The following is a 43,855-nucleotide window of genomic DNA, read 5'->3' as shown; positions in this document are numbered from 1 at the left end:
GCGGCCACCTCGGCTGCCACAAAGGAGAAGCCCCGTGATGAGCACGCCCGCCCTCGCTTCGCTGCCGCCAACACTTCCACCCCGAGCCCAGTCAGTTGCCCACTTCGGCTCAACCCGCCCGATCACAGCAATTCCGCCCCGGCTTAATCCAGTGCTGATCCACCCCGGTTTGGTCCTGCCAGATCTGGTTGCTTCCCACACAGACCCAGAAGCCGCGCGATGAGTACAGCCGCCGTGGTGGTCGCGTTACTGGGCGCGGCACTTTTGACCTTCCCGGGCAGGCCGGTCGCAGGCCTGCGGTTGGCACACCTCTTCCCCTCGCCACGGTCGCCCACGCGCATTCGCCGTCGGCGGCCCAGGAGCGATCCCCTCGACCTCGCCGCTACCTGGGACCTGCTCGCGGCCTGCCTGCGCGCCGGGCAACCGGTGCCCGCCGCTCTCCGCGCCGTCACCGATGGCGTGGCGGGGCCGGAAGCGGACGCCCTTCGCGCCACCGCCGGTCTCCTCGAACTCGGCGCCGATGCGACCGAAGCGTGGGTGCCCGCGCTCGGTTGTGCCGGCACCGCCGAGTTCGCCCGCGCAGCCAAGCGGACCGCGCGCAGCGGAACCACCCTCGCCGACGCCGCCACCGACCTCGCCCGCGGAATCCGCGCCTCGCTCGGTGATCGCGCCGAGGCGCGGGCCCAGCGTGCGGGCGTGCTGATCGCCGGCCCGCTGGGGCTCTGCTTCCTCCCGGCCTTCGTGTGCCTCGGGGTCGTGCCGGTGGTCCTCGGCCTCGCCGGACGCCTCAACGTGTTCTGACCCTCCACAACAGACAAAGGAGATCTCCCATGTTGTTCCGCACCAAGCCCGCCGGCCGCCACGCAGCACCCGCCCGTCCGCGCTGGTGGCGTCGTTGGCTGCGCCCGGTGCTGGCCGCCGACGACGGAATGAGCACCGCCGAGTACGCGATCGGCACGATCGCCGCCGCGGCCTTCGGGGCGTTGCTGTACACCGTCGTCACCGGAGACTCGGTGGTCGGCGCCCTCACCGGGCTGGTCGAGCAGGCCCTCGCGGTGCAGTTCTGATGAAGACACGAGCCCGCGCCGGCCCTCCGGACCGCGGCGCGGTGACGGTCGAAGCGGCAATCGCGCTGTGCGCGCTGACCGTGGTGGTGGGACTGGTACTCGCGGGCTTCACGGCGGTGGCCGGTCAGCTCCGTTGCACCGACGCCGCCCGCGAGGCGGCGCGTCTCCTCGCCCGGGGCGAACCGCAACTGGCCGCGCAGGCGGTCGAGCAGATCGCCCCGCCGGGCGCGCAGCTCGCGGTGAAGTCCGAGGGGAACAGCATCACGGTCGAGGTGCGTGCCGCCCCGGCAGGCGGGCTCCTGCCCGGGCTCCACCTGGCGGCGAGCGCCTTCGCCGTCCTCGAGCCAGGAGCCGACGATGCCCCGCCCTGACCTGATGCGTCCGCGCGGGCCGGTCAGCTTCGGTCCAGGGGCGGTGGCTGTCCAACGGCCGACCCGGCTCCGGGCTGGCCCGGCCCAGGTCAGGGATCCGCACGGGCGGGACCGGGGCGCGGCGACCGTCTGGGCCGCGTGCGCCATCGCCGGCCTGGTGGTCGTCGCGGGGTTGTTGTGGGGGCTCGGCACGGCAGCGATCGCGCGGCACCGTGCTGCCGGGGCGGCCGACCTCGCTGCTCTCGCGGCTGCTGGTCAGGCCGCCGACGGGACCGAGGTCGCCTGCGGGCAGGCACTGTGGGTCGCCGAGCGGATGGGCGCCCGGGTGGTCAGTTGCCGCTTCGAGGGGTGGGACGCGCTCGTCGAGGTGGTCGTCGACACCGGGCTCGGGCCGGCGGCCGGTCGAGCCCGTGCCGGTCCCTGAGGGGGCGGGGTCCTGGCGGTGGGGCAGGTGCCGGCCGTCCGCCGGGACCTTGCCGGTCCCTTGAGTCGCATCGCCCCGGCAGGCTGGTCGACGGACGGCCGCCCGCTGGAGGTCGGCCCGGGAGGACTGCCCCGTGCTGGGGCTGCGACGAACGGTCGGTTCCGCGGCGAACGGTAGGTGCGCCGGCGGAGGTTGGGCGGTCGCCCTCGCGCGCCGAGCGGTCACGGGCGGTGGCGGCGGCAACTGGCGCCCGAGGTCGGAAACCGTTGGTATGCAGGAGAAACGTGTGCTGGAGATCACGATTTACGAGCGGCGCCGTCAACCGCTCGTCGTCGGTAGGCAGTGGCCGAGCGGCGTTCGGCCGCGCCGAGCAGGGGATCGTCGCTCGTCGCCCGGGAGCAGCCGGTTGTCGCGCGGCGGGTTCCGGCACTTTGCAACTTGCCGTTTATTGGGAACCAGACAGCCACCGCGAGCGGTGGAACAAGCAAGGAGTTGTGGACGGAAATGTTGGACACGGATTGGTCGGACAGCTGGCGGGGCGCCTTCCGCATCGAGCTACGCGCGGAGGCCATCGGTCTCGCCTGGCACGGGTGGCCGGTGCTGCCCGGCACCTTTCCGGCGCAGGCGGACGCCGAGGGCTCCTGGACCGGCCCGGTGCCCGTCCACGAGGACTGGGCCGACCGGCTCGACGCCCACCCCAACGAGGTGGCCGGCTGGTGGACCGGACAGCCCTACAGCCTGCTCGTCGCGACCGGCACCGTGCTGGACGCCGTCGAGGTCCCCGATGAACTGGGCAAGCGTGCCGCCCGCCTGCTCCGCGCGACCGGCCACCCCGCGCCGATCGTCGCGACGCCCGACGGCCGCTGGCTGTTCCTGACCACGGTCGCCGACCGCATTCCGGAGGAGCTCGCCACCGACGGCGAGGTCCGCTGGCACGGTCAGGGCAGCTGGATCCCGCTCCCGCCCACGCCGTTCCAGCACGGCGTCGTGCACTGGCGGGTCAAGCCGGATGTGTGGAGCTGGCGGCTGCCGTCCGCCGACGCCGTGCACTCGGTGCTCGCCCGCGCTCTCGACCAGCGAGGTTCCGACCGGACCGCACTCGTCGGCGCCGGTCAGTTCGCCGCAGCCTGAGCCACCCCGTGGTCGTGCCGGGCACTGTGAAAACTCACCGCCCCGAGCACGGTTTCCAGCACGGCCACCGCCCCCGCCTTGTCCAGTGGGTCGTTACCGTTCCCGCACTTCGGTGACTGCACACAGGACGGGCATCCCGCCGGGCACTCGCAGGAGAGAATGGCCTCCCGCGTAGCGGCCAGCCACGGGACAACAGCAGCGAAACCGCGATCGGCGAATCCCGCGCCTCCGGGATGGCCGTCGTGCACGAACACCGTCGCCTCCCCGGTGTCAGCGTGCAAAGCGGTTGAGACGCCGCCGATGTCCCACCGGTCGCACGTAGCGAACAGCGGTAGCAGGCCGATCGCCGCGTGCTCGGCGGCGTGCAGGGCGCCGGGGATGCGCGCCGGATCCAGACCGGCGCCCCCCGGCGCCCCGCCGACTCCAAGCGGGCCACCGCTTCCAGACGCTCGGTCGGTGCCAAGCGCACCGTCAGCTCCGGGCGCCTGCCTGGCTCCGGGTGGCTGGCTGGCTCCGGGTGGCTGGCTGGCTCCGGGTGGCTGACTGGCGCCGGGTGGCTGGCTGACTTCAGATGGGTGACTGGCTTCGGGTGGCTGGCTCGCCCCGGACGGGGCGTCGGTTCCAGGCGCCTGGTCAGCTCGAAGGGGGCCGTCGGCTCTGGGCGGCCGGCTGGCCTCGAGTGGGCCGCGGATTTGGGAAGGCTGGCCGGCTTCACCCGGGCTGGTGGCTCCGGTAGGGCTACCCGCTTCTCGTGGTCCGCTGGCTCCGGACGTTCCGGTGGATTCCAGCGGCGCGGTGGCTGTCAGTGAACCTGTGGATTCCAGAGGTGCGGGGGCCGTGCGCCTGTCGCCTGCAGGAGCGGCTCCCGAAGCGCGAGGGGCCTCCAGCAGTTCCGGGCTGATCGTGTACCACACGGCTCGCGTCTCGAGCGTCTGCGCGGGCAGGTCCAGAGCCACCTGGTCCAGCACCTCGCCGGACGGGCGGCGTCTCAGGTAGCCGACCACCTGCGAGGTCACCGCGACCTCGCCCAGGCACACGCTCACCCCGCCGTAGTCGAGCCGCTCCTGGGTGCTCAGCACCGTAATATCGGCGACCTCCCGGGCCGACGTCGTCCACTCCGGATCTTCCGCGTGCACCAGTGCGATCCCGGACTCCAGGTCCAGCTCGTCCACCACGTACGACGAACCCTGGTGCAGGTACACCGCGCCCGGGTGCACCGTCGTGCACGCCGAGCCCGGGTCGACCGTTCCCAGCAGCCTCGACGTGTCCGCCTCCACCACCGCGATCTGCTCGCCGCCCGAACCGCGGATGTCCACCTCGTAGTGCGGGCGGTCCCGGGACGTCCAGTACCAGCCGCTCGGGCGCCTCCTGAGCAACCTGTCCGCCACCAGCCTGTCCAGCACCTCACGCGCCGCCGCGCCGCCGAACGTGTCCAGCTCTCCCGTGGTCAGCGGCAGCTCCGCCGCGGCGCACGCCAGCTGCGGCGCCAGCACGTACGGGTTCGACGGGTCCAGCACCGCCGTCTCCACCGGCCGCTCCAGCACTGCCGCCGGGTGGTGCACCAGGTACGTGTCCAGCGGATCGTCCCGCGCCACGAACACCACCAGCGCGTCATCGCCCGACCGTCCCGCCCGGCCAGCCTGCTGCCAGAACGACGCCAGCGTGCCCGGATACCCCGCCAGCACCACCGCGTCCAGCCCCGCGATGTCCACACCCAGCTCGAGCGCGTTCGTCGTCGCCACGCCCTTGAGCTCGCCCGACAGCAGGGCGCGCTCCAGCGCCCGCCGCTCCTCCGGCAGGAACCCCGCCCGGTACGCCGCCACCTGCGACGGCAACTCGCTGTCCACTTCGGACAACAACCGCCGGGCGCCGAGCGCCGTCAGCTCCGCGCCCCGCCGCGACCGCACGAACGCCAGCGTCCGCGCACCCTCCACGACCAGCTCCGCCAGGATTCGGCTCGCCTCCGCGCCCGCCGACCGGCGCACCGGCGCACCGTTCTCACCCCGGTGGTCCTCCACCAGCGGCGGCTCCCACAACGCCACCGTCCGCGCCCCGCGCGGCGACGCGTCCTCGACCACCGGCACGCAGTCCTCGCCCACCAGGCGGCACGCGAACTCGCCCGGCTCCGCCGTCGTCGCCGACGCGAGGATGAACACCGGCGACGAACCGTAGTGCCGCGCCACCCGCTGCAGCCGCCGCAGCAGCAGCGCGACGTGCGACCCGAACACGCCCCGGTAGCTGTGGCACTCGTCGATCACGACGTAGGCGAGCTTGCGGAACAACCGCGCCCACCGCGAGTGCGCGGCCAGGATGCCGCGGTGCAGCATGTCCGGGTTCGTGAACACCCACCGCGCGTGCGCCCGCACCCAGTCGCGCTCCGCCATCGGGGTGTCACCGTCATACGACGCCGCCCGCACGCCCGGAACGTCCAAAGCGGACACCGACCGCAGCTGGTCGGCGCCCAGCGCCTTCGTCGGCGACAGGTACAGCGCGGTCGCCTTGTCGTCAGCGGCCAGCGCCGACAGCACCGGCAGCTGGTAGCACAGCGACTTCCCGGACGCCGTGCCCGTCGACACCACGACGTGCCGCCCCTCGAAGGCCAGCGACGCCGCCTCCGACTGGTGCGCCCACGGCCGCTCCACCCCGCCCGCGCGCAGAGCCGCCACCACCCGCGGGTCCGCCCACGACGGCCACTCGGTGTGCCGCGCCTCGCGGGCGGGCAGGTCGGCCACGTGGGTCACCGGGTTCTCCCGGATCCCGGCGGTGACCCGGTGCAGCAACCGCCGCGCGCGCTCGGTTCCCGCAACCACATCCACGCGTTCCAGCTTCGCACACGTGTACGACAGAACCGTTCTCGTGTGAAAAGATCATGAACCGTGAGCAGGCTCACATGCACCGAGCGTGATCGTTACGGGACGCCCTGACCGCGCCGGATCCATTACCAATACACTCCCCGCAACCGGCACCACTTGTGGTGTAGATCCCATGCCAGCGTCGGCACGGCTTCCCCTAGGCGGGCTGTCACTGGCGACAGGAACGTTTCCAGGAGGACGGATGTCCCGGCAGACCCTCGCGGAGGGCCTCGAGTTTTCCGGAGGTGACTACGGCATCGCGGCCGTCGTCGCCGTCATCGCCCTGGCCGCTCTGGTCATCGGCTGGTTCCTGCTCAAGGAGGTGCTGGCCGCCGGCCAGGGCACCACGAAGATGCAGGACATCGCCAAGGCCGTGCAGGAAGGGGCGGCCGCGTATCTGAAGCGGCAGCGCAACACCCTCTCGATCTTCGGGGTCGTGGTGTTCCTGCTGCTGCTCGCGCTCCCGGCGGAGGACTGGAACGAGCGCATCGGCCGCTCGCTGTTCTTCCTCGTCGGCGCGGTGTTCTCGTTCCTCATCGGCTACACCGGCATGTGGCTGGCGACGCGGGCCAACCTGCGGGTCGCCGCCGCCTCCCGCGAGCCGGGCGGCCGGGAGAAGGCGATGCGCGCCGCGTTCCGCACCGGCGGCGCGGTCGGCATGTTCACCGTCGGCCTCGGCCTGTTCGGCGCCGCGGTCGTCGTGCTCGTCTACACCGGCCAGGCGCCGAAGGTGCTCGAGGGCTTCGGCTTCGGCGCCGCGCTGATCGCGATGTTCATGCGTGTCGGCGGCGGCATCTTCACCAAGGCGGCCGACGTGGGCGCGGACCTGGTCGGCAAGGTCGAGCAGAACATCCCGGAGGACGACCCGCGCAACGCGGCCACCATCGCCGACAACGTCGGCGACAACGTGGGTGACTGCGCCGGCATGGCGGCCGACCTCTTCGAGTCCTACGCGGTGACCCTGGTCGCCGCGCTGATCCTCGGCAGCACCGCGTTCGGCGTGGACGGCCTGCTGTTCCCGCTGATCGTGCCCGCCATCGGTGTCATCACCGCGGTCATCGGCGTCTACATCACGCGTGCCCGCTCCGGTGAGAACGGCCTGGTCACGATCAACCGCTCGTTCTACATCTCGGCCGCCATCTCGGCGGTGCTGTGCGCGGTCGCCGCGTTCGTCTACCTGCCCGGCTCGTTCGCCGAGTTCGGCCCGGACCAGGCGGGCATCGAGGGCAACCCGGCGCTCATCGCGTTCGTTGCCGTGATCATCGGCATCGTGCTGGCCGGCGTGATCCTGAAGCTGACCGGCTTCTACACCGGCACCGAGCACGGCCCGGTGAAGAACGTCGGGGAGACCTCGCGGACCGGCGCCGCGACCGTCATCCTGTCCGGCATCTCGGTCGGTTTCGAGTCGGCCGTCTACACCGCGCTGGTGATCGGCGCGGCGGTGTTCGGCGCCTACCTGCTGGGCGGCACGATCGCGCTGTTCGCGGTCGCGCTCGCCGGCACCGGCCTGCTGACCACGGTCGGCGTCATCGTCGCGATGGACACCTTCGGCCCGGTCTCGGACAACGCGCAGGGCATCGCGGAGATGTCCGGCGAGGTCGACGAGGACGCGGCGCAGATCCTGACCGAGCTGGACGCGGTCGGCAACACCACCAAGGCGATCACCAAGGGCATCGCGATCGCGACCGCCGTGCTGGCGGCGACCGCGCTGTTCGGTTCGTACCAGGACTCGATCTCCAAGGCGCTGGCCGACATCGGTGAGTCCGCCGCGGGCGTGAAGTCGTTCGTGGACACGATCGTCAGCCCGAACACGCTGGTCGGCGTGATCATCGGCGCCGCGGTGGTCTTCCTGTTCTCCGGTCTCGCGGTCAACGCCGTGTCCCGTGCCGCCGGCGCGGTGGTGTACGAGGTGCGCCGCCAGTTCCGGGACATCCCGGGGATCATGGAGGGCACCACGCGGCCCGAGTACGGCAAGGTCGTCGACATCGTCACCCGCGACTCGCTGCGTGAGCTGGCCACCCCGGGTCTGCTCGCGGTGTTCGCCCCGATCGCCGTCGGCTTCGGCCTCGGCACCGGTGCGCTCGCCGGGTACCTGGCGGGCGCGATCGCGACCGGCACGCTGATGGCGATCTTCCTGGCCAACTCCGGTGGCGCCTGGGACAACGCGAAGAAGCTGGTCGAGGACGGCCACCACGGAGGCAAGGGCTCCGAGGCACACGCCGCGACGGTCATCGGCGACACGGTCGGCGACCCGTTCAAGGACACCGCGGGCCCGGCGATCAACCCGCTGATCAAGGTGATGAACCTGGTTTCGGTGCTGATCGCGCCCGCCGTGGTGCAGTTCTCGATCGGGCCGGACGCCTCCGCGGGCGTGCGGATCGCGATCTCGCTGGTCGCGGTGGCGATCATCATCGCCGCGATCGTGGTGTCGAAGCGGCGCGCGAGCGTCATGACGGAGACGCCGAGCGAGGACGCCACCCCCGCGAAGACGGCCTGACAAGTCGAAAAGGCCGGGTCCGTCGCGCACGGAGCGTGACGGACCCGGCCTTTTCCATGCCCGGCGGTTGCGATCCGCAATCGTCTCGGTACCGTCGGGAAAGAGCTTCACGTCGGCAGCTGGAGGTGTGTGGGTGCGGCCCGGGAAGTCGGTGTTCCTGGTGGTGCTGACCGGGCTCTGCGTGGGCCTCTCCGGATGCGGCCAGCAACCCGCGAGAAACGTCGAGCCGGGCGGCCCCGGCCTGTCCCGGGAGCAGGTCCAGCTGCAGGACGCCGCCACGCGGTGGGCCGACGACTACTGCGTGGCGGTCGGCTCGCTGGTCCAGGGGCTGGCGACGATGCCGAGCGTGGACCCGAGCAGCCCGCAACGCGCTGTGCGCACCTCGAGCGAACTGCTCGGGTCGGTGATCGGCGGACTGGACCGCGCGCTGGACGGGCTCGGCAAGCTGCCGCCGTCCCCGGTGCCGGGCGGCGACCAGGTGCGGGCCCAGGCCGTGACCGACTTCCAGGGCGTGCGGGACCGCGCCTCCGCCGCCCAGCAGCGGCTCGATTCCACCGACGCGAGCGACATCGACGAGGCCACGCTCGGGCAGGCGCACGGCCCGCTGGACGAGGTGTCCCGCCTCGACCTGCTGAACCGCTTCGACGCCGTGCCCGAGCTGGCCACCGCGATCGCGCACGCCCCGGTGTGCCAGCAGCTCACGGTGCAGGTGACCGCCGCGCCCCGCTAGCTCATCCGGGCGCGGGCGTACGCGGCCATCGCGTCGCGCAGGTACTCGGCGAGACCTGGGTGGATCGCCTCGTAGACGCCCCGGAAGCGCTCGTCGTCGCTGTACAGCCGGCCGAGGCCGGTGTAGGACTCGGCGTCCGGCGTCCAGAAGTTCTCCAGCCAGGCGCGGTGCGCCGCGACCGCGTCGAGCGCGCGCTCGTCGTAGGCCGGGACGCCCTCGCGGGCCAGCTCGGCCAACCGCTCGGCCGCCTCGGCGCCCTGCCGCTTGACGGCGTCCCACTTCTCGGCCGGCCAGCGCTTGCTCCGCTCGTGCGACTGCACGGCGCTCTCACCCCACCGTTCGACCGCTTCCTGCGCGAGCCACTTCGCCTTCTCCGAGTGCGGCGAAAACCCCTCGAACAGTTCCTTGGCGGACATGTGTTCCCCTCCTTCCAGTTCTTCGATGGTCCGGGCGACGGTGTCGGCGAGCCGGTCCAGCCGATCGCGCTCCGCCAGCAGCCATTTCCGGTGCAGCCGCAGGGCTTCGGCCTTGGACACGGATCCGTCGAGGACCTCCGCGATCGTGTCCAGGCCGAGGCCCAGCTCCCGCAGCAGCAGGATCTGCTGCAGCCGGATGAGCTGTTCCCGCTGGTAGTAGCGCCTCCCGCTGGTGTCGGCGAAGGCCGGTGGCAGCAGGCCGATGTCGTCGTAGTGCCGCAGGGTCCGGGAGGTCACCCCGGAGGCCTTCGACACCTGGACGATCGACAGCGGTTCGTCCATCTCGTCTCCATCCTCGCCCGTGAAAACCACGGTAGAGCTTGACGTTGCGTCAACTTCAAGAACATTTTCCGCGCGACGACTCGCGGGAAATCGAACGGGTGTTCTACCCTGTCCGCTGTGGATCAGATGTCGCTCTTCTCGGCGGAGGCGAGCGGCCCGGACATCGCCGACCTGAGCGGCGTCCTGTGCGGGCAGGGGCAGATCACCGGCTTCGCGCGCACGGCCGCCCGCCTCACCGTCGAGGTGGACGAGGTGTGGCGTGCTCGGGTGCTGGTGGCCGAGTTCGCCAGGCGCGGGGTGGCGGCGGAACTGGGCCGGACCGAGGACGGCGGGCCGGTGGTGCGCACCGCGTTCCGGTCCGATCTGATCGGGCTGGCCAGGGCGTGGCTCGACGACGAGGGGAAGTCGCTGCCGGGGCGGTTCCGCCTGACCGGCGCGGCGCTGCGGCTGTGGGCGCTGGCGGCGGGCCGTCCGGGCGTCCAGGGGTACCTGCTGGCCGTCGACGAGCGCGCGCCGGGCACGCACGAGCCGCTCGCCGAGGCGTTCCGGCAGCTCGGCGTGCCCGCGCAGCTCGTCGGGCCGAAGGGCGGCGGGCCTGCCGTCCGCGTCACCGGCCGCCGTCGTCTCGCGACGCTGGCCGAGCTCATCGGCATGCCCCCGCCGGGCGCCGAACCGGTGTGGCCGCAGCACGCACCGGCCCGGCAGGCGGTGTGATCAGGCGGGAATGGGAACCGGCAGCGCCACGTTCGGCTTGGGCAGCAGGCACCCGTCCCGCACCAGGCTGAGCTGGTTGTTCTTGGCGAAGCAGGCCGGGATCCGGTAGGTCTGCTGGCCGTAGGTCAGGCCCTTCCGCGCGAACACCGCGCCGTTCTCGTCGACCTCGCACGGGTTGTTGAACGTGCAGACCTCGCCGTTGTCGTTGCCGGTGTTGTTGATGCCGACGACCTCCCGGCTGCCCTGGTCGATGATCGGCGAGCCGGACGTGCCGTGGACGGTGTCGCAGCCGGGCGCGTACCGGATCGAGTCCTTCCAGGTCCAGCCCGCCTCGCGGACGGAGTACACGACCCGCTCGATCGAGCAGTTCCAGGTGCGGGTGAAGTAGCCGGACACGACGCTGACCGGCGTGCCGACGTTGGCGGGCGAGGCCGCCACGGTCAGCGGGTGCCCGCCGAAGTCGCGGGCGATCTCCCGGTAGGAGGAGTCGAGGGCGTAGAGCGCGACGTCGGTGTCGGTCATCGTGGCGTAGACGAGCTTCGTCGCGCGGATCTGGCCCAGCTCGCGGCCGTCGGCGCCGAGCAGCACCATCTTGCGGTTGGCGGGCCGGTTGACCAGCACCTCGCCCGCCTCCGGCATGCCCGACTCCAGGCAGTGACCGTTGGTCAGGACGAGCGCGCGGTCGAACTCGTCCGACTGGGGCAGCCGGACGAGTGAACCGGAGCAGTTGCTGAGCTTGACGATGCCGCTGTAGTCGGCGGCGGGCGCGGCGGACGCGGCGCTGACCCCGGCCAATGCGGGACCGGCCAGCAGAACGGCGAGGATCGTGAACAGGCGGCGGAACATGACGCGGAGCGTAGCGGAACGGCTACTCAGCAGCCCCGCGAAGCGTGTGTCCGGTATCACGTGCTAGGTGTGGAAAGGGGAAGATGACGCACGCCGCGGCCCGTTCCGGACAGAAAGCGCGGCGGCGTGTTACGTCACCTCGGGGGACATCACCGGCAGGCAACGTGCACACTTGCTGGTTGAACAGGCGCCGCTGCTGCAGCGGCGGGATGGAGCAGGAGAGCGGACAGCGTGGCTGGATCGACGAAGACGAAGAAGGACGACACCGGGGCGAACGGCGCCGGTCGTCGGCGGTTGGTGATCGTCGAGTCGCCCGCCAAGGCCCGCAAGATCGCCTCCTACCTCGGCCCGGGTTACGTCGTGGAGTCCTCGGTCGGGCACATCCGCGACCTGCCGTCGCGGGCGGACGACGTCCCGGCCAAGTACAAGGGCGAGTCGTGGGCGAAGCTCGGCGTGAACGTCGACCACGACTTCGAGCCGCTCTACGTCGTCTCCGCGGACAAGAAGTCCAAGGTCACCGAGCTGAAGAGCCTGCTGAAGGACGTCGACGAGCTCTTCCTCGCCACCGACCCCGACCGCGAGGGCGAGGCCATCGCCTGGCACCTGCTGGAGACCCTCAAGCCGAAGGTCCCGGTGCGCCGGATGGTCTTCCACGAGGTCACCGAGCAGGCCGTCCGCGCGGCCGCCGAGGACACCCGCGAGCTGGATGGGGACCTCGTCGACGCGCAGGAGACCCGCCGCATCCTGGACCGGCTGTACGGCTACGAGGTCTCGCCGGTGCTGTGGAAGAAGGTCATGCCGCGCCTGTCGGCGGGTCGGGTGCAGTCGGTGGCGACCCGGCTGGTCGTGGAGCGCGAGCGGGAGCGCATCAAGTTCACCTCGGCCTCGTACTGGGACATCTCCGCGACGATGGACGCGGGCGAGGACGCCACCCCGCGCCAGTTCCCGGCGCGCCTGGTGTCGGTCGACGGCGCGCGCCTGGCCACCGGCAAGGACTTCGACGCCTCCGGGCAGCTCAAGGCGAACGCCAGGGACGTCCGGGTGCTGGAGGAGGCGGCGGCGCGGGCGCTGGCCCAGGGCCTGCACCAGCGGGACTTCAAGGTCACCAGCGTCGAGGAGAAGCCGTACACGCGGCGGCCGTACGCGCCGTTCATGACCTCCACGCTGCAGCAGGAGGCCGGCCGGAAGCTGCGCTTCAACGCCGAGACCACGATGCAGATCGCGCAGCGGCTGTACCAGAACGGGTACATCACCTACATGCGTACCGACTCCACGACGCTGTCGGAGTCGGCGCTCGCGGCGGCCCGCAGCCAGGCGACCGAGCTGTACGGCAAGGACCACGTCTCGCCAACGCCGCGGCAGTACACCCGCAAGGTCAAGAACGCGCAGGAGGCCCACGAGGCGATCCGCCCCGCCGGCGAGGTGTTCCGCACGCCCGGCCAGGTCGCGGGTGAGCTGCAGGCCGACGAGTTCCGGCTGTACGAGCTGATCTGGCAGCGCACGATCGCCTCGCAGATGGCCGACGCCAAGGGCACCACGATGTCGGTGCGCATCACCGGCACCGCGAGCACGGGCGAGGAGTGCGTGTTCGCCGCGTCCGGCCGCACGATCACCTTCGCCGGCTTCCTCAAGGCCTACGTGGAGGCGGTGGACGCCGACTCCGGCGCCGAGGCCGACGACAAGCAGAGCCGCCTGCCGCAGCTGGTCAAGGACCAGGCGCTGACCGCGACCGACCTGTCTCCGGACGGTCACGCGACCACGCCGCCGGCGCGCTACAACGAGCCCAGCCTGGTCAGCAAGCTGGAGGAGCTGGGCATCGGCCGCCCGTCGACGTACGCGTCGATCATCAAGACCATCCAGGACCGCGGGTACGTCTGGAAGAAGGGCGCCGCGCTGGTCCCGTCGTGGGTCGCGTTCGCCGTGGTCGGGCTGCTGGAGCGGCACTTCGAGCGGCTGGTCGACTACGACTTCACCGCGGCGATGGAGGACGAGCTCGACCGCATCGCGGCCGGGAACGAGCAGCGCACCCGCTGGCTGTCGCGGTTCTACTTCGGCGGCGAGCAGGGCGTGGACGGCTCGGTCGGGCGTCTCGGCGGGCTGAAGAAGCTGGTCAGCGGCGGCGTCGAGGACATCGACCCGCGCGAGATCAACTCCATCCCGATGTTCGAGGACAACGACGGGCACACCGTGCACGTGCGCGTCGGCCGCTACGGCCCGTACCTGGAGCGCGAGGTGGACGGCAAGCCGCAGCGCGCGAACCTGCCCGAGGACCTGCCGCCGGACGAGCTGACCGTGGAGATCGCGGAGAAGCTGTTCGCGACCCCGCAGGAGGGCCGTGACCTCGGCGTCGACCCGGTCACCCAGCACCGGATCGTCGCCAAGGAGGGCCGGTTCGGCCCGTACGTCACCGAGGTGCTCCCGGAGCCCGAGGAGACGGACGGCAAGAAGACCAGCAAGGCGAAGAAGCCGAAGCCGCGCACCGGTTCGCTGTTCCAGTCGATGTCGATCGAGACGGTGACGCTGGAGGACGCGCTCAAGCTGCTGTCGCTGCCGCGGGTGGTGGGCAAGGACCCGGAGACCGGCGAGGAGATCACCGCGCAGAACGGGCGCTACGGGCCGTACCTGAAGAAGGGCGCGGACTCGCGGTCGCTGTCGAGTGAGGACCAGATCTTCTCAATCACGCTGGACGAGGCGCTGAAGATCTACGCGGAGCCGAAGCAGCGTGGTCGCCGGGGCGCCGCGAAGCCGCCGCTGAAGGAGCTGGGCGAGGACCCGGTGTCCAAGAAGCCGATGGTGGTCAAGGACGGCCGGTTCGGCCCGTACGTGACCGACGGGGAGTACAACGCGACCCTGCGCAAGGGCGACAGCATCGAAGGGCTGACCCCGGAGCGGGCGTCCGAGCTGCTCGCCGAGAAGCGCGCGAAGGGCCCGGCGCCGAAGAAGAAGGCGCCGGCGCGCAAGGCCCCGGCGAAGAAGGCCGCCGCGAAGAAGTAGGCCTCGAACAGCAGTTCGACCGAAACTGTCGTACCCCGGGTGCACACTGCCCCCGTGACGACGATCGACGAACTGCTGACCGAGGCCGCCCGGCCGGTGCTGGACGCCGTGCCGGAGCGCGCGAGCACCTGGGACCTGTACGCGCCGTACGCGACGGACGACGATGTCGAGCGCATCCGGTATCCCCTGAGCCGGTCGGACGACCCGGCCGACCTGGTGGCCGAGGCCGAAGAGCACAACGCCTGGATGGCGCAGCTGCGGGACTCGCCGTTCGTCGAGGGCGGCGACCTGACGGACGACGCGATGCGGGCGTTCGCGCTGATGCTGCGCGGTCCGATCCGGATGGTGCTCACCGGCGTGCACAGCGGGCTCGACGGCCCGCTGGACGTGCGGGTCTACGCCGACACGGCCGCCGGGGTGCTGTGGAGCTGGCGGCCGGACAGCACGGAGGTCGGCGGCTGGGGTTACCGCGAGCTGCGGACGCTGTTCGACCGGGTGGTCGGGTTCGTGCCCGAGCAGCGCCGCGGCCGGTTCGGCTCGGTGATGCTGCAGGCGGGCCCTTCCGGCGAGCTGGCAGGGCGGGACGCCGAGCAGGCCGGGCGGGTGCGGGAGTTCCTGCGGCGGCCGCGTACCGGCACGACGGTGGTCGACCTGATGGCGTTCGACCGGCGCTGCGCGCAGTTCCCGCGGCTCGGCTACGTCGTGGTGGACAACGACCTGGGCCGCCACGTCCTGGCCACGGTCACCGAACCGGGCGAGGGCACGCAGCTGTTCCTGGTCCCGTCCGACCGCGACCGGCTGGCGCAGTGGATGACCGACGCGGTCGAGGCGGCGATGACCTGTGCCTGAACTTCCGGTTGCGCACAGTGATCACGGGGTTGCCCGGATGGGCGCGTGCGCGTCGCGAAAAGCCCACTACGCTGGGACGAGGTGTTTCCGATCGCACGGGAGTGGTCACCATGGGTCCGGCGAAGGACGACGGTCGTTTCGGCGACGGCACGCAGTCCGGCCTGCCGCCGCTGACGTTCGGCGACGCCGTCTCGGGGTCGGTCGGCGACGAAGAGGGCTACCAGCCGTTGAAGGTGGCCAAGCCGGTCGAGCCGGACCCGGAGAAGGTCCGCGAGATGATCGAGGCCATGTCGGACAAGCCGGCGACCCCGGCCGAGGTGCCGGCGGACGACACACCGCCAGCGGCTCCGGCCCCCGCGGTGCCGCCCGCGCCGCCGCTCGGCATCCTGCCGCGTCAGCGCACGTGGACCGGGCGCCAGCGGATCGGCTCGTGGGCGAAGCCGTCGTTCCGCCTGCCGCGGCCGGGTCAGAGCGGCTCGGTCCGCAGGGCGAAGCCGTCCAGCGGGTCGGCGGCGTTCCTCGTCGCGATCCTGCTGATGGTCGTGTTCGGCGTGCTCGCGATCCAGTTCCTGTCCAGCCTGATCGACACCCTCACCGGCATCTTCGAGTAGGCCGCGACGGGACGATCTTCGCGTTTCGGACGCGTACCGCCCACCACGACGGGCACTCTCAGATCGACAGAGCTACCCTGGCCCCACGGTTGGGGGATGCCGGTTTGTCGCGCGAGGGGTTCCCCAGCGCCACGGGAGTGAGTGGGGTGGGTCCGATCAGCGAGGTCGTGCACGTGGAACCCGGCGCAGGAAGTGAGGCGCCGGCAGGGCGTGACGCCTCGACGATCCACCGGGCCCGGCGGGTCCTGGCGATCCGGCCGTTCCGGCGGCTGTGGGGCGTCACCTACCTGTGCAGCGTCGCGGACTGGCTGACCATCCTCGGCCTGACCAGCCTCGCGACCCAGCTGACCACCAACTACACGGCGCAGAACTTCGCCTTCACCGGCGTCCTGCTCTCCGCGCTGCTGCCCGGCCTGATCTTCGCCCCGCTCGGCGGCCTGCTCGCCGACCGCTTCGACCGGCGCAAGGTCATGTTCGTCGCCGACCTGTTCCGCTGCGGCTTCCTGCTGTCGGTCGCCTTCGTCGGCACGTCCTGGTGGCTCTACATCGCGAACTTCCTGGCCAGCGCGAGCGCGATGATGTGGATCCCGTCCAAGGAGGCGGCGGTCCCGAACCTGCTCAAGCGCCCGGACCAGGTGGAGACGGCCAACCAGCTCGGGCTGGTGATGACGTACGGGCTCGCCACGGTCACCGCAGGCGGACTCTACGCCGTGGTCACGCGGATCGCGGCCTCGGTCGGCCTGCCCTCCGGGTTCTTCGGCGAGCTGGGCGTCGCCAAGGTCATCGTCGTGCTCATCGCGCTGCTGTACCTGGCCAGCGCGATCCTGGTGCTGACCCGCATCCCGGAGCTGTCGGTCCGCAAGCCGCGGATGGCCGAGGTCTCACACGAGCAGGCCGAGAAGGCCGCGAAGCCGGTCGCGGAGGCGGACAAGCCCGGGCTGGGCGCCCTGGTCAAGGACGCGGGCAAGTACGTGCGGAGCACGCCGCTGGTCCGTGGCCTGCTCATCGGCGCGGCCGGCGCGTTCGCCGCGGGCGGCGCGGTGGTCGGGTCGGCCAAGCCGTACTCGTCGAGCCTGCTGGCCGGCGACTCCGCGTGGGGCCTGCTGGTCGTGGCCGTGTTCATCGGGCTGGCGACCGGCATGGGCGGCGCGCCGAAGCTGGCCCGGCGGCTCCCGCACGACCGGCTCTTCGGCATTTCGATCGTGCTCGCCGGCCTGGCGTTGATCCTGGTGGCGTTGTCGCCGCACCTGACCGTGTCGCTGATCGCGGTCGCGATCGTCGGCGCGTGCGCGGGCGCGGCGTTCCTGACCGGCGTGACGATCATCGGCTCGCAGGTCGACGACGCGATCCGCGGCCGGATCAACGCGATCTACCAGTCGATGATGAAGATCATCGTGTTCGGGTCGGTCTCGCTGGTGCCGCTGCTGATCGGTCTGACGAAGCCGCGGACGATCACGGTCTGGGGCAACCCGATCATCATCGACGGCACCCGCCCGGTGATGCTCGGCGGCGGCGCGCTGGCCGCGGTCGTCGGCATCATCGCCTACCGGCAAATGGACTCGCGCCGGTCCGAGCCGATCATGGCGGACCTGCGCAACGCGATCCGGCGCCGTCCGCGCCGCGTGAACGGCCTGCTCATCGCGCTGGAGGGCACCACGGCCGCGGACACCGCCGTGCAGGCGTCCAAGCTCGCCGAGTGGCTGCGGTCGGCCAGTCCGCGCCCGGTGGTGCTGGCCGCGGACCCGGCGCTGGACGACGAGCGGCTCGCCGCGCTCATCGGCAACGCGTCGTTGTCCGGGGCGCGGGCGCAGGCGCTCGCGGCCGCCGCGGTGCGCGCCGACATCGTGGAGCGCAACGTCAACCCCGCGCTGGACGGCGGCGCGATCGTGGTGATGGAACGCTTCGTCGACTCGCCGCTCGCGCACCTGTCCGCCGTCGCCGGGCTGGACGCGAAGGAACTCGAAGGCCTGGCCGACTGGGCCACCGGCCGCCTCCGGCCGGACGTGACGGTGCTGCTGGACGCCGATCCCGGCGCGAACGCGCCCGGCCCGATCTCGGTCGAGGACCAGTGGCGCGTGCAGAACCTGCTCAGCGAGATGGCCGCCGCCGACCCGGACCACTACGTCGTGGTGGACGCCGACGGGCCCGCGGACGAGGTCGGCGACCGGGTGCGCACCGCGGTCACGGCCGTGCTCGCCCAGCGCAAGCTCGGACTGGTGCCGCTGGCCGAGGTGGAGGCCAGGTGACCGCTGTCGTCGCGCCGGCCGGGGTGTGGGCCCAGCTGGTCGGCCAGGACCACGCTGTCGACGTGTTGTCCTCCGCCGCGCGCGCGGCGGCGCAGATCGTCGCGGGCGAGCCTGCGCCGCCGGGCGCGATGACGCACGCCTGGCTGCTCACCGGCCCGCCCGGCTCCGGCCGGTCCGTGGCGGCCCGCGCGTTCGCCGCGGCCCTGCAGTGCATCACCGGCACCGGGTGCGGCCAGTGCCCTGGCTGCCGGACGGCGATGCACGGCACGCACGCCGACGTGCGGCTGGTCATCCCGGAGGGCCTGTCGATCTCGGTCGCGGAGATGCGTGCGCTGGTCCAGGCCGCCGCCCGCCGCCCGACGACGGGCCAGTGGCAGGTCGTGATCATCGAGGACGCCGACCGGTTGACCGAGGGCGCGTCGAACGCGCTGCTCAAGGCGGTCGAGGAGCCGCCGGAGCGGACGGTGTTCCTGCTGTGCGCGCCGTCGGACCACCCCGAGGACATCTCGGTCACGATCCGTTCCCGGTGCCGCCTGGTGACGCTGCGGACGCCGGCCGCGGAGGCGATCGCCCGCGTGCTGGTCGAGCGGGACGGCGTCGACCCGGAGCTGGCCGAGTGGGCCGCGTCGGTGTGCGGCGGTCACGTCGGCCGCGCGCGGCGCCTGGCCACGGACGACAACGCCCGCAAGCGGCGCGCCGCGGTGCTGCGGATCCCGCTGGGCCTGTCGCGTCCCGGTGACGTGTTCCGCTGCGCCGACGACCTGATCGCCGCCGCCGAAGCGGACGCGACGGAGGAGAGCAAGGAACGCGACGAGGCCGAGAAGGCGGAGCTGCGCAACGCGATGGGCGGCGACGCGACCGGCAAGGGCGTCGCCGGCGCCAAGCGCGCGGCCGAAGCGGCCGTCAAGCAGCTGGAGAAGCGCCAGAAGTCCCGGGCGACCCGCACCCAGCGCGACACGCTGGACCTCGCGCTGGTCGACCTCGCCGGTTTCTACCGGGACGTGCTGGTGGCGGTCAGCGGCGCCGACGCCCGCTACAACCACCCGGACCACGCCCAGGACATCGAGCAGGCCGCCCGCCAGTGGACGGCGGAGTCGACGCTGAAGCGCCTGGAAGCGGTGCTGGCCTGCCGCGAGGCGATCCTGTGGAACGTCAAGCCGCGGATCGCGGTGGAAGCGATGCTGACGGCCCTGCGCCACGGCTGACGGACGCGTGAAAAAGGGGCGGCCGGTTGCGGCACCGCCCCTTCCTCAGAACGTCAGTCCCGTGGCCGCGGCGACGGCTTCACCGGAACCGCCTTCAACCGCTTCCGGGCCGGGAACGCCGCCACGAGCACGACCCCGAGCAGCAGCATCGCCGTGCCGGTCCAGAACATCGGCACCGCCGAGTAGGCGCCGGCCGTGTAGGCGAGCTTCTGCGGCGCGGCCGGGGGAGCCGCGTTGCCCGGCGGCGGCGTGGTCGTCGTCCCGCACACGACACCGCCCTCGGGCGCGTACGCCCGCCCGATCTGCTCGCCCAGCGACAGCTGCGCCAGCGACGACGGCAGGGAGTCACTGCCCGCCGGGAGGAGGTCCTTCAGTCCGGCGGTCGGCAGGATCTGCAGGTCCAGCAACCGGGCGGAGGCGCCCAGCTGGTAGCCCTTGAACGGGTCGGTGAGGTTCTGGCCCTTCTGGGTCAGCTCGGCGATGCTCAGCCGCAGGACGCCGAGGTCGAGCACCTTGCCCGCGGTGTCGGGGACCTGCTGCAGGCCCTTCTGCGCGGTGGCGACCAGTCCGCCGACCACCGGCAGGTCCTCCAGCGGGCCGAACTGCTGGGACAGACCGGACAGCGGCAGCCCGATCGGGATGTCCTTCGTCGGGTTGGTCGCGTCGAGCGTGTAGAGCACCTTGCCCTGCCGCTCGATCGTGATCACCGGTGCGGTGTACTCGACCTTCGAGGTCTTCTCGTCGCCGGTCGAGGTGACCTTGAGCGTCGGCTGGCTGACGACCTTCAGCGTCAGCTCGAGCGGGGTGCCCTTGAGGATCTCGATGTCCGCGGCCTGCAGCGTGGAGACCGACTGAACCGCCTTGTTGGGCGAACCGGGGATGTCGACCAGCTGCACCACCGACCGCGACGACAGCGTGTTCGGCAGGCTGAGCACGGAGTTCGTGCCGTCGGACTTGGTCTGGTTGCCGCCGCTGAGCAGGCCGCCGAGGGTCTGCAGGCCCTGCGCCGGGTCGAAGCCGTCGGCCAGCTGCACGTTCTGCAGGTCGAGGCCGTCGATCGGCAGGTTCGGCAGCGACGGGATGACGTTGAGCAGCGACAGGCTCGCCAGGGAGGTGCTGGCATCGGCGATGGTGCCGACGCACGGGCCGAGGGTCGGGCTGTAGCGGGCGTGCACCTTGCCGTTCAGCAGGCCGACGTTGAGCAGCGGGTTCTCCGGCGCGTTGAGGCCGCCGGTGAGCGGCTTCTCGTTGTCCGGCAGCGCGGTCTGCACGAGGCTGCCCGGCGCCTGCGGCGCGTTCCCGCCGATCGCGAGCCCGAGCGGGGAGGACTGGGCGATCGACTTCTCGTAGCTGAGCAGCGCCTCGGAGTTCGCCTGCGCGCTGGACAGGCCCATCCCGGCTTCGAGCGCGGACTGCTTGGGCAGCTGCTCGCCGAAGCCGGGCAGGATCGTGCTGGTCGGGACCGAGTTCGGCAGCAGGCGCAGCACGCCGAGCGCGGCGGCCGCGTCGGCGACCGCGTGGCCGAGCGGCTGCGGACCCTCCTGGCCGATGAACGGCGGCTGCCCCGGGTTGGCCGGCTGCGGGGTCGGGGTGGTGGGGATCGTGCTCTGCGCCACGGCGGGCGTGGCCGACAGGACGAGCACGGCCGCGGCGACCGGCAGCGCCAGCGCGCGAGGCATGCGTCGACGCATGTGGAAGGTCCTCCCAGTACGACCGGGCCGATCTTCGAGTGACCGGCGTCGCACAGCCTAACGACGCGGGGGGTGCTGAAGTGACGCGAACGGGGCCGCTACACTAGTTCGTGTTGCCGCCTTAGCTCAGTCGGCCAGAGCGGCTCACTCGTAATGAGCAGGTCAGGGGTTCGATTCCCCTAGGCGGCTCCGGCAACGGTCGGGGGCTCTCCACTCGGAGGGCCCCCGACGTCGTTTCCGGCCTAGGCTCTCCGGCCATGGCCCGCCGCTCCGAGACGATCAGTCCGACCGCCCACTACACCGGCTTCGTGTGGGTGCGCGGCGGGCTCTCCGACCCCGCCTTCGCGACCGCCGAGGGGCGTGTCCTGCACGGGCTGCTGCGGCCGGTCATGGCAGCCAGCGGCGCGCTGGGCGGACCGACGCTCGACGGCTTTCTGCTGGCCCGGCACCGCCTGATCGACCGGCTGCTCACCGACGCCGTCGAGCGCGACGGGATCACCCAGGTCGTCGAGGTCGCGGCCGGGCTGTCCGCCCGCGGCTGGCGGTTCACCCGGCGCCACCCGGGCCTGACCTACCTCGAAGCGGACCTGCCGGACATGGCCGCGCGCAAACGCCGCACCCTGCGCGGCGCGCCTCCCGCCGGGCCCGGGCACCGCGTGGCCGAACTGGACGTCCTCGACGAGACCGGTCTGGACCGGCTGGTGGCCGGCCTCGACCCGGCCCGCGGACTGGTGATCGTCACCGAGGGGCTGGTCAACTACTTCGACGAGCCGGCGCTGCGGGCGATGTGGGCGCGCTTCGCCAGGGCGCTGGGCCGGTTCGAGCGCGGCCGGTACCTGTCGGACCTGCACCTGGCCACTTCGGACTTCGCGGTGCGGGCGTTCGTCCGGGCGCTGTCGGCGTTCGTGCGCGGGCAGGTGCACCTGCACTTCACGGGTGCGGCCGAGGCGGAGGCGGCGCTACTCACGGCCGGATTCGGCCGGGCGGTGCTGCACGTCCCGCCGGAGACGGGGCTCGTCCGGGTCGTCGAGGCCGCGACCTAGCAGCCGGTCGAGCAGCATCGCGCCGAACGCGAGCGCGAGGAACAGCACCGCGATCACCAGGCAGTTCACCGTCACCCGCCCGTACCCGATGGCGGTCACGTCGACGAACGGGTACGGGTAGAAGCCGTCGACCGCGCCGCGGACGAGCGTGAACGCCACCCACGCGAGCGGGTAGACCACCGACCAGCCGATGATCCGCGGGGTCACCGCCCGGCGCGGCCCGAACAGCAGCCACCCGAGCACGCCCAGCAGCGGGGATGCCGTGTGCAACAGGAAGTCGGCCACCCACGCCCATCCGGTGAGGTCCTGGAGATCGGCCAGCACCAGGTGGAACACGATGCCGGTGACCGCGATCGCGAGCACGCCGTCCAGCCTCAGAGCGCGGAACACTGTGGACGTCCGCAGTGGACGGATCGCCAGCAGCAGACTCGTGAATCCCACGATCAGGTTGGACTGGATCGTGAAGTAGGCGAACACGTTGGCCATCCGCGCGGCCGCCGAGTCGTAGCGGCCGCCCATCACTCCCGAGGTGACGAACAGCTGCGTGACCACGCCGATCAGCACCACCAGCGCGTGCACACCGAACCAGACGCGAGCGATCCTCATAGTCGCAACGTAACCGCTCCGGTACTTCGGGTGACGCTCGACACACCGGCGCCCGCGAATAGTCCCGCCGATCACCGGCAAGCCACCCGGCGAGGCCGAAAACGGCTTCGCGCAAGGAGAAAACGCCTCATCTGCCGCTCGTCGGCAGAGAAAGGACGATCGAGAATGCGCATGATCACTCGCACTGTCGCCGCCGGCGCCATCGCCCTGCCGCTGACGCTCGGGGCCGCCGGGATCGCCTCCGCGGACACCGTCGAGGAGCACGAGGGTGTCGCCTACGAGCAGGTGTCGGCGACGGCGGGCCCGGACGGCGCGTCGTACAGCGCCACCGCCGCGGCCGCCGAGGAAGGCACGTACGCCGACCACAGCGACGACGGCACGTACGCCGACCACGACGATGACGACGACGGCGGTCTGCTGGACATCCTGGACCTCTGACGCCGCCCGGTCCGGACGGCCCCCGGGACGAGCACCGGGGGCCGTTCAGGACACCGGTCCCGAAGGTTAGGCTGGGCGTCCTCGTCGTTCCAGGAGGACACCGCAGTGACCGTCACCCCGCCGGGGCAGCGCGAGCGGCTCTCGCCGAACCAGCTCGCCAAGCAGGAGCAGATCGTCGAAGCCGCCCGGCAGGTGCTGGCCAGGGACGGGCTCGCCGGGTGCACCGCCCGCGCCATCGCCGACGCGAGCCCGCTCACCAAGAGCGCGATCCACTACTACTTCAGCGACACCGACGTGCTCGTCGACCGCGCGATGGCCGCGCACGTCACCACGTTCCTCGACGACCTCCGCGCGGTGGCCGCCCGCCACGACGACCCGAGGGACAAGCTGTGGGCGGTACTGGAGGCCTACCTCGACGCCTTCACCGAGCGCCCCAACTCCGCGTTCCTGTGGTTCGAGTACTGGATCGCCGTCAGCAGGGCCGACCACCCGGAGGCGATCGAGGCGATGCTCCGGTCGGTCACCGAACTGCTCACCGAGCTGCTGGCGGACGTCGGCGTCATCGACCCGCGGGCCCGCGCCCGTGCCCTGATGTCCTACCTGCTCGGCGCGGTCGTGCAGCAGCGCGTCCGGCGGCGCCCGTTCGCCACCCTCCGTGAGGAGATCGAGTCGCTCTGTCTGCCCTAAGGTTCGGGGTATGCCTCTGTTCTCCTTCGAGGGCGTGAGCCCCACCGTGCACCCGGACGCCTGGATCGCGCCCACCGCGACCCTGATCGGCGACGTCGTCATCGAAAAGGACGTCTCCATCTGGTACGGCGCGGTGCTGCGGGCCGACTTCGGCAAGATCATCGTGCGCGAGGGCGCCAACATCCAGGACAACTCGGTGGTCCACGTGAACACCGGCGTGTGCGAGATCGGCCGCAACGTCACCGTCGGCCACATGTGCCTCGTGCACGACTGCACGGTCGGCGAGCAGGCCCTGATCGGCAACGGCTCGACCGTGCTGGACCAGTCGGTGATCGGCGAGCGCGCGCTGATCGCCGCCGGCTCCACGGTCACGCCGGGCACCCAGGTGCCGCCGGAGGTCATCGCGATGGGCAGCCCGGCCAAGAAGTTCGTGCCGCTGACCGACTCCGCGAGAGGCTGGGTCGACCACAACGCGGCCATCTACCAGCAACTGGCCAAGCGGCACGCGGAAGGCGTGGCACCGGTCGACTAAGCTGGGACGCGTCCGTTTCAGCGACTGGCGCCGTAGAGGTGGAGCACCACCGGGAAGCGACCGACGAGGCCGGCACCGCGCGCCTGGGTGTGGCCAGTGTCAGGAGTAGGAAGATGACGCACCAGCCAGCCATCCCCGAGCTCACCGCTGCCGACCCGCAGATCGCCGGACTCGTCGAGGACGAGGCGCGCCGCCAGGCGGAGAAGATCCGCCTCATCGCCTCCGAGAACTACGTCTCCCAGGCGGTGCTGGAGGCCACCGGCTCCGTCCTCACCAACAAGTACTCCGAGGGCTACGCCGGCAAGCGGTACTACGAGGGCCAGCAGTTCATCGACCAGGTCGAGCAGATCGCGATCGAGCGCGCCAAGGCGCTGTTCGGCGTCGACCACGCGAACGTGCAGCCGTACTCGGGCTCGCCCGCGAACCTGGCCGCCTACCTCGCCTTCGCCAGCCCCGGCGACACCGTGATGGGCATGGCGCTGCCCGACGGCGGCCACCTCACCCACGGCTGGTCGGTCTCGGCCACCGGCAAGTGGTTCAACCCGGTCCGCTACGGCGTGCGCAAGGAGACCGGCCGCGTCGACCTCGACCAGGTGCGTGAGCTGGCGCTGGAGCACCGCCCGAAGCTGATCTTCGCCGGCGGCACCGCGATCCCGCGCACCATCGACTTCCCGGCCTTCGCGGAGATCGCGAAGGAGGTCGGCGCCGTGCTGGTGGCCGACATCGCGCACATCGCCGGCCTGGTCGCCGGTGGCGCGCACCCGTCGCCGGTCGGCCACGCGCAGGTGATCACCACCACCACGCACAAGACCCTGCGCGGCCCGCGCGGCGCGATGATCATGACCGACGCCGACCACGCGAAGGCCATCGACAAGGCCGTGTTCCCCGGCCTGCAGGGCGGCCCGCACAACCACACGACGGCCGCCATTGCCGTCGCGCTGGGCGAGGCCGCCAAGCCGGAGTTCCGCGACTACGCCCACGCGATCGTCGCGAACGCCAAGGCGCTGGCCGAGGCCCTGATCGAGCGCGGTTTCGACCTGGTCTCCGGCGGCACCGACAACCACCTGCTGCTGGTCGACCTGACGAGCAAGCAGATCGGCGGCAAGCCGGCCGCGCAGGCGCTGGACCGCGCCGGCATCGAGCTGAACTACAACACGGTGCCGTTCGACCCGCGCAAGCCGTTCGACCCGTCCGGCATCCGGCTGGGCACCGCGGCCATCACCACCCGCGGTCTCACGCCGGAGCACCAGCCGCAGATCGCCGAGTGGATCGACCGCTCGATCGCCGCGGCGGCCGCGAACGACGAGGACGCGATCAACAAGATCGCCGGCGAGGTGCGCGACCTGCTCGCCGCCTACCCGATCCCCGGCTACCGGGCCTGATCGAAACGAGAAACGCCCCTTCCCCGCGCGGGGAAGGGGCGTTCTTCGTTGGGCGCACTCAGTGGTGCTCGCCGCCCTCGGCGGCCTCCTTCGCGAGCCGGTCGATCTCACGCTGGTAGGAGCGCTTGATCTCGGCCTCCGCCTCGGACCGGCCCACCCACTGCGAGCCCTCGACGCTCTTGGCCGGCTCCAGGTCCTTGTACACCTGGAAGAAGTGCTCGATCTCCAGCTTGTGGAACTCGTTCAGGTGGTGGATGTCGCGCAGGTGCTCCAGCCGCGGGTCGTCGGACGGCACCGCGAGGACCTTGTCGTCCGGCCCCTTCTCGTCCGTCATCCGGAACATGCCGATCGCGCGGCAGCGGATCAGGCAGCCCGGGAACGTCGGCTCCTGGACGAGCACCAGCACGTCGAGCGGGTCGCCGTCCTGCCCAAGGGTGTCGTCGATGAAGCCGTAGTCGGCCGGGTACTGGGTGGCCGTGAACAGGGTCCGGTCCAGGCGGATGCGACCGGTCTTGTGGTCCACCTCGTACTTGTTGCGCTCCCCCTTGGGGATTTCGATCGTGGCGTCGAACTCCACGGCGTCCTCGCTGACCTCGTCTTTTCCCGCCGGTACCGGCGGCTTACGGTTTCGCTAACTTGTTCTCACTAGTGTGGACCACGCGCCGTTGGGAAGTCGCACTGATGTCGTCTTGACAACAGTGAGTTTGCCCGCGGTGTGTCGCCGGTCTGGAGGAGGGGTGCGTGCCGAGCAACGAACAGCCCGAGTGGCCGTCGGAAGACACCGACGCCGGCAGCGGGGAGAGTTCCGCTGACGGCGGCGCCACGGCCCAGCTGCCGGTGCCCGGCAAGGTTTCCCTGCCCGAATCGCCGACGTTGTTCGTGCCTGCCGAGCGGGACGCGGAGAAGACCCAGTTCATCCCGGCGGCCAAGCCGGACGCGGAAAGCACGCAGGTCATCGACCTGCGGCAGGTGCCGGAGCAGGAGACCGAGCCGCATCGGGTCCCGCGGCCGCAGCCGCCGCAGTCTGCGCAGCAGTCGGCCGAGTCGGTGCAGCCGCGGCCGCAGCCCGCGCCGCCGGAGCACCGGCCACAGCAGCCCGCCCAGCAGCAGCCGCCGCAGCAGTCCGCCGAATCGGCGCAGCCGCGGCCGCAGTCCGCCCAGCCGCCGCAGCAGTCGGCCCAGCAGCAGTCCGCCGCCGAGCCGTCGCAGCCGCGGCCGCAGCCCGCGCCGAACCACGAGCCGTCGCAGCCGGTGCCGCCCGCGGCCGTTCCGCCGGTGCAGCCGATGCGGATCGAGCCCAGCGGCGAAATCCACCCCGCGGAGGCGACCACCGGCGAGGAGAAGCCGCCCGCCGAACCCGAGGCGAAACCGAAGCGCCGCCGCAAGGGCGTGCTGATCGGCAGCATCGTGGCGCTGGTGCTGGTCGTCGCGGTGGGCGCCGCGCTCGCCACGCCGTACGTCTCCAACCGCCTCGGCCTGCCGTGGGCGCCGAACCTGCCGAAGGGCGACAGCCCGCAGCCGGTGCCGGTGGCCCTCTCGCTCAAGGCGCCCAGCGCGTCGGCACCGGAACCGACGTCGTCCGGGGTGTCCTCGGCGCTGGCAGGCCCGGCCGCGAACGCCGCGCTGGGCACGCTCACCGGCGCCGTGATCGACCCGGCGACCGGCGAGCTGCTGTGGGACCGCAACTCCGGCCAGTTCCGCACCCCGGCGTCCACCACCAAGCTGCTGACCACCTCCGCCGCGCTGCTCGCGATGGACCCGGGCACGCAGCTGAGCACCAAGGTCGTGCAGGGCTCGTCGCCGGACACCGCCGTGATCGTCGCGGGCGGGGACATCACGCTGTCCTCGCTGCCCGCCGGGCAGCAGTCGGTGTACGCCGGCGCCGCCCACCTCGACGACCTCGTCGCGCAGGTGAAGCAGGCCAGTGGCGGCGCGATCAAGAAGGTCCAGATCGACACCTCGATCTGGTCCGGTGCGCAAACCGCGCCGGGCTGGGCGCCCGACGACGCCCCGATCTACACCGCCGCGATGACGCCGGTGATGCTCGACGGCGGCCTCACCGACCCGACGAACGACCACTCGATGCGCGTCGCCCAGCCGGCGAACACCGTGTTGCAGACGTTCGCGCAGCGCCTCGGCGCGACCGCGTCCGGCCAGGCGACGGCGCCGCAGGACGCGAAGGTGCTCGGCGAGGTGAAGTCCGCCCCGCTGAGCGAGCTGATCGCGCACGCGCTGGAGGCCTCGGACAACACCCTCGCGGACGCGATCGGCCGGATGACGGCCATCGCGACCGGCGCCGACGCGTCGTTCTCCGGCGCCGCGCAGGCGACCCTGTCCGTGCTGTCCCAGAACGGGTTCGACGTCTCCCAGGTCAAGCTGAGCGACAACAGCGGGCTGTCCCCGCAGAACAGCGTCCCGGCGAAGCTGCTCGCGCAGGTGCTGGCCGTCGCCGCGGGACCGGACGGCAAGGACCCGCGCACCGCGAAACTGCGCCCGATGCTGGCCGGGCTGCCGGTGGCCGGCGGCAGCGGCACCCTCGCCGACCGCTACGACGCGCCGAACTCGCGGTCCGGCAAGGGGTGGGTCCGCGCCAAGACGGGCACTCTGTCCGGCGTCCACACGTTGGCAGGGGTAGTGCTGGACGAGGACGGCCGGGTCCTGGTGTTCGCGTTGATGTCCGACGGCGCCGACCAGGACCCCGCGCGGGCGGCACTGGACGTCGTCGCGGCCTCGCTGAGGGGCTGTGGTTGCCGATAGCTTCGGGAAGGTGAACACGATGAGCGAGGTTGCGTCCCGGCCGGTCGTGGACTGGTCACTGGCCGCTTCCACGGGCGCCTTCCTCGCCCGTGGCGGGCCGGTGGTCTCCCGCGAGGAGGCCGGCCTGGCCGTGACCGAGCTGCGGGAGCTGTCGCTCGACGCCGAGGCACACGTCCGCGAGCTGACCGGGCTGGGCGCCGGGCTGCCGCTGCTCCCCGGTGACGTGGTGGACCGGCCCGGCTGGGTGCGCTCGGCCGCCGCCGGGCTCGACGCGCTCACGGCGAAGGCGTTGCCGCCGAACCCGGCGGGGCCGCTGGGGCCGGTCCTGGCCGGTGGCGCCGGCGTGCAGACCGGCGTGGTGCTGGCCTTCCTGGCCTCCCGCGTGCTGGGCCAGTACGACCCGTTCGGCGGCCCGGACGGCGGCGGGCGGCTGCTGCTGGTGGCGCCGAACGTGGTCACCGCGCAGCAGGCGCTGCACGTGCCCGGCCGCGACTTCCGGCTGTGGGTGTGCCTGCACGAGAGCACGCACCGGCTGCAGTTCACCGCCGTCGGCTGGCTACGCGACTACTTCGCCGACGAGGTCGAACGCCTGGTCGGCGGCCTCACCGGCGACGACGACGGGATGACCGACCTGCTCGGCAGGCTGCCGGACGCGCTGCGCGAGGCCCGGCGCGCCAAGGCGGACGGGCTGGTCGCGATCGGGCAGCTGCTGCGCTCGCCCGAGCAGCGCGAGGTGTTCGACCGGCTGCTGGCGCTGTCCACGCTCCTGGAAGGGCACGCGGACTACGTGATGGACGCGGTGGGGCCGAGCGTGGTCCCCAGCGTCGAGACGATCCGCGCGCGGTTCACCGAGCGGCGCAAGGGCGGCGGCCTGCTGGACCGGCTGCTGCGGGCGCTGCTCGGGGTGGACGCCAAGATCCGCCAGTACGCGCAGGGCGCGGCCTTCACCCGGCACGTCGTCGACCGGGTCGGGATGGCCGGGTTCAACGCCGTCTGGACCTCGCCCAACACGCTGCCGACCCGGGCCGAGATCGGCGATCCCGAGGCTTGGGTGCGGCGCGTCCACCCGTGACCGGGCCGCACCCCGCGGTCGCCGCGGTGCGCCGCGCGGTGCGGAACCTGCTGGCGGAGTGCCCCGGCGTGCCGGCGATCGACGTGGCGTTGTCCGGTGGGGCCGACTCGCTGGCGCTCACCGAGGCCGCCGTGTTCACCGGGCGGCGGCTCGGGCTGCCGGTGCGGGCGCTGGTCGTGGACCACGGGCTGCAGGCGGGCTCCGCGCGCGTGGCCGAAGAGGCGGCCGGGACGGCGCGCAAGCTCGGCGTGGACTCCGCCGAAGTCCTGACGGTCGAGGTGACCGGCCCGGGTGGCCCTGAGGCGGCCGCCCGGAACGCCCGTTATGCCGCGCTCCGCGCGCATCACCGCGGCATCGTCCTCCTCGGCCACACCCGCGACGACCAGGCCGAGACCGTCCTGCTCGGACTCGGCCGCGGCTCCGGTCCGCGCTCGATCGCCGGCATGCGTGCTGTGGATCTCCCGTGGGGTAGGCCACTCCTCGACGTGCCCCGCGCGACCACCAGGGACGCCTGCCGCGCGCTCGGCCTGACCCCGTGGGAGGACCCGCACAACAGCGATCCGCGCTACACCAGGGTGCGCCTGCGCGCGGAAGTGCTGCCGCTGCTGGAAGACGTCCTCAACGGCGGGGTCGCGGCGGCGCTCGCCCGCACGGCCGCCCAGCTCAGGGAGGATTCCGAGGCGCTCGACGCGCTCGCAGCGGACTTCCTGGCGCGGCACGGGAAACCGGACATCGGGGAGCTCGCGCCGCTGCCCGCATCCCTCCGCAGGAGGATCCTGCGGAACTGGCTCACCGCGCACGGCGCGCGCGACCTCACCGACGCCCACCTGCGGTCCGTCGACGCGCTGGTCGCGCGGTGGCGTGGCCAGGGCGGTGTTTGGCTACCCGGCGGCTTGGTGGTGACCCGGACGCATGGCAGGCTTGCCATGAATCCACCGGAAACAAGAGGGGACTGACCCGTGTACGAAGGCGAGATCGCCTCCGTCCTCATCACCGAGCAGCAGATCAACGACAAGATCACCGAGCTCGCCAAGCAGATCGCCGCGGACTACGAGCGCGAGACCTCTGCCGGCGACCTGCTGCTGGTGGGCGTGCTCAAGGGCGCCGTCATGTTCATGACCGACTTCGCCCGCGTGCTGCCGATGCCGGCGCAGCTGGAGTTCATGGCCGTCTCCTCGTACGGTTCGTCCACGTCGTCCTCCGGCGTGGTGCGGATCCTCAAGGACCTCGACCGGGACATCACCGGGCGGCACGTGCTGATCGTCGAGGACATCGTCGACTCCGGACTGACCCTGTCCTGGCTGCTGAAGAACCTGGCGAGCCGCAACCCGGCGTCGCTGGAGGTCGTCACGCTGCTGCGCAAGCCGGAGGCGGTCAAGGTGGACGTGCCGGTGCGGTACGTCGGCTTCGACATCCCCAACGAGTTCGTGGTCGGGTACGGCCTCGACTACGCGGAGCGCTACCGGGACCTGCCCTACATCGGCACCCTTGATCCGAAGGTGTACGGCGCCTGAACACGGTGCGTGAGCACCGGAAATTCGTGAACCCGAACGTGCCGGAACGCGTCATAAGTGTCGGTGCGGTGCGTTAACCTACGCGAACGAGGGTGACGCGCCGCGATGCGGTACGGACGTGGGGTAGGGAGAACTGATGGGGAGCTACGCGGACGCCGCGGCGTTCCGGAACGCCGCCGTGAACGGGCAGCTGGGGGTCGACCCGGACGCAGCGCAGGCTGTTCTGAAGAAGATCCGCCTCGGCAAGGACCAGGTGGAGAACCTGCTGCGCAACGCCGGAGCCCTTGCTGAGCCGCCCAAGCTCGGCAACAACCCGGTCGGCAACGCCATCGCCGCGAAGTTCGTGCAGCGCGCCGACGGGGGCGGTGAGTCGTACGCGACCGCGCTGCGCAACCTCTACAACCAGTACCAGCAGGCCGAGGACGCCATCGTCGCGGCGATGAGCCACTACGACAAGATCGAGCAGGCCGCCGAAGACGCGCTGGCGTCCGGTCGCCAGGTCTGAAGGCGGGGGGACCGATCACGATGACTTCTCCGAGCAACGAGCCCAGAGGCGAGGCCGTCCAGCTGGGCGACAACGGCGAGTCCGCCGCGCTGGTGCAGCAGGCGCGCAACAGTGCGGGCGGGTTCACCTACGGCGGCGACCGCGCCATCGCGAGCCCGCCGAACTGGGCCTCGCAGGAGAGCAACCAGCTCTACCTCGGCGCCACCCAGAACAACGACCCGGCCACGGCCGAGGCCACCGGGCGGCAGTGGCAGTCCCACGGCGACAGCCTGCACCAGGCGGCCGACGACCTGTACAACGCGATCGCCGAGCTGGGCAACGCGTGGATCGGGCAGGGCTCCGGTTCCGCGCAGGGCGCACTGGTCGGCATCGCGAACTCCAGCAAGCAGGCCGGCGACGCGGCGCACACCATGTCGAACCGGATGGCGCAGCAGGCCGCGGCGGCGGCCGAGGTCAAGAAGATGCCCGCGCCGAAGGAGTTCGACCCGGCCAAGCAGACCGCGGCGATGCTCGCCGGCGGCCCGGCCGCGATGGTCGCCGACATGAAGGTGCAGGCCGACGAGGCCCGCGCCGTGCACGCCCAGCAGGTCCAGTACTTCAACGCCTACACCCAGGCGATGTCCGAGGTGGACAGCGCGACCCCGAGCTTCGGCCCGGAGTCGCTCGGCCTGCCCGCGGACGGCCGCTTCGGCGGCACCTCGGCGCAGTCCGTCGGGGCCGGCTCCGGCGCGGTGCCCGGCGGCCTCGGGTCGGTCGGGCTCGGCCCGGTCGGCGGCGTCACCACCGGGATCCCCGGCGGCGGCGCGGCGGGCTTCGCCGCCGGTGGCCAGCCCGGTGGCGCCCCCGGTCCGCACGGTGTCCCGGCGGCTCCCGCTCCGGCGGCAGGCGCGGCCTCCGGCGCGGGTCAGGTGACCGCGGCGCCGACGTCGTCCGGCGGTGGCGGTGCGGCGGCGCTGGGCGCGGTGGCGGGTCTCGGCACGGCGGGTCTCGCCGCGGTGGGTGGCAAGGCCGCTCTCGGCCGCGGCAGCAAGTCCGGCGCCAAGGAGCGCCCGGCGGCCGACGAGACGGCGGCCAGCTCGGACCAGTCGCAGCAGGCCCACGGCGCCGCGCAGCAGCAGGCCCAGCAGAGTCTCATGAACACCGGTGGGACCATCGGCGGGGCAGGCACCCCGCCGCCGGCGTCCGGCATGGGCGGCGGCATGGGTGCCGGCGCGCAGGGCTCGGAGGACGAGGAGCACACCCGTGCCTCCTTCCTCGTCGAGGCCGACCCCGACGAGGCGTTCGGCGCCAACGTGGCGACCGCGCCGCCGGTCATCGGGGCCTGGAACGACGAGGACGACCGCTGATCCGGCGCAACCGCGCGAACCGGGAAAGAGGGACTTGATGGCGCGAGCGGAGCTGCTCACTCCGCTGGAACTGGACTTCCTGTGGGAGTCCTTCGGAGCAGGCGAACTGCCGTACCCGCTGGAGGTGCGCTCGCACGGCGCGACGATGGACGAGCGTGCCGAGCTGCGGCGGCAGACCCTGGACCGGCTCGCCGCGCGTGGCGCGGCCGACGGCCGGGGCCGCCCCGCGCCGCACGTCGAGGAGTTCTTCGAGGTGCTGGCCGGGTCGGAGACCAGCCTGGACAGCGTGCACATCACCGCGCCGGACGCGCGTCCGCTGCTCGCCGTGGCGGCGGCGCTGTCCGGGCGCGGTGTGCTCGCGGTGCACGACGAGCGGGGCTTCCACTTCCAGCCGATGCCGGCGGACGGCCTCGCGAGCGCCATCGTGTCCCTGCTGCCCGCCGCCCGGCGGGGCAGCGAGAAGTCGATCACCGTGCCGCTCGAGCAGCTGATGACGGCCACCGGGGCCGACTTCCTGCAGCGCCGCACCGCGGCCGGCGGGCGGACCAGCGTGGACGACGACCGCAAGGCGCTGGCCCGGCTGCAGGCCCAGCCGCGGCTGCGCGGCGGGCAGATCGGCGCCAACGCCCGCAGCCGCAGCGGTGCGAAGACGAGGCCGCCGGTGCTGAGCTGGTTCGACACCGATGACGGCCGCTACTTCACGCAGGCCAGCCGCGGTCACGACGGGCGCGACTGGATCACCATCGCCCCCGCTGACGCGGCGAACCTGCGGCACCGGCTGGGCGAGATGCTGGTCAGCGCCGCCGGCGAGACCCTGGCGCCGGGTGGTGCCTGGTGACCGGTGTTGTGCAGGCCGGTGGGCGGCGCACCGCCACCCCGGCGGCTGCGTCGCGCCTGAGGCAGCGGCGCACCGCCGCCCTGGCGGTTGCGGCGAACCTGAGGCAGCGGCCCACCGCCGCCCTGGCGGCTGCGTCGCGCCTGAGGCAGCGGCCCACCGTCGCCCTGGCGGTTGCGGCGAACCTGAGGCAGCGGCCCACCGCCGCCCTGGCGGTTGCGCCGCGCCTGCGGCACCGGCCCACCGCCACCCCGGCGGCTGCGGCGAACCTGAGGCAACGGCCCACCGCCGCCCTCGCGGGTGCGGCAAGGTCGCGACTCTGGGTCGCCACCGCCCCCCGCCGACGCGGCGAACCTGCGGCACCGGCTCGGCGAGATGCTGGTCAGCGCCGCCGGCGAGACCCTGGCGCCGGGTGGTGCCTGGTGAACCACCTCATGAAGGCCGGTTGTAGCCAGAGCCGGCTCGTAGCCGCCTCCGCCGATGCCGCGCCCCCGATGGCCCACGCGGCCGGCGAGACCCCGACCCCGGAGAGCGCCCGGTGAACCGCCCCGAATTCTTCACCCCGATGACGTTCGACTTCCTCTGGGAGGCGGCCGGCATCGGCGAACTGCCGTACCCGCTGCAGGTGCGCTCGCACGGCGCGACCATGGACGAGCGCGCGCGGCTGCGGCAGCGGGCCCACGAGGAGCTGAAGGCCCGCGGCCTGCGCGACCACTACGGCCGCCTCGACCCGCGCGTCGAGGACTGGTTCCGGGTGCTCTCGCAGGGCACCACCAGCATCGACGCCGTGCACATCCCGGACTTCCAGGTCCCGCCGGTGTCGATACTCGCCGCCACCGACGGCACGCTCGGCGTGGTGGCGATCCAGGACGCCGACGGCATCTGGATCCGGCCGGCCTTCCCCGAGGGCCTGGCCTCGACGGTCGTCGACCTGCTGCCGCCGGGCACGCGTGGCACGGAGGCTTCCATCACACTTCCGGTCGACGAGGCGCTGCGGATCCAGCCGGCCAGGACGGCCGTCCCGGTCGGCGGCGACCCGAAGCCGCGGCGCCGGTCGCTGTCCGAGGGCTCCTCCGACCCGCGCGAGGCCTACGCCCGGCTGGCCGGCCAGCCCCGGCTGCGCGGCGGTCAGCTGGCCGCGAACAGCAGGTCCGAGGTGAGCGGTCGTCGCAGGTCACCGGTGCTGGGCTGGTTCGACACGGCCACCGGCCGGTACCTGAGCCTGTCCCGGCCCGGCGCCGACGGGCGGGAGTGGGTGACCGTGTCCTCCGCGGACGCGAAAACGCTGCGCACCAGGCTGGGCGAGATGGTGGCGGGCGTCACAACCGAGCCGGGCAACTGACCCGGACCGCTCCGGGGAACCAGACCACGGCACCGGCCGTTGACCTGCTTGAGACTCGTGCAGGTGCCCATGTCGGCCGGACTGTACCCTGGATGGACGGGGTGTTCCTCGCACACCGCAAGTTGTTGTCTACACCGTGACGGCGGATGTGACATCTACCGCCTAGCCAGGGAGGGTCGAGGCCGAACGGCCGAGGCATATGGACCGGAAGCGCCTGCTCAGGAACCCGCTGCTGTGGATCGTCGCGGTTGTGTTGATCTTCCTCGCGGTCAACACCCTCTTCGACAGCGACCGTGGATACACCCAGGTACCCACTTCACAGGCGATCGCCCAGATCACCGGCAACAACGTGAAGGAAGCGAACCTGGAGGACAAGGAGCAGCAGCTCAAGCTGTCGCTCACGAACAAGATCGACGTCGACGGCCAGCAGGTCGACCAGATCATCACCTCGTACCCGTCGCAGTCGGCAGGCACGATCTACGACCAGCTGATCAAGCTGCAGAACGTCAAGTTCAACACGACGGTCACGCAGCAGGGCTTCTTCACGCAGATCCTGTACTACATCATCCCGCTCGGCCTGCTGCTCCTGCTGCTGATGTGGATGATGAACAACGCCCAGGGCGGCGGCAACCGCGTCCTCAACTTCGGCAAGTCCAAGGCCAAGCAGCTGAACAAGGACATGCCGAAGACGACGTTCGCCGACGTGGCGGGCGCCGACGAGGCGGTCGAAGAGCTCTACGAGATCAAGGACTTCCTGCAGAACCCGGCCCGCTACCAGGCGCTGGGCGCGAAGATCCCCAAGGGCGTGCTGCTCTACGGCCCGCCCGGCACCGGTAAGACGCTGCTCGCGCGCGCCGTCGCCGGTGAGGCCGGCGTGCCGTTCTACACGATCTCCGGTTCGGACTTCGTCGAGATGTTCGTCGGTGTCGGCGCCTCCCGCGTCCGCGACCTGTTCGAGCAGGCCAAGCAGAACGCCCCGTGCATCATCTTCGTCGACGAGATCGACGCGGTCGGCCGCCAGCGCGGCGCCGGCCTCGGCGGCGGTCACGACGAGCGCGAGCAGACGCTGAACCAGCTGCTCGTCGAGATGGACGGCTTCGACTCGCGTGGCGGCATCATCCTGATCGCCGCGACCAACCGCCCGGACATCCTGGACCCGGCGCTGCTGCGCCCCGGCCGCTTCGACCGGCAGATCCCGGTGTCCGCGCCGGACCTGGCAGGCCGCCGCGCCATCCTCGAGGTGCACTCGAAGGGCAAGCCGCTCGCGCAGGGCGTCGACCTGAACGCGCTGGCCAAGCGCACCGTGGGCATGTCGGGCGCCGACCTGGCCAACGTCATCAACGAGGCCGCGCTGCTCACCGCCCGCCAGAACGGGCACGTGATCACCGACGCGGCGCTGGAGGAGTCGGTCGACCGGGTCATCGGCGGGCCGGCGCGCAAGAGCCGGATCATCTCGGAGCAGGAGAAGAAGATCACCGCCTACCACGAGGGCGGGCACGCGCTCGCCGCGTGGGCGATGCCGGACCTGGAGCCGGTCTACAAGCTGACCATCCTGCCGCGCGGCCGGACCGGTGGGCACGCGCTGGTCGTCCCCGAGGACGACAAGCAGCTGATGACCCGCTCCGAGATGATCGCCCGGCTGGTGTTCGCGATGGGTGGCCGCACGGCGGAGGAGCTGGTCTTCCACGAGCCGACCACCGGCGCGTCCTCCGACATCGAGCAGGCGACCAAGATCGCCAAGGCGATGGTCATGGAGTACGGCATGAGCGCCCGCCTCGGCGCCGTGAAGTACGGCCAGGACCAGGGCGACCCGTTCCTGGGCCGGTCCGCGGGCCGTCAGGCGGACTACTCGCTCGAGGTCGCGCACGAGATCGACGAAGAGGTCCGCAAGCTCATCGAGACCGCGCACACCGAGGCGTGGGAGGTGCTCAACACCTACCGCGACGTGCTCGACGACCTGGTCCTGGAGCTGCTGGAGAAGGAGACGCTCAGCCGCAAGGACCTGGAGCGGATCTTCGCCACCGTCGAAAAGCGGCCGCACATCACCGTCTTCAACGAGTTCGGTGAGCGCACCCCGTCGGACAAGCCGCCGATCAAGACGCCCGGCGAGCTGGCGATGGAGCGCGGCGAGCCGTGGCCGCCGCCGGAGAAGAAGCCGGCGCCGCGCCAGGTGCCGACCCCGGTCGGAACCGCGCCGGGCGGCAGCGACCTGCCCGGTGGCCCGCCCTACAGCCAGCCGGAACCGCCGTCGAACCCGTACGCGCCCCCGTCGGGCGGGAACTACCCGCCGCCCAACGGCGGTGGCCGCCCGTACGGCCCGAACGGCACCGGTCAGTGGCCGCAGCCCTACAACGGCGGCAACCAGTCCGGCCCGCCGAACTACGGCGCGCCTCCGGGCTGGACCCCGGCGACCCAGCCGGGTGGTCAGACTCCGTGGCGCCCGAACCAGGGCGAGCAGCCGCGGCAGGGTGACTGGTTCGGTGGCTCCGAGGAGGGGCAGGGCCAGCACCGGCGGAACCCCGACGAGCAGGACGGTCAAGATCGACAGTGAGCTGACGCCCGAGGAGGGGCCGGTCTTCGATCAGGCGCGCGCCGAGAAAGCGGTGCGTGAGCTGCTGGAGGCCGTGGGCGAGAACCCGGACCGGGAGGGCCTTCGGGACACTCCGGCCCGGGTCGCCCGTGCCTACCGGGAGATGTTCGCCGGGCTGTACAGCGATCCGGCGTCGGTGCTGGAGCGCACGTTCGACGAGTCGCACGAAGAGCTCGTCCTGGTCACCGACATCCCGATGTACAGCACGTGCGAGCACCACCTGGTGCCCTTCCACGGCGTCGCGCACGTGGGTTACATCCCGAACAGCCACGGCAAGGTCACCGGCCTGTCGAAGCTGGCCCGGCTGGTCGACCTCTACGCGAAGCGCCCGCAGGTGCAGGAGCGGCTGACGTCGCAGATCGCCGACGCGCTGGTGCGGAAGCTGGAGCCGCGCGGGGTGATCGTCGTGGTCGAGGCCGAGCACCTGTGCATGTCGATGCGCGGCATCCGCAAGCCGGGCGCGCGCACCACGACGTCGGCCGTGCGCGGCATGCTGCAGACGTCGGCGACCTCCCGGGCGGAGGCGCTGGAGCTGATCAAGGGCCGTCGATGACCACCGGGGCGCCGGACCGCTGTCTGGTGATGGGCGTCCTGAACGTCACGCCGGATTCGTTCTCCGACGGCGGCCGGTACCTCGACCTGGATGCCGCGCTGGCGCACGCGCACGAGATGTGGGCGCGCGGCGCGGACATCATCGACGTCGGCGGCGAATCCACCCGGCCCGGTTCGTCCCGGGTGGACGCGGAGACCGAGACCGCTCGCGTGTTGCCCGTGGTGCGTGCGCTGGCGGCCGACGGCCTGCGGCTCTCGGTGGACACCACCCGCGCGGCCGTCGCGGAGTCGGCGCTGGACGCGGGCGCGGAGATCATCAACGACGTGTCGGGCGGCCTGGCCGACCCGGACATGGCGAAGGTGGCCGCGAGCAGCCAGGCGCCGTGGGTGCTGATGCACTGGCGCGGGCACAGCAAGGACATGAACGCGCTGGCCGAGTACGACGACGTGGTCGAGGACGTGCGGCGCGAGCTGCAGGCGCGGGTCGACGCGGCGCTGGCCGCCGGGGTCGCGCCGGAGAAGATCGTCGTCGACCCCGGGCTGGGGTTCGCCAAGCGCGCCGAGCACGACTGGGCGTTGCTGAACCGGCTGGAAGTCTTCCTGGACATGGGTTTCCCGGTGCTGGTGGGCGCTTCGCGCAAGCGGTTCCTGGGCAGCCTGCTGGCCGACTCCGGTGGTGCCCCGCGCCCGCCGGACGGCCGGGAGGACGCGACGGCGGCGGTGTCGGCGATCGCCGCGGTGAAGGGGGCGTGGGGCGTGCGGGTGCACAACGTGGGTTCGTCGCTGGACGCGGTCGCGGTCGCCGCGGCGTGGAGGCGCGGGCGTGCCTGACCGGATCACGCTCACCGGGCTGCGCGTGTTCGGGCGGCACGGGGTGTTCGAGCACGAGAAGCGGGACGGGCAGGAGTTCGTCGTCGACATCGTGGCGTGGCTGGACCTCGCGCCCGCCGCCGCTTCGGACGATCTGACGCAAACCCTGCACTACGGCGAGCTGGCGCAGCTGGCGGCGGACATCGTCGGCGGTGAGCCGTACGACCTGATCGAGAGCGTGGCGGGCCGGATCGCGGACGAGGTGCTGAAGGACTCGCGCTTGTCGGCGGTCGAGGTGACGGTGCACAAGCCGTCCGCGCCGATTCCCTTGAACTTCGCGGACGTGGCGGTGACCGTGCACCGGGAGCGCGCGTGAAGGCGGTCCTGTCGCTGGGTTCGAACCTGGGCGACCGGCTGGCGTACCTGAAGTCGGTGATCGATTTCTTCGGGCCGGCGGTGGTCGCGGTGTCCAGTGTGTACGAAACGAAACCGTGGGGCGTCGAGGACCAGCCGGACTTTCTCAATGCGGTGTGCATTGTGGACGATCCAGAGCGGGACGAGTGGTCGTGGCTGCGGGCGGGCCAGGAGCTGGAACGCCGGGCAGGCCGGGTGCGGGAACTGCGGTGGGGGCCGCGCACGCTGGACGTCGACGTGGTCACGGTGGACGGGGTGCGCTCGGACGACCCGGAGCTGCTGCTGCCGCACCCAGGGACGCCCGAGCGCGCGAGCGTGCTGATCCCGTGGCTGGAAATCGACCCGGCCGCGGTACTACCCGGCCACGGCCCGGTCCGCGACCTGCTGGCGGCCCGCCCCGACTCCGACCGCCAGTCAGTGCGCCTGCTGCAGCCCTTCCCGCGCCAGCAGCGGTGCCCTTGATCTTTGAACAAAACCGAAGCTGGGTGGTCATCCCGTCGCCTGACACGCAACGATCACCTTGAGCCAGGGCCGCAAGCCAGGCCGCCAACCGGCAGCCGAACATGCCAACCTTGCGGCCCTGGCTCAAGGTGATATGCACAAACCGGAAGGCGACGGGATGACCACCCGGCGACCACCCGCCCGAGGTGAGACGACAACGGTCCCCTGGTCATCCCGGAGCCTGCCCGTCCGGCGAGGACTCTTTTGATCTTTAAAGCCGCGCCTTCGCGCGCGAAAAGCACCTGACGGCGCCAAATGGTCACCTTCCGACCACCCCCGCCCCCGATGCCTGATTGTGTTTCAGTCGCCGAGCAACGGCGTCAAGGCGGGAAAGCGTGCCTTGACCCCGCTGATCGGCGACTAAAGATCGGCTGTGGATCGGGGGCGGGGGAGGTCTGGTTGGGGTGGTCGGCTCGCTTTCGTTGCCGGCTCGCTGTTGCGGGGCGGGAGGCAACCTCGGCGATCAGCCCCGCAAAGCAGCCGTCAGCCACTCCACCGCCGGCACGCGCGTCGGCACCTCCGGCCACCCGTTCATGATCGCCATCAGCTGCCAGTACCGTTCGGCCCTGTGGTCGGTCCCGACGGCGATCCGGTCGGCCACCGAGGCGCGGAACGCCGGGTCCGCGGGGTCCTGCCCCTCCGGCGCCCACGTCCGCGCGATGTCGTCGGCCAGTTCGCGTCCCTCCGGTGAATCCGGGGCCAGGCCGGCGTCCAGCGCCTTCTGCGCCCGCTCGCTCCAGCCGATCCAATCCTCCTGCGCCGGCACGGTCGCCTGGCCCGCCCGCAGGTCCTCGGCGTGCCGTTCGCTCATCCGCCGGGTCACCGCGCGGAACTCGGGGTCCTGGATGAGCTCGGCGAACTCGATCCACGCCTCCAGCTGCTCGGGCGACGGGTCGTCGGGCAGCTCCGGTTTCGCCGAGCGCATCCGCTCGTAGAACTCCGCGTCGACCGGCAGGCCCTCGGTCACCTCCTGCCAGAACTCGTCGAGCAGGCGGGCCCGCTCTTCGTCGGACATCGCCGCCAGCCTGTTCATCAGCTTCACTTCCTCCAGCTCGGATTCGCGTTTCACGACCGCACGCAGAACCGCGCGCCGCAACCGCAGCCTGCGGATCTGCTCGTCCAGCGCGTCGATGTGCCGCCGGGCGAGGCGGGGGACGCTCGTCTCCCGCGCGAGCACCGCGGACACATCGGTCAGCCCGAGGCCGAGTTCGCGCAGCGTCTTGATCAGTTCGAGCCGGGCCATCGCCGTCACGTCGTAGAGCCGGTAGCCGGAACTGGTGCGGTCGGCGGGCGGGAGCAGCCCCTCGTCGGAGTAGAACCGGATGGTCTTGACCGGCAACCCGGTCCGACGGCTCAACTCGCCGATGGTGAACGTCCCGTCCGCGCGTCCCATGCTCAACCCTCCAGCCGGTGGAGAGTCAACTGTGCCACGATCACCTGGGTACCGTGGCCGTATGCACTTCACCCGGCCCCGAGAGCTGGTGATCGCCGGGCTGGTCGGGCTCGTCGCCGCGTACCTGCTGTTCAGGTTCGCCTACGGCGACCTGCCCCGCGTGCCGCGCCCGGTCGGCCTCACGCTGTTCGTGCTCGCGGTGATCGACGTCGCACTGGCCTTCGTGATGCGGTCGCGCGTCCGGTCCGGCCGGCTCGTCAACGCGGTCTCGGCGGCGCGCACCGTCGCGCTCGCGAAGGCTTCCTCACTGCTCGGCGCGATCATGCTCGGCGCGTGGGCTGGGATCGCCGGCGCGTTGATCCCGCGGGCGTCGGAGCTGGCCGCGGCGTCGAGCGACCTCCGCAGCGTCGCGATCGGGGCGGTGTGCGCGGTCGCGTTGATCGCCGCGGCGCTCTGGCTCGAGCACTGCTGCCGCACGCCCGAAGACGACGAAAGTGATCCCGATCATCACCCGACCGGTTAACGATGAGAACCGACCGCTCGAAGTACCAACTAGGTCTCAGACGCATAACTAGCGGGTACGGTGTTGGTCATGACTGGCGAGGGTGACGAGACGCGCGGCCGCGTCGTGGGCAGGCCGTGGTTTCTCATCGGCCTGGTCCTCGCGGTCGGCGCCACGATTCCGCTGGTGGTCGCCGACGACATTCGCTACCTGCGGCTGGGGATCGTCGCCGCGTTGTGGGCGGCACTGATCGGCGCGTTCCTCGCCGTGCGCTACCGCCGCCAGGCGACGAACACCGAAGAGGCCGTCGCGCAGGCGCAGGAGGTCTACGAGCTGGAGCTCGAACGCGAGATCGCCGCGCGGCGCGAGTTCGAGCTGGAGGTCGAAGCCGAGACGCGGCAACGGGTCGAGTCCGAGTCCCGCAGCGAACTGGACGCGCTGCGCACGGAAATCGCTTCCCTGCGGGACAACCTGCAGAGCCTGTTCGGCGGCGAGGTGCTGCTGGAGCGCGTCGCGCTGACCGCGCAGGCGACCCGGATGCGCGCGCTGCGCGAGGAACAGCGGGTCGTCGAGTCCGGCCCGAGCCAGCCCCCGCAGATCACCGCGGCGAAGAAGCGGGAGATCACCGACCGGCCGACCGAGTTCATCGAGCGGGTGCGGGAGAAGGAGCCGGTGCGCGCGGGCGGCCGCCCGAGCGCGCCCGAGCCGCGGCGGCCCGAGGTGTCGATGGACCTCCCCGTCCGCCGGGTCGCGAACGCCGAGCCCGTCGACCCCGACCGCACGCGCGTGCAGCCGGCGGCGAAGAAGCCGGAACGCCCGCAGGCCCGTCCCGTCGAGCCGAGCCGTCCCGCGCCGAGCCGTCCTGACCGGGTACGTCCGCCCGCCGCGACGACGCCGGTGAAGCGTGAACCGCAGCGGGTGGAGCAGCCGACGCAGGTCGCCAAGCCCGTCGACCCGGACTGGACGCCGCGAGCCGAGCGTTCGGCGACCGATTTGTCGGCGGCGTTCCCGACCCGCGTGACGCGGCCCGTGCAGCCGGAGCCGTCGCCGGTGGTGCCCGAGGACCACCCCGTGGTCAACGAGACGTTGCCGGTCGAGGTCCGGCGGCTGGCGCAGCAGGGCAGGCCGGGTGGCCGTCGCCGCCGCGCGGAGGAGGACGAGGCCCCCGCCGGCCGTCGTCGCCGCCCCGACGAGGCGCCGCGGGTGCCGGACGCCGACGAGGCGCCGCCCGGGTTGCGGTCGGACGCCGACGTTCCGGCGAGCCTGCGGACGGAGGCTGACGGCCGTCGAGGCTCGGAGCGGGCCCCGGAGGCCGAGGCGCTGCCGCGGCTTTCGGTGGCCGAGGAGGCGGAGGCCCCGGCACGCCGATCGAGCGCGAGCGCCGCCGTCGCCGGACGCCGCTCGGCCGAGTCGAGCGGGTACCGTTCCGCCGCCGCGATCTCGGGCCGCCGCAGCGCCGAAGCGACGGGTCACCGGGCAGCCGACGAGACGCCCAGTGGCCGCCGCGGTGCTGAGGCAACGGGGCATCGGGCGGCCGACGAGACGTCCACGGGCCGCCGCAGCGCCGAAGCGACGGGCCACCGCGCGGCTGCTGAGACGCCCTCGGGCCGCCGCGGTGCTGAGGCAACGGGGCATCGGGCGGCCGACGAGACGTCCACGGGCCGCCGCAGCGCCGAAACGACTGGTCACCGCGCGGCTGCTGAGACGCCCTCGGGCCGCCGCAGCGCCGAAGCGACGGGCCACCGGGCGGCCGACGAGACGCCGACGGGCCGCCGCCACCGCCCCGACGACGAAGCCGCCACCTGGGCGAGCACCGGCCGCCGGGCCAAGCCCGAGCCGGAAACCCCCCGCGGCCGCCGCGCCGCGGTGGAGGAGGACGCCGGTTCCCACTCCGCGGGCCGCTCGGTGAGCGAACTCCTGGCAGCGAACGGCAAAACGGCAACGCCCCGGCGCCGCCGCCGCGCCGAGGACTGACCACCTTCCGGGATCACCGGGAACACGGCGATCTCGCGGCGCTGCCGGCCCGACCCACCGCGATTTCGCGGGGG

The 43,855-nt window shown here is 72.1% G+C and carries 40 protein-coding genes and 1 tRNA gene; 34 read left to right on the top strand and 7 right to left on the bottom strand.

Annotation, left to right across the window (positions count from 1 at the left end):
* Positions 1 to 219: 219 nt before the first annotated feature.
* The 5 genes from AMY39116_RS44220 (at position 220) to AMY39116_RS0337225 (ending at position 2,993) form a co-directional block, all read left to right on the top strand.
* Positions 220 to 801: a type II secretion system F family protein gene (locus AMY39116_RS44220; protein WP_027936569.1), complete on the top strand. Its 582-nt coding sequence runs from the start codon at positions 220 to 222 to the stop codon at positions 799 to 801.
* Between the two features lie 29 nt (positions 802 to 830).
* Positions 831 to 1,067, top strand: coding sequence for a DUF4244 domain-containing protein (locus AMY39116_RS44215; RefSeq protein WP_020422677.1), 237 nt, complete (start codon positions 831 to 833; stop codon positions 1,065 to 1,067).
* Positions 1,067 to 1,438 (top strand): TadE family type IV pilus minor pilin, encoded by a 372-nt coding sequence (locus AMY39116_RS0337235; protein ID WP_020422676.1) that lies wholly within the window; start codon positions 1,067 to 1,069, stop codon positions 1,436 to 1,438. The genes AMY39116_RS44215 and AMY39116_RS0337235 overlap by 1 nt, the downstream gene beginning before the upstream one ends.
* Positions 1,425 to 1,862 carry an Rv3654c family TadE-like protein gene (locus AMY39116_RS0337230; RefSeq protein ID WP_020422675.1) on the top strand — a complete coding sequence of 146 codons (438 nt, stop codon included), beginning with the start codon at positions 1,425 to 1,427 and terminating at the stop codon, positions 1,860 to 1,862. The genes AMY39116_RS0337235 and AMY39116_RS0337230 overlap by 14 nt, the downstream gene beginning before the upstream one ends.
* A gap of 504 nt (positions 1,863 to 2,366) precedes the next feature.
* Complete coding sequence (locus AMY39116_RS0337225; RefSeq protein ID WP_020422674.1) at positions 2,367 to 2,993, top strand: bifunctional DNA primase/polymerase; 627 nt, start codon at positions 2,367 to 2,369, stop codon at positions 2,991 to 2,993.
* Here the strand turns inward: AMY39116_RS0337225 and AMY39116_RS0337220 are convergent.
* Positions 2,975 to 5,809 carry a DEAD/DEAH box helicase gene (locus AMY39116_RS0337220; RefSeq protein WP_162146063.1) on the bottom strand — a complete coding sequence of 945 codons (2,835 nt, stop codon included), beginning with the start codon at positions 5,807 to 5,809 and terminating at the stop codon, positions 2,975 to 2,977. The genes AMY39116_RS0337225 and AMY39116_RS0337220 overlap by 19 nt on opposite strands.
* 238 nt (positions 5,810 to 6,047) lie before the next feature.
* On the opposite strand from AMY39116_RS0337220, the gene AMY39116_RS0337215 reads away from it, so the two are divergent.
* Positions 6,048 to 8,342 (top strand): sodium-translocating pyrophosphatase, encoded by a 2,295-nt coding sequence (locus AMY39116_RS0337215; protein ID WP_020422672.1) that lies wholly within the window; start codon positions 6,048 to 6,050, stop codon positions 8,340 to 8,342.
* Between the two features lie 133 nt (positions 8,343 to 8,475).
* Entirely contained in the window at positions 8,476 to 9,072 is a 597-nt protein-coding gene (locus AMY39116_RS0337210; protein WP_027936567.1) for a hypothetical protein, read from the top strand.
* Here the strand turns inward: AMY39116_RS0337210 and AMY39116_RS0337205 are convergent.
* Positions 9,069 to 9,830, bottom strand: coding sequence for a TipAS antibiotic-recognition domain-containing protein (locus AMY39116_RS0337205; protein ID WP_020422670.1), 762 nt, complete (start codon positions 9,828 to 9,830; stop codon positions 9,069 to 9,071). The genes AMY39116_RS0337210 and AMY39116_RS0337205 overlap by 4 nt on opposite strands.
* A gap of 126 nt (positions 9,831 to 9,956) precedes the next feature.
* On the opposite strand from AMY39116_RS0337205, the gene AMY39116_RS0337200 reads away from it, so the two are divergent.
* Positions 9,957 to 10,544: a hypothetical protein gene (locus AMY39116_RS0337200; protein ID WP_020422669.1), complete on the top strand. Its 588-nt coding sequence runs from the start codon at positions 9,957 to 9,959 to the stop codon at positions 10,542 to 10,544.
* Here the strand turns inward: AMY39116_RS0337200 and AMY39116_RS0337195 are convergent, their stop codons facing one another.
* On the bottom strand, positions 10,545 to 11,390 hold the full coding sequence (locus AMY39116_RS0337195; protein WP_020422668.1) for a serine protease: 846 nt from the start codon (positions 11,388 to 11,390) through the stop codon (positions 10,545 to 10,547).
* A gap of 231 nt (positions 11,391 to 11,621) precedes the next feature.
* Between AMY39116_RS0337195 and topA the strand changes: the two genes are divergently transcribed.
* The 5 genes from topA (at position 11,622) to AMY39116_RS0337170 (ending at position 19,295) form a co-directional block, all read left to right on the top strand.
* On the top strand, positions 11,622 to 14,384 hold the full coding sequence (gene topA / locus AMY39116_RS0337190) for a type I DNA topoisomerase (protein ID WP_020422667.1): 2,763 nt from the start codon (positions 11,622 to 11,624) through the stop codon (positions 14,382 to 14,384).
* A gap of 54 nt (positions 14,385 to 14,438) precedes the next feature.
* A complete protein-coding gene (locus AMY39116_RS0337185; protein ID WP_020422666.1) occupies positions 14,439 to 15,233 on the top strand; it encodes a hypothetical protein in 795 nt (264 codons plus the stop codon).
* A 110-nt stretch (positions 15,234 to 15,343) separates the two neighbouring features.
* Positions 15,344 to 15,844, top strand: a complete 501-nt coding sequence (locus AMY39116_RS0337180; protein ID WP_235716294.1) for a hypothetical protein — start codon at positions 15,344 to 15,346, stop codon at positions 15,842 to 15,844.
* Positions 15,845 to 15,990: 146 nt separating this feature from the next.
* A complete protein-coding gene (locus tag AMY39116_RS0337175; protein ID WP_020422664.1) occupies positions 15,991 to 18,090 on the top strand; it encodes an MFS transporter in 2,100 nt (699 codons plus the stop codon).
* Complete coding sequence (locus tag AMY39116_RS0337170; protein WP_020422663.1) at positions 18,087 to 19,295, top strand: DNA polymerase III subunit delta'; 1,209 nt, start codon at positions 18,087 to 18,089, stop codon at positions 19,293 to 19,295. The genes AMY39116_RS0337175 and AMY39116_RS0337170 overlap by 4 nt, the downstream gene beginning before the upstream one ends.
* Positions 19,296 to 19,348: 53 nt before the next feature.
* Here the strand turns inward: AMY39116_RS0337170 and AMY39116_RS0337165 are convergent, their stop codons facing one another.
* Entirely contained in the window at positions 19,349 to 20,986 is a 1,638-nt protein-coding gene (locus AMY39116_RS0337165) for a hypothetical protein (RefSeq protein WP_027936565.1), read from the bottom strand.
* A 115-nt stretch (positions 20,987 to 21,101) separates the two neighbouring features.
* Here AMY39116_RS0337165 and AMY39116_RS0337160 point away from each other — a divergent pair.
* Both AMY39116_RS0337160 and AMY39116_RS0337155 read left to right on the top strand, forming a co-directional pair.
* Positions 21,102 to 21,175 (top strand) — tRNA-Thr (locus AMY39116_RS0337160).
* A gap of 68 nt (positions 21,176 to 21,243) precedes the next feature.
* Positions 21,244 to 22,029, top strand: coding sequence for a class I SAM-dependent methyltransferase (locus AMY39116_RS0337155; RefSeq protein WP_020422661.1), 786 nt, complete (start codon positions 21,244 to 21,246; stop codon positions 22,027 to 22,029).
* Here the strand turns inward: AMY39116_RS0337155 and AMY39116_RS44210 are convergent.
* Positions 21,946 to 22,635 carry a Pr6Pr family membrane protein gene (locus AMY39116_RS44210; protein WP_039791996.1) on the bottom strand — a complete coding sequence of 230 codons (690 nt, stop codon included), beginning with the start codon at positions 22,633 to 22,635 and terminating at the stop codon, positions 21,946 to 21,948. The genes AMY39116_RS0337155 and AMY39116_RS44210 overlap by 84 nt on opposite strands.
* Positions 22,636 to 22,806: 171 nt before the next feature.
* Here AMY39116_RS44210 and AMY39116_RS0337145 point away from each other — a divergent pair, with 171 nt between their 5' ends.
* From AMY39116_RS0337145 to glyA, 4 genes are all read left to right on the top strand, one after another.
* The gene (locus tag AMY39116_RS0337145; protein ID WP_235716293.1) at positions 22,807 to 23,073 is read left to right on the top strand and encodes a hypothetical protein; all 267 of its coding nucleotides are present in this window, start codon (positions 22,807 to 22,809) and stop codon (positions 23,071 to 23,073) included.
* A gap of 105 nt (positions 23,074 to 23,178) precedes the next feature.
* Positions 23,179 to 23,760 carry a TetR/AcrR family transcriptional regulator gene (locus AMY39116_RS0337140; RefSeq protein ID WP_020422658.1) on the top strand — a complete coding sequence of 194 codons (582 nt, stop codon included), beginning with the start codon at positions 23,179 to 23,181 and terminating at the stop codon, positions 23,758 to 23,760.
* A 10-nt stretch (positions 23,761 to 23,770) separates the two neighbouring features.
* Entirely contained in the window at positions 23,771 to 24,292 is a 522-nt protein-coding gene (locus AMY39116_RS0337135; protein WP_020422657.1) for a gamma carbonic anhydrase family protein, read from the top strand.
* A gap of 113 nt (positions 24,293 to 24,405) precedes the next feature.
* The gene (gene glyA / locus AMY39116_RS0337130) at positions 24,406 to 25,674 is read left to right on the top strand and encodes a serine hydroxymethyltransferase (protein WP_020422656.1); all 1,269 of its coding nucleotides are present in this window, start codon (positions 24,406 to 24,408) and stop codon (positions 25,672 to 25,674) included.
* A gap of 58 nt (positions 25,675 to 25,732) precedes the next feature.
* Here the strand turns inward: glyA and AMY39116_RS0337125 are convergent, their stop codons facing one another.
* Positions 25,733 to 26,251 (bottom strand): inorganic diphosphatase, encoded by a 519-nt coding sequence (locus AMY39116_RS0337125; RefSeq protein ID WP_020422655.1) that lies wholly within the window; start codon positions 26,249 to 26,251, stop codon positions 25,733 to 25,735.
* A gap of 164 nt (positions 26,252 to 26,415) precedes the next feature.
* On the opposite strand from AMY39116_RS0337125, the gene dacB reads away from it, so the two are divergent.
* The 13 genes from dacB to folK all read left to right on the top strand — a co-directional run bounded on the left by dacB (position 26,416) and on the right by folK (position 39,873).
* The gene (gene dacB, locus AMY39116_RS0337120; protein WP_020422654.1) at positions 26,416 to 28,431 is read left to right on the top strand and encodes a D-alanyl-D-alanine carboxypeptidase/D-alanyl-D-alanine-endopeptidase; all 2,016 of its coding nucleotides are present in this window, start codon (positions 26,416 to 26,418) and stop codon (positions 28,429 to 28,431) included.
* A gap of 19 nt (positions 28,432 to 28,450) precedes the next feature.
* On the top strand, positions 28,451 to 29,503 hold the full coding sequence (locus AMY39116_RS0337115; RefSeq protein ID WP_020422653.1) for a zinc-dependent metalloprotease: 1,053 nt from the start codon (positions 28,451 to 28,453) through the stop codon (positions 29,501 to 29,503).
* Positions 29,500 to 30,459, top strand: a complete 960-nt coding sequence (tilS, locus tag AMY39116_RS0337110; RefSeq protein WP_020422652.1) for a tRNA lysidine(34) synthetase TilS — start codon at positions 29,500 to 29,502, stop codon at positions 30,457 to 30,459. The genes AMY39116_RS0337115 and tilS overlap by 4 nt, the downstream gene beginning before the upstream one ends.
* A 3-nt stretch (positions 30,460 to 30,462) precedes the next feature.
* A complete protein-coding gene (gene hpt, locus AMY39116_RS0337105) occupies positions 30,463 to 31,017 on the top strand; it encodes a hypoxanthine phosphoribosyltransferase (RefSeq protein ID WP_020422651.1) in 555 nt (184 codons plus the stop codon).
* Positions 31,018 to 31,153: 136 nt separating this feature from the next.
* A complete protein-coding gene (locus AMY39116_RS0337100) occupies positions 31,154 to 31,522 on the top strand; it encodes a hypothetical protein (RefSeq protein WP_020422650.1) in 369 nt (122 codons plus the stop codon).
* A 20-nt stretch (positions 31,523 to 31,542) separates the two neighbouring features.
* Positions 31,543 to 32,868, top strand: a complete 1,326-nt coding sequence (locus tag AMY39116_RS0337095) for a hypothetical protein (protein ID WP_020422649.1) — start codon at positions 31,543 to 31,545, stop codon at positions 32,866 to 32,868.
* A gap of 37 nt (positions 32,869 to 32,905) precedes the next feature.
* A complete protein-coding gene (locus AMY39116_RS0337090) occupies positions 32,906 to 33,706 on the top strand; it encodes an ESX secretion-associated protein EspG (RefSeq protein WP_020422648.1) in 801 nt (266 codons plus the stop codon).
* Positions 33,707 to 34,241: 535 nt separating this feature from the next.
* Positions 34,242 to 35,045 carry an ESX secretion-associated protein EspG gene (locus AMY39116_RS0337085; protein ID WP_020422647.1) on the top strand — a complete coding sequence of 268 codons (804 nt, stop codon included), beginning with the start codon at positions 34,242 to 34,244 and terminating at the stop codon, positions 35,043 to 35,045.
* A 199-nt stretch (positions 35,046 to 35,244) separates the two neighbouring features.
* Positions 35,245 to 37,596 carry an ATP-dependent zinc metalloprotease FtsH gene (ftsH, locus tag AMY39116_RS0337080; RefSeq protein WP_020422646.1) on the top strand — a complete coding sequence of 784 codons (2,352 nt, stop codon included), beginning with the start codon at positions 35,245 to 35,247 and terminating at the stop codon, positions 37,594 to 37,596.
* On the top strand, positions 37,586 to 38,188 hold the full coding sequence (folE, locus tag AMY39116_RS0337075; RefSeq protein ID WP_027936564.1) for a GTP cyclohydrolase I FolE: 603 nt from the start codon (positions 37,586 to 37,588) through the stop codon (positions 38,186 to 38,188). The genes ftsH and folE overlap by 11 nt, the downstream gene beginning before the upstream one ends.
* Complete coding sequence (gene folP, locus AMY39116_RS0337070; protein ID WP_020422644.1) at positions 38,185 to 39,018, top strand: dihydropteroate synthase; 834 nt, start codon at positions 38,185 to 38,187, stop codon at positions 39,016 to 39,018. The genes folE and folP overlap by 4 nt, the downstream gene beginning before the upstream one ends.
* Complete coding sequence (gene folB, locus AMY39116_RS0337065) at positions 39,011 to 39,373, top strand: dihydroneopterin aldolase (protein WP_020422643.1); 363 nt, start codon at positions 39,011 to 39,013, stop codon at positions 39,371 to 39,373. The genes folP and folB overlap by 8 nt, the downstream gene beginning before the upstream one ends.
* A complete protein-coding gene (gene folK / locus AMY39116_RS0337060; protein WP_020422642.1) occupies positions 39,370 to 39,873 on the top strand; it encodes a 2-amino-4-hydroxy-6-hydroxymethyldihydropteridine diphosphokinase in 504 nt (167 codons plus the stop codon). The genes folB and folK overlap by 4 nt, the downstream gene beginning before the upstream one ends.
* A 502-nt stretch (positions 39,874 to 40,375) precedes the next feature.
* Here the strand turns inward: folK and AMY39116_RS0337055 are convergent.
* Entirely contained in the window at positions 40,376 to 41,305 is a 930-nt protein-coding gene (locus AMY39116_RS0337055) for a MerR family transcriptional regulator (protein WP_020422641.1), read from the bottom strand.
* A 61-nt stretch (positions 41,306 to 41,366) separates the two neighbouring features.
* On the opposite strand from AMY39116_RS0337055, the gene AMY39116_RS0337050 reads away from it, so the two are divergent.
* Positions 41,367 to 41,828 carry a DUF3180 domain-containing protein gene (locus tag AMY39116_RS0337050; protein ID WP_020422640.1) on the top strand — a complete coding sequence of 154 codons (462 nt, stop codon included), beginning with the start codon at positions 41,367 to 41,369 and terminating at the stop codon, positions 41,826 to 41,828.
* Between the two features lie 69 nt (positions 41,829 to 41,897).
* Positions 41,898 to 43,781 (top strand): DUF6779 domain-containing protein, encoded by a 1,884-nt coding sequence (locus AMY39116_RS44925; protein WP_027936563.1) that lies wholly within the window; start codon positions 41,898 to 41,900, stop codon positions 43,779 to 43,781.
* Positions 43,782 to 43,855 lie beyond the last annotated feature (74 nt).

Source organism: Amycolatopsis sp. ATCC 39116, assembly GCF_000231075.2.
Lineage (GTDB): Bacteria > Actinomycetota > Actinomycetes > Mycobacteriales > Pseudonocardiaceae > Amycolatopsis_E > Amycolatopsis_E tucumanensis.
This window is presented reverse-complemented; position numbering and strand designations above follow the sequence as displayed.

Excerpts from the sequence above, each read along its gene's own strand:
- AMY39116_RS44220 (WP_027936569.1), top strand. The coding sequence starts at position 220 with ATGAGTACAGCCGCCGTGGTGGTCGCGTTACTGGGCGCGGCACTTTTG.
- AMY39116_RS44215 (WP_020422677.1), top strand. The coding sequence starts at position 831 with ATGTTGTTCCGCACCAAGCCCGCCGGCCGCCACGCAGCACCCGCCCGT.
- AMY39116_RS0337235 (WP_020422676.1), top strand. The coding sequence starts at position 1,067 with ATGAAGACACGAGCCCGCGCCGGCCCTCCGGACCGCGGCGCGGTGACG.
- AMY39116_RS0337230 (WP_020422675.1), top strand. The coding sequence starts at position 1,425 with ATGCCCCGCCCTGACCTGATGCGTCCGCGCGGGCCGGTCAGCTTCGGT.
- AMY39116_RS0337225 (WP_020422674.1), top strand. The coding sequence starts at position 2,367 with ATGTTGGACACGGATTGGTCGGACAGCTGGCGGGGCGCCTTCCGCATC.
- AMY39116_RS0337215 (WP_020422672.1), top strand. The coding sequence starts at position 6,048 with ATGTCCCGGCAGACCCTCGCGGAGGGCCTCGAGTTTTCCGGAGGTGAC.
- AMY39116_RS0337205 (WP_020422670.1), bottom strand. The coding sequence starts at position 9,830 with ATGGACGAACCGCTGTCGATCGTCCAGGTGTCGAAGGCCTCCGGGGTG.
- AMY39116_RS0337200 (WP_020422669.1), top strand. The coding sequence starts at position 9,957 with ATGTCGCTCTTCTCGGCGGAGGCGAGCGGCCCGGACATCGCCGACCTG.
- AMY39116_RS0337195 (WP_020422668.1), bottom strand. The coding sequence starts at position 11,390 with ATGTTCCGCCGCCTGTTCACGATCCTCGCCGTTCTGCTGGCCGGTCCC.
- AMY39116_RS0337180 (WP_235716294.1), top strand. The coding sequence starts at position 15,344 with ATGGGTCCGGCGAAGGACGACGGTCGTTTCGGCGACGGCACGCAGTCC.
- AMY39116_RS0337165 (WP_027936565.1), bottom strand. The coding sequence starts at position 20,986 with ATGCGTCGACGCATGCCTCGCGCGCTGGCGCTGCCGGTCGCCGCGGCC.
- AMY39116_RS0337155 (WP_020422661.1), top strand. The coding sequence starts at position 21,244 with ATGGCCCGCCGCTCCGAGACGATCAGTCCGACCGCCCACTACACCGGC.
- AMY39116_RS44210 (WP_039791996.1), bottom strand. The coding sequence starts at position 22,635 with ATGAGGATCGCTCGCGTCTGGTTCGGTGTGCACGCGCTGGTGGTGCTG.
- AMY39116_RS0337145 (WP_235716293.1), top strand. The coding sequence starts at position 22,807 with ATGATCACTCGCACTGTCGCCGCCGGCGCCATCGCCCTGCCGCTGACG.
- AMY39116_RS0337135 (WP_020422657.1), top strand. The coding sequence starts at position 23,771 with ATGCCTCTGTTCTCCTTCGAGGGCGTGAGCCCCACCGTGCACCCGGAC.
- glyA (WP_020422656.1), top strand. The coding sequence starts at position 24,406 with ATGACGCACCAGCCAGCCATCCCCGAGCTCACCGCTGCCGACCCGCAG.
- AMY39116_RS0337115 (WP_020422653.1), top strand. The coding sequence starts at position 28,451 with ATGAGCGAGGTTGCGTCCCGGCCGGTCGTGGACTGGTCACTGGCCGCT.
- AMY39116_RS0337100 (WP_020422650.1), top strand. The coding sequence starts at position 31,154 with ATGGGGAGCTACGCGGACGCCGCGGCGTTCCGGAACGCCGCCGTGAAC.
- AMY39116_RS0337095 (WP_020422649.1), top strand. The coding sequence starts at position 31,543 with ATGACTTCTCCGAGCAACGAGCCCAGAGGCGAGGCCGTCCAGCTGGGC.
- AMY39116_RS0337090 (WP_020422648.1), top strand. The coding sequence starts at position 32,906 with ATGGCGCGAGCGGAGCTGCTCACTCCGCTGGAACTGGACTTCCTGTGG.
- ftsH (WP_020422646.1), top strand. The coding sequence starts at position 35,245 with ATGGACCGGAAGCGCCTGCTCAGGAACCCGCTGCTGTGGATCGTCGCG.
- folP (WP_020422644.1), top strand. The coding sequence starts at position 38,185 with ATGACCACCGGGGCGCCGGACCGCTGTCTGGTGATGGGCGTCCTGAAC.
- AMY39116_RS0337055 (WP_020422641.1), bottom strand. The coding sequence starts at position 41,305 with ATGGGACGCGCGGACGGGACGTTCACCATCGGCGAGTTGAGCCGTCGG.
- AMY39116_RS0337050 (WP_020422640.1), top strand. The coding sequence starts at position 41,367 with ATGCACTTCACCCGGCCCCGAGAGCTGGTGATCGCCGGGCTGGTCGGG.
- AMY39116_RS44925 (WP_027936563.1), top strand. The coding sequence starts at position 41,898 with ATGACTGGCGAGGGTGACGAGACGCGCGGCCGCGTCGTGGGCAGGCCG.